At 34.8% G+C, this 57,671-nt stretch carries 44 protein-coding genes and 2 pseudogenes (1 of these 46 running past the window's edge); 18 read left to right on the forward strand and 28 right to left on the reverse strand.

Translation table 11 applies throughout. The annotated features are described in order from the left end of the window. The 5 genes from J8H85_RS13890 to J8H85_RS13910 form a co-directional block, all read right to left on the reverse strand. Window positions 1-966, reverse strand: a 966-nt coding sequence (locus tag J8H85_RS13890; RefSeq protein ID WP_209655819.1) for a hypothetical protein, incomplete at its 3' end; no start/stop codon positions are given. Between the two features lie 403 nt (window positions 967-1,369). Continuing rightward, complete coding sequence (locus tag J8H85_RS13895; protein WP_209655820.1) at window positions 1,370-2,650, reverse strand: purple acid phosphatase family protein; 1,281 nt, start codon at window positions 2,648-2,650, stop codon at window positions 1,370-1,372. A 54-nt stretch (window positions 2,651-2,704) separates the two neighbouring features. Then, on the reverse strand, window positions 2,705-3,901 hold the full coding sequence (locus J8H85_RS13900; protein WP_209655821.1) for a hypothetical protein: 1,197 nt from the start codon (window positions 3,899-3,901) through the stop codon (window positions 2,705-2,707). Between the two features lie 118 nt (window positions 3,902-4,019). Beyond that, entirely contained in the window at window positions 4,020-5,642 is a 1,623-nt protein-coding gene (locus J8H85_RS13905) for an alpha-L-fucosidase (RefSeq protein ID WP_209655822.1), read from the reverse strand. 183 nt (window positions 5,643-5,825) lie between these two features. Beyond that, window positions 5,826-8,861, reverse strand: a complete 3,036-nt coding sequence (locus tag J8H85_RS13910) for a TonB-dependent receptor (protein ID WP_209655823.1) — start codon at window positions 8,859-8,861, stop codon at window positions 5,826-5,828. Between the two features lie 337 nt (window positions 8,862-9,198). On the opposite strand from J8H85_RS13910, the pseudogene J8H85_RS13915 reads away from it, so the two are divergent. Next, a pseudogene (locus J8H85_RS13915) lies at window positions 9,199-10,310 on the forward strand (IS3 family transposase). Window positions 10,311-10,629: 319 nt separating this feature from the next. Beyond that, window positions 10,630-14,724 (forward strand): hybrid sensor histidine kinase/response regulator transcription factor, encoded by a 4,095-nt coding sequence (locus J8H85_RS13920; RefSeq protein ID WP_209655824.1) that lies wholly within the window; start codon window positions 10,630-10,632, stop codon window positions 14,722-14,724. A 439-nt stretch (window positions 14,725-15,163) separates the two neighbouring features. Here the strand turns inward: J8H85_RS13920 and J8H85_RS13925 are convergent, their stop codons facing one another. The 14 genes from J8H85_RS13925 to J8H85_RS13990 all read right to left on the reverse strand — a co-directional run bounded on the left by J8H85_RS13925 (window position 15,164) and on the right by J8H85_RS13990 (window position 34,548). After that, a complete protein-coding gene (locus tag J8H85_RS13925; RefSeq protein WP_209655825.1) occupies window positions 15,164-15,574 on the reverse strand; it encodes a glycoside hydrolase family protein in 411 nt (136 codons plus the stop codon). A 308-nt stretch (window positions 15,575-15,882) separates the two neighbouring features. After that, a complete protein-coding gene (locus J8H85_RS13930; RefSeq protein ID WP_245243818.1) occupies window positions 15,883-17,811 on the reverse strand; it encodes a glycoside hydrolase family 97 protein in 1,929 nt (642 codons plus the stop codon). Between the two features lie 247 nt (window positions 17,812-18,058). Beyond that, window positions 18,059-19,660 (reverse strand): putative glycoside hydrolase, encoded by a 1,602-nt coding sequence (locus tag J8H85_RS13935; protein WP_209655827.1) that lies wholly within the window; start codon window positions 19,658-19,660, stop codon window positions 18,059-18,061. 190 nt (window positions 19,661-19,850) lie between these two features. Continuing rightward, window positions 19,851-22,565, reverse strand: coding sequence for a glycoside hydrolase family 3 protein (locus J8H85_RS13940; RefSeq protein WP_209655828.1), 2,715 nt, complete (start codon window positions 22,563-22,565; stop codon window positions 19,851-19,853). A 21-nt stretch (window positions 22,566-22,586) separates the two neighbouring features. Next, entirely contained in the window at window positions 22,587-24,872 is a 2,286-nt protein-coding gene (locus J8H85_RS13945) for a right-handed parallel beta-helix repeat-containing protein (protein ID WP_209655829.1), read from the reverse strand. Between the two features lie 34 nt (window positions 24,873-24,906). Next, a complete protein-coding gene (locus tag J8H85_RS13950) occupies window positions 24,907-26,145 on the reverse strand; it encodes a putative glycoside hydrolase (protein ID WP_209655830.1) in 1,239 nt (412 codons plus the stop codon). Between the two features lie 80 nt (window positions 26,146-26,225). Next, window positions 26,226-27,440, reverse strand: a complete 1,215-nt coding sequence (locus tag J8H85_RS13955) for a putative glycoside hydrolase (protein WP_209655831.1) — start codon at window positions 27,438-27,440, stop codon at window positions 26,226-26,228. 212 nt (window positions 27,441-27,652) lie between these two features. Then, a complete protein-coding gene (locus tag J8H85_RS13960) occupies window positions 27,653-28,240 on the reverse strand; it encodes a LutC/YkgG family protein (protein WP_209655832.1) in 588 nt (195 codons plus the stop codon). Then, window positions 28,233-29,600 carry a lactate utilization protein B gene (locus J8H85_RS13965; protein WP_209655833.1) on the reverse strand — a complete coding sequence of 456 codons (1,368 nt, stop codon included), beginning with the start codon at window positions 29,598-29,600 and terminating at the stop codon, window positions 28,233-28,235. The genes J8H85_RS13960 and J8H85_RS13965 overlap by 8 nt, the downstream gene beginning before the upstream one ends. Window positions 29,601-29,610: 10 nt before the next feature. Next, window positions 29,611-30,348 (reverse strand): (Fe-S)-binding protein, encoded by a 738-nt coding sequence (locus J8H85_RS13970; protein WP_209655834.1) that lies wholly within the window; start codon window positions 30,346-30,348, stop codon window positions 29,611-29,613. Between the two features lie 10 nt (window positions 30,349-30,358). Further along, window positions 30,359-30,526, reverse strand: coding sequence for a hypothetical protein (locus tag J8H85_RS13975; protein ID WP_209655835.1), 168 nt, complete (start codon window positions 30,524-30,526; stop codon window positions 30,359-30,361). 18 nt (window positions 30,527-30,544) lie between these two features. Beyond that, window positions 30,545-31,846, reverse strand: coding sequence for an L-fucose:H+ symporter permease (gene fucP, locus J8H85_RS13980; protein WP_209655836.1), 1,302 nt, complete (start codon window positions 31,844-31,846; stop codon window positions 30,545-30,547). Between the two features lie 117 nt (window positions 31,847-31,963). Next, window positions 31,964-33,403 (reverse strand): aldehyde dehydrogenase, encoded by a 1,440-nt coding sequence (gene aldA, locus J8H85_RS13985; RefSeq protein ID WP_209655837.1) that lies wholly within the window; start codon window positions 33,401-33,403, stop codon window positions 31,964-31,966. 242 nt (window positions 33,404-33,645) lie between these two features. Next, the gene (locus J8H85_RS13990; RefSeq protein WP_209655838.1) at window positions 33,646-34,548 is read right to left on the reverse strand and encodes an AraC family transcriptional regulator; all 903 of its coding nucleotides are present in this window, start codon (window positions 34,546-34,548) and stop codon (window positions 33,646-33,648) included. Window positions 34,549-34,658: 110 nt separating this feature from the next. Between J8H85_RS13990 and rhaD the strand changes: the two genes are divergently transcribed. From rhaD to J8H85_RS14010, 4 genes and pseudogenes are all read left to right on the forward strand, one after another. After that, window positions 34,659-35,462 (forward strand): rhamnulose-1-phosphate aldolase, encoded by an 804-nt coding sequence (rhaD, locus tag J8H85_RS13995; RefSeq protein ID WP_209655839.1) that lies wholly within the window; start codon window positions 34,659-34,661, stop codon window positions 35,460-35,462. Window positions 35,463-35,491: 29 nt separating this feature from the next. Beyond that, window positions 35,492-37,279, forward strand: coding sequence for an L-fucose isomerase (locus J8H85_RS14000; protein WP_209655840.1), 1,788 nt, complete (start codon window positions 35,492-35,494; stop codon window positions 37,277-37,279). Window positions 37,280-37,415: 136 nt separating this feature from the next. Next, on the forward strand, window positions 37,416-38,735 hold the full coding sequence (locus J8H85_RS14005; RefSeq protein ID WP_209655841.1) for an FGGY family carbohydrate kinase: 1,320 nt from the start codon (window positions 37,416-37,418) through the stop codon (window positions 38,733-38,735). Between the two features lie 27 nt (window positions 38,736-38,762). Further along, window positions 38,763-38,938, forward strand: a pseudogene (locus J8H85_RS14010) (class 1 fructose-bisphosphatase); the annotation flags it as partial. A gap of 240 nt (window positions 38,939-39,178) precedes the next feature. Here the strand turns inward: J8H85_RS14010 and J8H85_RS19065 are convergent. The 8 genes from J8H85_RS19065 to J8H85_RS14050 all read right to left on the reverse strand — a co-directional run bounded on the left by J8H85_RS19065 (window position 39,179) and on the right by J8H85_RS14050 (window position 48,229). Further along, window positions 39,179-39,514, reverse strand: coding sequence for an insulinase family protein (locus J8H85_RS19065; protein WP_209655842.1), 336 nt, complete (start codon window positions 39,512-39,514; stop codon window positions 39,179-39,181). 44 nt (window positions 39,515-39,558) lie between these two features. Then, window positions 39,559-40,215 carry an insulinase family protein gene (locus J8H85_RS19070; protein WP_209655843.1) on the reverse strand — a complete coding sequence of 219 codons (657 nt, stop codon included), beginning with the start codon at window positions 40,213-40,215 and terminating at the stop codon, window positions 39,559-39,561. A gap of 236 nt (window positions 40,216-40,451) precedes the next feature. Then, the gene (locus J8H85_RS14025; protein WP_317195008.1) at window positions 40,452-40,793 is read right to left on the reverse strand and encodes a cyclic-phosphate processing receiver domain-containing protein; all 342 of its coding nucleotides are present in this window, start codon (window positions 40,791-40,793) and stop codon (window positions 40,452-40,454) included. 60 nt (window positions 40,794-40,853) lie between these two features. Then, window positions 40,854-41,546: a M48 family metallopeptidase gene (locus tag J8H85_RS14030; protein WP_209655844.1), complete on the reverse strand. Its 693-nt coding sequence runs from the start codon at window positions 41,544-41,546 to the stop codon at window positions 40,854-40,856. Beyond that, window positions 41,539-44,721, reverse strand: coding sequence for a type I restriction endonuclease subunit R (locus tag J8H85_RS14035; protein ID WP_209655845.1), 3,183 nt, complete (start codon window positions 44,719-44,721; stop codon window positions 41,539-41,541). Before J8H85_RS14035 ends, J8H85_RS14030 begins: the two co-directional genes overlap by 8 nt. Before the next feature lie 100 nt (window positions 44,722-44,821). Further along, the gene (locus J8H85_RS14040) at window positions 44,822-45,250 is read right to left on the reverse strand and encodes an endonuclease domain-containing protein (protein ID WP_209655846.1); all 429 of its coding nucleotides are present in this window, start codon (window positions 45,248-45,250) and stop codon (window positions 44,822-44,824) included. 154 nt (window positions 45,251-45,404) lie between these two features. Next, on the reverse strand, window positions 45,405-46,670 hold the full coding sequence (locus J8H85_RS14045) for a restriction endonuclease subunit S (protein WP_209655847.1): 1,266 nt from the start codon (window positions 46,668-46,670) through the stop codon (window positions 45,405-45,407). After that, window positions 46,667-48,229 carry a type I restriction-modification system subunit M gene (locus J8H85_RS14050; protein ID WP_209655848.1) on the reverse strand — a complete coding sequence of 521 codons (1,563 nt, stop codon included), beginning with the start codon at window positions 48,227-48,229 and terminating at the stop codon, window positions 46,667-46,669. The genes J8H85_RS14045 and J8H85_RS14050 overlap by 4 nt, the downstream gene beginning before the upstream one ends. Before the next feature lie 302 nt (window positions 48,230-48,531). On the opposite strand from J8H85_RS14050, the gene J8H85_RS14055 reads away from it, so the two are divergent. Then, window positions 48,532-48,693, forward strand: a complete 162-nt coding sequence (locus tag J8H85_RS14055) for a hypothetical protein (protein WP_209655849.1) — start codon at window positions 48,532-48,534, stop codon at window positions 48,691-48,693. Window positions 48,694-48,853: 160 nt separating this feature from the next. Beyond that, on the forward strand, window positions 48,854-49,066 hold the full coding sequence (locus J8H85_RS14060; protein ID WP_209655850.1) for a helix-turn-helix domain-containing protein: 213 nt from the start codon (window positions 48,854-48,856) through the stop codon (window positions 49,064-49,066). 281 nt (window positions 49,067-49,347) lie between these two features. Here J8H85_RS14060 and J8H85_RS14065 read toward each other — a convergent pair whose 3' ends face one another. Beyond that, entirely contained in the window at window positions 49,348-49,992 is a 645-nt protein-coding gene (locus tag J8H85_RS14065) for a DUF6266 family protein (protein WP_209655851.1), read from the reverse strand. Window positions 49,993-50,416: 424 nt separating this feature from the next. Here J8H85_RS14065 and J8H85_RS14070 point away from each other — a divergent pair, with 424 nt between their 5' ends. The 10 genes from J8H85_RS14070 to J8H85_RS14115 form a co-directional block, all read left to right on the forward strand. Next, complete coding sequence (locus tag J8H85_RS14070) at window positions 50,417-50,992, forward strand: Crp/Fnr family transcriptional regulator (RefSeq protein WP_209655852.1); 576 nt, start codon at window positions 50,417-50,419, stop codon at window positions 50,990-50,992. Between the two features lie 74 nt (window positions 50,993-51,066). Further along, entirely contained in the window at window positions 51,067-51,570 is a 504-nt protein-coding gene (locus tag J8H85_RS14075) for a RidA family protein (RefSeq protein ID WP_209655853.1), read from the forward strand. A gap of 7 nt (window positions 51,571-51,577) precedes the next feature. After that, window positions 51,578-52,375: a DJ-1/PfpI family protein gene (locus J8H85_RS14080; RefSeq protein WP_209655854.1), complete on the forward strand. Its 798-nt coding sequence runs from the start codon at window positions 51,578-51,580 to the stop codon at window positions 52,373-52,375. Between the two features lie 178 nt (window positions 52,376-52,553). Beyond that, window positions 52,554-53,408, forward strand: coding sequence for an aldo/keto reductase (locus tag J8H85_RS14085; RefSeq protein WP_209655855.1), 855 nt, complete (start codon window positions 52,554-52,556; stop codon window positions 53,406-53,408). A 159-nt stretch (window positions 53,409-53,567) separates the two neighbouring features. Then, window positions 53,568-54,485: an AraC family transcriptional regulator gene (locus J8H85_RS14090; protein WP_209655856.1), complete on the forward strand. Its 918-nt coding sequence runs from the start codon at window positions 53,568-53,570 to the stop codon at window positions 54,483-54,485. A 207-nt stretch (window positions 54,486-54,692) separates the two neighbouring features. Then, window positions 54,693-55,700 carry an amidohydrolase family protein gene (locus tag J8H85_RS14095; protein WP_209655857.1) on the forward strand — a complete coding sequence of 336 codons (1,008 nt, stop codon included), beginning with the start codon at window positions 54,693-54,695 and terminating at the stop codon, window positions 55,698-55,700. Between the two features lie 11 nt (window positions 55,701-55,711). Further along, on the forward strand, window positions 55,712-55,861 hold the full coding sequence (locus J8H85_RS14100; RefSeq protein WP_245243821.1) for a GNAT family N-acetyltransferase: 150 nt from the start codon (window positions 55,712-55,714) through the stop codon (window positions 55,859-55,861). Between the two features lie 145 nt (window positions 55,862-56,006). After that, window positions 56,007-56,366, forward strand: a complete 360-nt coding sequence (locus J8H85_RS14105) for a hypothetical protein (RefSeq protein ID WP_209655859.1) — start codon at window positions 56,007-56,009, stop codon at window positions 56,364-56,366. A gap of 150 nt (window positions 56,367-56,516) precedes the next feature. Next, window positions 56,517-57,122 (forward strand): class I SAM-dependent methyltransferase, encoded by a 606-nt coding sequence (locus J8H85_RS14110; protein ID WP_209655860.1) that lies wholly within the window; start codon window positions 56,517-56,519, stop codon window positions 57,120-57,122. A 74-nt stretch (window positions 57,123-57,196) separates the two neighbouring features. Then, window positions 57,197-57,671: the 5' portion of a Pr6Pr family membrane protein gene (locus J8H85_RS14115; RefSeq protein WP_209655861.1), read on the forward strand. 146 nt of this gene lie beyond the right edge of the window; the window shows 475 of its 621 coding nt (coding positions 1-475); it begins with the start codon at window positions 57,197-57,199; its stop codon lies beyond the right edge, outside the window.

Raw genomic sequence — 57,671 nt, forward strand, 5'->3', positions numbered from 1 at the left:
TCTATATATTAATCTTGCCTTTCTGTTTGCAGCCTTTAATCCTGCAATAAGTGAACGGTCTGCCCAATCCCTTCTTTTTTCAGAAGTCATACCTCCCATACGCTCACCTAACGTAATTCCTATTCCTGTAAGGTCTTCGTAGGTATTAAGTGTTTGGGTGACCACTTCTCGGGTATAATCCTCAATATTTTGGTTGGTCTCGCCATCTCCGAAATGACCGACACCGGCTTCTGATGAATAATTTCCTCCTCCATATTCTTTTGAAAATAATTCTGGTAAAAAGATGTTCCAGTTTACAATATAGGTATCAATTCCTCTGTCTTTTGCCATTTTAAAGAGGCTCTTCCAGAATATTTCCCATTCAGCGATTTCTTCATCACTAAATGGAGAAGCTTTTGGAAAGCTTTTTGATTTCACCATATACATATAGGGATGCATATTCCATAATGTGAGGGCATTAAACTTATTTTCAAGCATCATATCTAAAAAATATTCCCAGTATTTTAGATCTTTACATGTTTGAATATGTGTATTTAAATGTTCCCCACTTCTATAAGGATACCATGGAAGATTGAATTTAATGGCTCTAAAATCATGATGGGCTCTTGTGTGTTTTTCTTGAATTTCATTCCAAATAATTCCGTTGGACAACTGCTCCTTGAGTTCGAATAAACCATACAATAGTCCCCGATTACATTCAGAAGAGAGCGTTATAATATCTCCAGATTTTAAAATAGAATAACCATCATTCTTTTCTGAATCTGTATCTTTTTGGTTATCTATTTCTAATTTTATATTTGCTTGTGATGGATCTTTTGCAATTGTTAAGCTTATACCTTGAATGCTAAGAGTTTCCCTAAGTTTAACAATCCCAAAATTTAATTCACTTAAAATACTTACGTCAGCATAAAGGGTAATTCTTTTTTTAGGTTCCTCTTTACACCCGTACAAGAAACATATTATCAAAATGGCTATTATTTTATTCATTTTAATGATGATCATAAATTTTATGTGTGTATAGGAATTTTATTTATTATGATACCCCTACAAGTCTCAAAAAACATTATAGATAATTGCACTTGTAAAAATCGCTTATTTTTCTATCCCATTTTCACGAAAGGAATAGTATCAAACATATTTTAATATTTTTTTAAATTGAGATTCTTGACAAAAATCCACTTAATTTTCATGGTTAGCTATTCATCTAGTTTACTAACTTCCTTATTACCCCTTATATTACTGAGTTAGGAATTAGAGAAGTATTTTGGCAACACTAACAATGATATTCTGATTGATTATACTTCTTTTCTTAGTTCTTCGCAAATTCACTAATTCTGGGTATTGGCTACTATACAGAAAGTTATTTTTATCATTTAATAATTGAAAATTCATCAAACTTTTCACCTGTAAATGAATTGATCGCTGCAAAATTTAGTTTATTTCCGTTTATAGAAAATAATCCAAAACTAGGCACATGTTTAGAAAAAGCCACGATAGAACCATCCACACAATTGTCAGGGTTATTTGGATTTGGCTCCCATTTTTTATTAATTTTTCCACCAGCTCCAATAGTAATTGATACAAATTTATTTTTTAAGTTCTTATAATTTCTATGATTAGTTTCTGATTGGTCTATGGCACCATTTTTATCATAAGGCTTTAATCGTTCGTATGTATGAGCGTGACCATTTAGTACAATGTCAACTTGGTTATTTGCAAATATTTCATACAATGCCATTACGTGATCGTAATCCTCTTTATACGTGCAACTTTTGCCATTATGATGTAAGAAGACAACAATCCAATTGTGTTTCCCTTTATTTTCAGATAATGTTTCTTTTAACCATGCAACTTGATTTTTTGCATCGTAAAAATCGCCGTTACTCGAATCTAAACCAATAAATAATGCATTAGAGTAAGTAAAACTGTAATAATGTTCGTTGTTTGGTAATGACCATTCTTTTGTGAAATTTTTTTCAGGGTCAGAATACCAGTCGTGATTTCCTGGAACTGGATAAAATGGCGTATTTTTAAAAACCTCTTGAAATGGTTTAAATAATTGGTCGTCGTAATTTTTGCTTTCTCCCTTTGGGTACACGATATCTCCCAGTCCTAAACCAAAATCTGGTTTTACTTTTAGTTCTGTGATACATTTTGCAGGTTCCTTCGCAAAACTAATATGTTCTTGTGCACCAATATCACCTAACGCATAAAAACTAAATCCAACTCTTTTATTATTTGGTGTAGTGTTAAAAAAGTAATCCTCACCACTAGCAAGCAAATGTCCATTGGAATAAATCGAATAACTATACTTTGTATTAGGTTTTAAATTTTTAAGAACAACTTCATTAAATTTATTTCCTTCGTGAGTTAGTAATTTCCCTTCAACAAGAGTTCGTGTGGTGTGATTTTTTTCCTGTACTACCACAATAGATTTTGTTGCAATTCCATTTGTTTTCCATGTTATTGTAGCGGTGTTTGACCTTATCATTTGCAAGTAAGGTTCTCGCAGTAAAATGGGTTTATCTCCAAAAGATTCAATTCTAATTTCTTTTTGAGAAATATGCTCATTTGTATTCGTGACTTTACAACTTATCATTAAAATGACTGATAAGATTAAAATTATTTTAATGGAAACAGTTTTTTTCATAATTCTGAACAACAATTATAATAACAGGTGTCTATTGGGGTTATATCCTATTACTTAATTTTCTTTATCTTCTCCTACCAATTTAGCTCCTTCAGGCCTTTTGTATGGCACATAATGGGGCATCGGTTTTATTTGTAATCTCTTATCAATTTCTTTCATAAGAACCATCTCATCTTCTGTAATGAAACCATACGTATTTGTATTACCCCAGGTAATAGCGCAACCTGCATCGGTTAAAGTACGCACAAAACGATAGGCTTGTTCTGTGTCAAACATCAATTCCGCCTTTGGACTCGTCCATTTCATACGCATTGGCATCCACGCATGTTTTATATTATCCTTAGTTACCTCATAATTAGTCATTGCATTCGCTATTTCTGGAAACGTAAATTCTTCATATGCCCATGAATTTGGTGGCGCTCCCCATGCTAAGGGCGTAGGATGACCGGAGGTAAAATCGGTATAAAGATCATCTGTATTAAAAGATCTTATTTTATAATGTCGATCATCTTGATCATCTACTCCATCCGATTCCACTAATAAAAACTCACCCTTTTCATCTTTAAAGTAATTATGTGGACTCGTGTTTTCATTATTCACAATACCGTTTGATGCGATTATAACCGTTGGATCTACTTCCTTAATCATCTTAATAAAATCTGGGAGTTCTCCAGCAATACCACTCGTATGATCCAACCAATAACCATCCGCCAAGCCCTTAAATCTTTCTATAAAGCCTCTACAAAGTGTTCGATATGCCAACCCCTCATCTCCGTTAAATTTTTCATTGTAATAGTTTTCCCAAGCCGTCTTGTATTCTGCATTATCTTTTGTACCCGACCTTGCAGACGGACCATCAGTAGCAATGTAGAGAATAACTTTTTTACCAGCTTTTTTTAATACATCTATTACATCTAATATAATCTGTTCGTTTTCAAGTGAAGGTACAAAATCAGGGTGTATTTCCTTGGCAATATCTACATAAGGATTGTCTCTTAAGGTAAACCAATAGCCTGATGCACGATGGTTAAAGTTTGTAAATACATGACCCACAGTTGGTAGATTGTCTACAATATCTTGTGCACCTTTTACCCAATCACTACTTTTACTTGCTTTATCTAACTCTACTCCTCCTTCAACAATGAGTCGAACTCCCCATGAACCTAATAACCACTCTGATTCAGATGTATTTTGAGCAGATAATTTCATAATAGCCAAAGCAAACATTAATGTAATTAATTGTTTTTTCATTTTTTACTTATTTAATTATTATTAACCGATAATAATTTGTTCGTTGATTAATAGTACTACCAATTTTTTCAATTTTATTTGAAGTCTTTATCCTATAATAAATTAAAAAGACTACCAACTAAACTAGACATTCCACAACAATCCCCATATTATAATATTCATATTTTTCTGTTGCCGCTTGTTGATTTTGCACTAAAACCCCTTCATCGGTTATGGTTTTCCAAACTAAACGTCCAACGCCTTTATAGTTTAAATCTATGTAGTAATAGCCAGATTCTTGAACATTAACAGTCCAAGTTACTTGACTTTTATCATTCCATTGGCTCACTTGGTTAACATGCTTCCATTCTCCAAATTTTTCCATCCATTTTATTTCGCTTTCTTTTGCATTACTAACCTTTGCAAACTCTGCTCGTAACACTGTTTCACTATTTGGATAAATACCTAAAGTAGAATCTACTTTTATATTTTCTGCTTGGGTTTCTAATATAACCTCTATAACTGAAACCAAAGACTCTATTGGTCTAACAGGTAAATTTAGAACCGTCCAATCGTTCTTTTTTGTAACGGAGATGGCTTTAGAATTGGTTCCACTTAAGAGTGTCACAGACCTTATCTTTGCATTAAACCCAGGCAGATATAATTTTCCTTCTAGCGGCCAACTAAACACAGAAAGATATAAGCAATTCTCTTGGGTAGTTACATCGCCCCATGGTAAAGCATGTTGCCATGGAGAAGGTCCTGCATCATATACCACTTGTGGATATTTTTTAATCCAATCTCCTGCTTCTTTTAAAAAATTAACGCCAATCTCTGGAATTTCCCCATCAGGATTTGGACCTACATTAAACAAATAGGTACCACCACGGGCGACCGTAGAAATAAGACGATTTAATATTTCTTTCGGACTTTTAAAATTATGGTCATACCAGGCGTAAGACCATGAATCGTTATTAGTATTGCAAGTTTCCCATAAACCTTCAATATTTTGAGTTGGCAATTCTATGTCTCCATTGCTCGCATAATCACCCATTCCATGACCTACTCGACTACTCATCATAGCATTAGGTTGTAATTCTCTTACCATTTCTGCTAATTCTACTACATACTCCTTTTTCATGTCACCACGTGTATCGAACCATACAAAATCTAGATTACCATAATTCGTGCATATTTCTTTTACTTGAGGTTTACATTTATTATAGAAATAATCTTTAAAACTCACCTCATTGCCGTTTTCATCTTGTGTCGGACCTCCAGTTCCTCCTAGAGCTGTCCAATCCTGGTTGTGTGAATAGTAAAACCCAAACCCCAAACCTAGCTCACGACAAGCTTCAGACAATTCTTTCATTGGATCTCTCCCGAACGGAGTAGCATCTACTATATTAAAATCATTAACTTTTGAATCGAACATCGCAAATCCTTCGTGATGCTTACTCGTAATTATGATATATTTCATGCCAGAATCTTTAGCTAACTGAGCAATTCTCTTTGCATCAAATTTTTCAGGATTAAAATCGTTCGCAATTTTCTTATAGTCTGAAACTGGAATATTGGCTACTCGAGGGTTCATAATCCACTCGCCGATACCATAATACGTTTTATCATTCCAAACACCGGCTAATTTAGAATACAAGCCCCAATGGATAAACATTCCAAAATTACCCTCATCAAATAATTTTGCTTTTTCAGGGCTTACATTATGTACAGAAACATCCTTTTCTCCCCACAATTCATCCATATTTTGTTCTTTCAACCCTGTATTTTTATCTTGAGTATAAACAAGGGAAGAGCTAAAAAAAACCATTAAAAAACTGATAATAAGATATTTCATTACTTTTTACTACTTAAGTTCTGTTATTATTTTTATAACATGTAAAAAGATCATATCAGGTTTATACATCTAATATGATCTTATAAATGATTATAATTGATATCTCGCTCCAATCGTGTATATGGCGCCTTGTCTCGTTAATTGAGTGAATAAAGATGGATTATTGTTAGTGTAATCGCGTCTATCGCTCGCAGTAAGGTTTTGGCCACTAATTGATAATTGTAAATTTTTCATTACCTCAAAATTGGCACGAATATCTAGTCTATCAAAACCATCGGTATATGTAACATTCGATCTTACATCACTACCACCACCAATGTTTCTAAGAAAACTACTTCTCGAGTTGTAAGCAACACGAATACCAAAAAAATCTCCATCATAATATATAACCGAATTAAAGTTATGCTTAGAAGAACCTGGAAAGCTATTGTCTACTTCGTTAATTTCTTTATCGAACTTACTATCTACAAAGGTGTAATTTGCTTGGACACCAAAGTCCCTAAACGTATCACCAATAAATCCTAAAGGCTGTCTAAAGCCAATTTCAAATCCGTATAACTGTACTCCAGTATAATTTACTGGACTAGTTACATTGAATAGTTGATTACCAAGTCCAGGTAATTCAATACCCCAATCAATATCTGGTAGTTCAGAAATATCAACATCAAAAGTGGTTTCGTCCACAATAAAATCATCTATAAGCTTGTAAAAACCACTTAGAACAACAGCGCCGCCCTCATTATTATACCACTCTCCAGTAGTATCAAATTGCCAACTACTATATGGCTTTAATTCTGGGTTTGATAAAGTCGCGGTTCCATTTTGAGTTCCAGCATCTTCAGATTCTGGATTAATATAACTTAAGGTATTTGTAGGACGGAGATCTAAATAGTCTGGTCCAGAAACGGTATTCACTGCTGACAAGCGCAGATTGAAATTACTTTGTAATGCAAAATTTAAATTTAATGAAGGAAGAACATTCCATCTATCAGAAGATACAGTGGTAGGTACTCCGTCATAATTTATATCACCGATAACTTCTGAAGGGTCTGTTAAAGTTATAGTCGAGAAAGCACGACTAAAAATATCCCATTTAACAGCTCGTACACCTACATTACCAGAAACTGGGATTCCGGCAAATATAGATTTAAAATCTAATTGACCATAGAACGCTAAAGTATTCTCTTCTAAATCCCATGAATTTGGGGTTAATAATGGCAAATCGCCATTAGTTACATCAAATAAATCACCTTCAAATGACGATCCCGCTGTTTTTCCGAAAACTTCTGGATTAGCTGCTCTTAGTGCATCTTGATTTACCATTAACCACTGATTTACACCTATGGTTCTTCCTTGAGCAAAGGAAGGATCTAAAGGTCCAGTTATGAAATTATTATAATAAGTATTATTATCCAAATAACCATCACTCCAAGGCTGCCCTCCACCTGCTAATTGTGCTTGCCGGCTATCTAGGTACGTAGTACTATAGCGTCCACCAAAATTTAGTTTAAGATTTTGGTTAAACTCTTTTGTAATATCAATCCGTCCAGCTTTATTATTTCCTTCGAGCATAATATCTCTTAAGAATACCCAATCTCTAATTTCAGGATTGTTAAAATCAAGAATTGTAGCTTGATCAACATTAAAAACAGCTAAATCAGATTTCAAATCGAAACTCATTGAAGGCACATATGTCCACACTTGCGTAAAGGTTAACCTTTGGTCGAAGCTTATATTAGAATATGAATAATCTCCAGCTATTAACCAATCACCCTTTTGCCACTCTAAGTTCAAACCTGTCATTAAACTCGATTGGAAGTTATCGTATTGCGTAGGTAAAATCGCCGTTTGAGATATAGGATCGCTAGAGTTTATTGAATTAAAATATCTCAATACATTATTATCGTCTATATCTAAATCAGCACTCGGAAAAGTGGTATTATTTGTTTCATTTTGCGGAAATAATCTAAACTGATTACGTTCAGATCGGTTATCAAATTCCGTATATAACAAATCTCCTGTTATCTCTAAATTCTCAGTAATTTTCCATTGCAAAGCAGAAGACACACCATATCTATCTAATGAATTACGTACCGGATTATATCGTGTTAAGCCTGGTGACAAAACCCCCTCATGAACAACATCTCCAATACCATCTCCATCAGTATCTTCATTTATATTTCTTGGCACATACCCCATAACATATGAATCGAAAGCACGATTAGAGCTACTAGTTATTGCAGACACAACGAAGCCAAGTTTATTATTACTTGTTTTAAATCCTAGCAATCCACTTAAACGAGGTAACATCGCTTTATTATCACCATAGTCATTTATATCTCCTCTTACATTCACAATTCCGAAATAATTTTTGCCTTCTTCAAATCGTAAAGACAATGGTCTTACTGTCTGAAAGTCTACTGCACCTCCTAAACCAGGACCTACTAACTGTGCTTCAGACGACTTATACACCATAGCCCCTTGAACCACCTCGGTAGGTAAGACATCTAAATTAAATTGACGCAATTGATCTATTCCTTCAGAACCTGCAGAAAGAGGAGTTCTTCCGTTGACTGTAATATTAACAAACTGAGGCCCCACCCCACGAATTGACACACGATCACCTCCTCCATTACCAGAATCATCCCGTTCAACCTGAAGACCAGGTACACGTTGTAAGGCATCTGCCATATTTTCATCTGAGTAGTTCCCAATATCTTCAGGAGTAATCGCTTCTACTACACTAGCTGCCTTTCTCTTAACAGCTATTGCTCTTTGTTCAGAACCTCTAAATCCCTTAATTACAATAGCATCTAATTGCGCCACGCTTTCTTTTAGAACTACATCAATAGTGTTATTATGTCCTAAATTAATACTTACAGCTTCGAAGCCTACATAAGAAAATTGAATATTATTATATTCACTTGGAACAATTAGTTCGTATTTACCATCTATATCTGTTGTAGTCCCTATGCTACTACCTTTTACAATTATGGTAGTTCCCCCTATGGGCATATTATATTCATCTGTTACCGTTCCTGAAATATGTCTTTCCTGTGCGAACCCGAAGACGCTGGTTATAACAAACAGCAAAAAGAACAGTTTATTTTTTTTAATAATTTTCATAATGGTTTAATGATTTAATGATTTAAATTTATTTGTTATCGATACAAAAAGATTGAAAACATCATAAATTAACTTCCTCTAATCCATCTAAATCTTTCGATTATCACCCATTTTATCAAAACAACCATAGAAAAAAACAATAAAAAATACTGACTACCAAACATTTACATACAAACCAACGGAATAAGTTAAATCTTCTTTAAACCTATAAGTTATAACTCATTAACAAATTCATTTAGCTCTAATAACTTTTCTTAAACACTTAAATAATAAATCCTGGAATGTCTAGTTTAGTTGGTAGTCTTTGTTAAGCTAAAAACTATTAAATTCACTTCCTATGACCCGATTAAAATACGACAAAGAATTCAAGCAAACGATTGTAGACTTATTGTCTATTGAAAACCCGAAATCTATTGATGAAATCTGTAAAGAGTATAGTTTAAAAAAGCCTAGTGTTTACAGATGGCTCAAGGAGTTTAAAACAGAAACAGGCTCCTTTAAAGATGAAGCCACGTTAGCTTTAGAAAAAGAGAATCGCTTGCTTAAAAAACAGCTTAATGATGCCAAGGAAGAACGAGACATCTTAAAAAAGGCTGTAAGCATCTTCTCCGTGAGCGACAAGTATGGTATAGATTCATCAAAGAACATACAAAAACCTATACTGTTGATAAGATGTGTAAACAGATGCGTGTAAGTGTCAATTCCTATTATTCTTGGCTTAAAACTAAAGAGATACCTAAAATTCAAACTAGAACTTCTTTTTACAAAGACCGCATCCAACAGGTTTGGAAAAATAGTCGAAATGTTTATGGTTCGTCTAGGATTCAGAAACAATTAGAAAGAGAAGGAATCTATTTAAACCGTTCTTATGTAGCTCTTTTAATCAAACAAATGGGAATTAGAAGTGTGATTTATAAGACATTTAAAGTAATGACTACAGATTCTAATCACGAGCTTCCAATTGCTGAAAACGTGCTCAATAGAGATTTTAATAGTCCTGAATTAGGACATAAATGGGTGTCCGATATCACCTATATAAAAGTAGGTAAACAATGGAATTATGTAACTACTATTTTAGATTTAGCAGATAGAAAAATAATAACTTGGACATTAAGTAAAGATATGACTACACACAATACAGTCTATAAAACTTGGTTAAAACCTATACAAGTAAGACATATTACGAATCATCATATTTTTCACTCGGATAGAGGCGTACAATATGCTTCAAATAAAATCAAAGACTTGTTTCATAATAATGTGAAAATAACCCAATCAATGAGTAGAAAAGGGAATTGTTGGGATAATGCAGTAGCGGAATCCTTTTTTAAAACACTTAAATATGAATGCACTAATAGATATATGTTCAAAAATATGTTATAAGGTCATAGAACCATTAATGATTACATCAAATGGTACAACTATCAAAGATTACATTCTAGCTTATAATATCTAACTCCTGCTGAAATGGAACTTAAAATTAGATTAAAATTCAATCAAAATGTCGCTTAAAATATTATACCAAATTTACTAGGTAGTCCATTTTTTAATATTAAAATTTCTAGATTAATTTGGATATATATGTTTAGAAGTATTAAATAATACTCTTTACTTATTGATATAATTTTCTTAATGATAAGGTAATTATATTTTTGATGTCAGATTATTATTTTAGCCAATAAAATTAGCCAATACTATACTCAAATTTCTATCTTTAATATTATGAAAAAAATTAGGTTAATTCTACTTTTTTTTTTGTTTAGAACTGTTGCTTTTCACCTTAACTCATGTAGTATCTTTACACGCTCAAAACTTTGAACGCTTTTCTAATAAAGAAGGGTTTAATCAGAACACCATTACATCTATTACCCAAGATAAATATGGCTTTCTTTGGTTTGGAACACCCAATGGACTAATAAAATATGACGGATACGAATTTGAAACCTACACCACACAATCTCAAACCAATGGACAAATTTCTAGCAATAATATTAAGAGTCTATACAACGATAACAATGGCGTATTATGGGTGGGAACCAATGTAGGAATAACTATTTACATCCCTTGGTTAGAGAAATTTTACCAAGTTCCACTTTTATCTAAGTTAGACATTAGTCATATTACTTCGGATGATACCGGGAACATTTGGTTTTCTGGAGAAAACAAACTGCATTATTGTAAATTAACCGATACTAAGGCCGGACTATTTAGTGTTTCAGATAATTTACTTACTGATTACCCAAATATTTCGACAATAAATAGTTTCAACTTTATCCCGAATAACAAACTCCTTCTGGCTACAGACTCTGGCATAAAAGAAGTAGTAATAAATACAAAAACTCCTAAACAAATCAGTATAAATTCACTTATGACTTTTACCAAGATTGATAATACCAATGTTTTAATTATTAAAAAAATTAAAGATAAATATTGGATTGGTACCGAAAATGGATTATATCAATCTAACCTCTCCAACAATAATTTAAAGGATTTAAAAAAAATTAATCAAGAAAGGCCAATTAAAATTAATACGATTTTTGAAGATGCAAATAAAGATGTATGGGTAGGTACTAAGAATAATGGTCTCTTTAAATATTTAGAAAATGAAGATCGATTTTTAAATTATGACTACGACCCAAAGAACCCTAACGGACTAAGTAGTAACCAAATAAACACCATATATCAAGACAATTATGGCGTACTATGGATGGGGACAGCCCAAGGTGGTATTAATAAATTAGACCTTTCTCAGAAACAATTTATTACCTATACTAAAAATCCTTACGACCCCACGGCAATTACAGACAACTTAATTACTTCTATTATAGAGGACAATACAGGAAAACTATGGCTTTCAGTTTATAATAATAACGATATTTTACGTAGTAAGACACCAGTAAACGACAAAACCGTAAATCATCTAAAATTTGAGAATTTAATACCCCAAATTCCTTTTCCTATAAATAGTACAATTCGGTGTATTTACGAAGACCAAAATGGATACATTTGGTTTGGTACATCGACAAACACTTTTGTTTACAATCCATTAAAAAAGGAATATAAAACCGTTGCTTTTATAAAGGATGATGCCCATTTACCTGAATATGAATACCGAGATATCCTTCAAATAGATAATCAGCATATTGTTTTTGTCGGAAGTAAGGTGAGTGTCATTGAAAACCCCTGGAGTATGATTCAACAAGAAAAAGTTCCTAAATTTAAAATTAAAGCATTTTTAAAATTAGATGAAAGAACCTTTTGTCATACTATTATTAAAGATCATGCTAATCGACTTTGGATAGGCACTAACAAAGGATTATTAAACGGTGTATTTGATGGACATAAACTTATTATTAACGATAAATATTCTGATGAAAACAAAGATTTTCCAAGATTAAGTTATGCCAATGTATTTTCTTTGCATGAAGATCAATCTGGAAATATTTGGGCAGGCACATTTGGTGGGGGTTTAAATAAAATTAGTTTAACCCCCAATGGAGATCTTAAAAATATAGAATACTTCAGAAAAAACGATGTACTTCCAGACGATGCCATTTATGGCATTTTACAAAATGGTAAAGATGATTTATGGCTGAGTACAGATATGGGCTTGGTGAAATTTAATATGCAATCCGCAAAAACCGATGTTTTTGATGTAAGAGATGGGTTAGCACAAAATAATTTTAGACAAGCCGCCTATTTTAAAGGCACTTCGGGGTACTATTATTTTGGCGGATTGAATGGATTAACCATCTTTAAACCCAATACTATACACCATAATAGAACACCACCGAAAATTATAATTACTTCGCTACTAATTAATAATAATGAAGTTAAAATTGGAGAAAAATTAAATAATAATACCATATTAAATAAATCAATTGCTGAAACCGAAAGTATCGCGGTAAGTCAAAATGAACAATCGATAGCTTTTCAGTTGGTTGTAGAACACTCTACAACTCCCACAAAAAACAAATTCGCATATAAGCTCGAAGGATTCAATGATAATTGGTTAGAATCCGAAAAAGGCAAAAATACCATAACTTACACCAATCTCTCTGCAGGTGAATACATTTTTAAAATTAAAGCAGCAAATGGTGATGGAATTTGGAGTAGCAAAACCAAAAATTTAGCAGTTAAAATATTGCCTCCATGGTATCAAACTTGGTGGAGTTACCTTTTATTTGCTGTACTTACAATATTAATTTGTGCTGCGGTAATGATTTACTTATTTCAACATGAGCGCTTAAAACAAAAATTAATTTACGAGCAACGAGATAAAGAACGTATTGATACTATAAACCAAGGAAAGTTTCGCTATTTCACGAATATCTCTCATGAGTTTAGAACACCATTAACCCTAATTTCTGGGCCATTAGAACAAGTAATCACCAAAAACAAAGACGACACACAATCCAAATATTTAGCAATCATTCAGAAAAACACGAAACGTCTTTTAAGTTTAGTCGACCAATTAATTACTTTCCGCCAAGCCGAACAGGGGTATATTAGTTTAAACTTAAGTAGAATTTCATTAGCTGACTTTATTCACCCAACCACAATAGCTTTTGAAAATTACGCAGAAGAAAAACAGATAGACTTCTACTTCAATGTACTTTCACCGGACGAAGAAATTATAATCGACATTGAAAAAGTAGAGCGTATTTTGTTTAATCTTCTCTCCAATTCGTTTAAAAATACACCTGCCAATGGCCGTATTGGTGTAGAAGCCGATATTATTAATTCAGGAAATGACAAGGAGATAAAAATTGATGTTATTGACACTGGAAGAGGGATTCCTGAAAAGGATTTAGCAAATATTTTTGAACGTTTTTACCAATTAGGAACCAATAAAGATCACATAAGTGGCGGTGGAATTGGATTAGCATTCTGTAAATCTTTGATCGATTTATTTAAAGGAGAAATAGCGGTAACAAGTCAACCCCATGTAGAGACTCGGTTTTCAATTAAAATCCCTTCTACCCCGTCTTTACAATATGATGTTTCTGAAGTTGAAACTTTACCAAAATCTTATATTAAAAACTGGGTGCCACTATCGAGCGATTTTAAGGCAGACCGTGTAGAGGTAACTACAATTAAAGAAACAACTAAACGTACAATACTCATTGTTGAAGACGAAGAAGATGTGCAGTTATTTTTAAATAGTTACTTTAAAAATGACTATAATATTTTGATTGCTCAGGATGGTTTAGATGCTTTATCTATACTACAAAAACAAGAACCCGACCTCATAATAAGCGATGTAATGATGCCTAACATGGATGGCTTTGCGTTTTGTGAGAAGGTTAAATCAGACCCAAATTTTTGTCATATTCCTATTTTACTTTTAACAGCCTTAGGAGACGATTTAAACCTTATTAAAGGTTTAGAATATGGCGCTGATGAGTATATTAGCAAACCTTTTTCTTTAAAACATTTGGCTTTACGTGCGGATAAATTGATTAAAAACAACTTAAAGCTTAAAGAACATTTTAAGAAAAAAAGTACCCTACCCATAGGTGACATCAGAGTCTCTGAACGAGACGAAAAGTTTTTAAACAACATCATTACTGTTATAGAAAAAAATATATCTGACTCGAATTTTGGAGTAGAGGAATTAGCCTCGGAATTAGGTATAAGTACCTCACATTTCTACAGACGCATTAAACAACTTACTGGTCAAGTCCCGAATGTATATTTAAGAAATTTTAGACTACAACGAGCTGCCGAATTATTGAAAAGCAACAAAGACTATAATGTCACCGAAGTGATGTATCAAATAGGAATAGAGTCTCCTCCCTACTTTTCAACAGCCTTTAAAAAACTACATGGAGTATCTCCTTCACAATTTCTAAAAAATTAAAACATTTAAATTAATCCACTTTACAATTTAGTCAAAAATAAATAAAACACTATTATAGAGGATCTATTATTAACTATTTTCTTAATCGAAACGCCAAATTCTTTTGCTGAATCATTTCACAAAGGTAAAGGCTTTAAGTGCGTAACTTAGAGGGTAAGAAACCTAGATTCTTCCTATATAGACTAACCTCAATTTTTGCATAAACACAACAATTAGACTTTCTACTGAATAAACATAATATCAACTTTTAATAGAATACAACTACTATAAGTTCATCAAAATTGTTAAAATAAATCTTAATACCAAATAACTTTAAATATTACCAAAACAAATGATAAAACCAATAAAGGTTTTTTGACACATTTTTCTGTACCATCCCAATAAAAAAAAGGCTTCACATTGATGTGAAGCCTTGTAAACTCTAGTTACGGGAACTGGACTAGAACCAGTGTCCGTCGGTTTCTATACTTTTTAATAAATACACTAATATGTAAGTATCATCTACTTGAGAGATTTGTGGGTTATGATACGTATGCGTTTTGCTTGCAAAGGTTGTATCTACAAAAGTATATGGCCCTTCGGGGCTGTTGCCTTTATAATGTACAATTTTACTGTTTTTACTCCAGCTACCAGCATTTGGAATAGCCGACATAAACACATGCAATTTACCTGAAGCATCATAAATTGGAGCCATACCCCAATGCCACCAATCCTTTGGTGCATCTAAAATATATTTTCCTGGTATATGGGATTTAACAAAAGAAGACTCTTTTACCAATAGCTCTTTTTTACAAGAAAAAGCTAGAATAACAAGCGTTAATAAAATAAAGCTATGAATTTTGTTTTTCATTAGTTTTTAATTGTAAAATTCTTGAAATAACATAAGTTCGCTTGTCTCAATTCAACCAATATATTGCTTGAATATTGTTTCTGCCAAAAAATTGGCTTTAAATCTTAAAAAGGAACTACTACTCTAAACAATAAATTACAACCGAATGATTTTTGCTTTTACGTATCAAACCGAAGCATGTTCTAGAGCTTTTGTCTAAGCCCTCAGGAGCATCAATTAGAATGATTAGTTCAATCGTACTCTATTCAGGCTTTAGCCCTATTAATGCATGACTTGTTTTATAGTTAATATAACGACTTGTGATTTTTTTATTTATTTATGTCCTTAATTGAAATTATTGCGGCCCAACCGCCTCCAGCAGACATTTCTGCAGTGATTTTAGAATCCTTATTTACTTCTATTATGTCTATTTTATAGTCTTCTGCAAATCGGTTCGCATTTTTACCATCTCTAAACACCTCCATTTTAAAGTTCCCTTCTTTTAAGAAAGACAGATCCAATTCTAATTTCCTTGAAGTCCAATCTGTCATTGCTCCTATATACCATTTAGACCCCTTTCTTCTGGCTACTGCAATATAATCTCCAATTGCTCCATGAAGCACAATCGTTTCGTCCCAGATTGTTGGGATTTGTGAGATAAAATTAACCGTTTCTTGCTCTTTGTAATATATAGAAGGAGAATCGCAAAGCATCTGTAAAGGCGCTTCATAAACAACATACATAGCTACCTGATGTGCACGTGTTCCAAGACTCATAGGACGTTCAAAGTTAATCTGAAAATCGGCATCTTGCCTATTAATCATAGCTCCTGGCGTATAATCCATTGGGCCAGCAGCCATTCTTATGAAAGGAATGGTTACATTGTGTTCTGGGGTTATACTTTTACTAAATTTATTATTTTCGCTTCCCTTTACGCCTTCATAGTTAACAACATTCGGATACACTCTTCGTAAACCCGAGGGTTTGAAAGATCCATGAAAATCAACCAACAACTCGAGCCTTGCACATTCTTTAGCTATTTTTTCATACGAGTTAACCATATATTGGTCGTTTCGTTGCATAAAGTCTACTTTAATTCCTTTTGCTCCCCAACTCTTGTAAGTTTCAAGAATTTGAACAAGGTTTGCGTCCAATGGCTTCCAAAGAACCCACAGAATAATTTCTACATTTTTCTCTTTTCCATACCTGATCAACTCAGGCACATCTATATCAGGATTAAAATCAAGGATTTTAGTGGTTGATTTGGTCCATCCTTCATCAAGTATTACGTATTCAATATTATTAGATGAAGCAAAATCAATATAATATTTATAAGTAGCTGTGTTCAGACCCGATTTGAAATCCACTCCATAAATGTTATTAGCATTATACCAATCCCAAGCTACTTTACCTGGTTTAATCCATTCTGTATTCTTAATAGCTAGCGGTTTGGATAATTGAAAAGTAAGATTACTCTCTACAAATGTTCGGTCGTCATCACTTATCATAAAAACTCTCCAAGGATAGTCTCTACTCCCTGATACCTTAGCAATATAATCTGCCTCCTTGGTAATGGTTTGGTGTCGATCTTGTTTTTTCTTAGTGTCTATTTCAAGAACAAATTTTGGGTGGATAGCATCCATAGTCGTACTTCCATTCCCTTTTACAAACATTCCAGGGTAATCATGAAGTGCTGTTTCGGTAAACAGAACTTTCGCATTATCTGTAGTAAAAACTACTGGCAGGCTGCAAAATTCATCAGACGCTATTTCAACTAATGATTTTTTTAAATAGAGGCGTTCATTATGTGAATACATTTTGTTTTCTTTTGGAAAAAACGATCTTGCACCCTCAGGAAAAGTTAAGGACATTTTTTCCTCCATTACATTTTTGTCACTGGTACTCTCATCAGCAAATTGGTAGGCCACACCGTCATTGTATGCACGAAATTTGAGCTGATATTTCCCCTTGAATGTAAGTGTTAATTGAACAAATTCATCCTTAATTACAGCATCTTTATGAGGTATAACAGGAGTGATTATCGAAGAATACTCTTTTATTGAATGTCGTTTTACTTGTGAGTTTGTACCAAAATCTTGTCCTGAAGAGAAATTCATTCCGATTCTAGCTTCTTTGATTATTACATTTTCATTAAGTGAGGCAGACCAAGAGATTTCACCATTAACAACAACCTGTAACCGTATGTTTTTATTCGGAGATTTTATTTCAAAAGTTTGAGAATAAATTTGTTGTACCATCAGAAATAGGGTAAGTAAGATAAATGCTATTTTTTTCATTGTTATAAAATTCTTTTTTTTGAATGAAACTACCTGTTTCTTATAAATTAGTTCTTTGTTGTCTGACTTAAAATTATTTTGCTTAGTTTTTCCAGAGCATTTATAGTACTCTAAATAAGTAATGAGGCTGTCTTTTATTTTTTTTTGGAAAAATATAAGACAGCCTCAACTAGAAAAATAAACATCTATTATTCATGTTTTTACTATTCTAATTAACAATTAGGTAAGTATTTAAATGTCCGGATTTAATGATATAGATACCTTTACTGAGGCCGTTTTGATAACCAAATAATTTCCATTTATTATATCTCTTTCCGTCATCGCCAGTATATGTATCTACATACGAAAAATTTTGACTTATTAGTTGACCATTAAGGTTGAAAAGTTTAATATCCTTTTGATCAAAAGGAACGCCTTGAATTATCACCTCATAAGTATCTTGGTTAATCACATTAGGAATAACCTTCAACTGATGGTCTTCTAGATTTAATGAAGCCACACCTAATGATTTAAATTCCCAATCTACCTTGGCTAAACCTTTTGCTGCATCAAGCCAAACTGAAGCGTGTTTAAATTCTCGGGTCCATATATCGCCATTTCGGATAGCAGCACCAAGAGGTTCGCCTAAAGGGTATTCAAATTCAGGGAATGGAGGGATTGTTCTAAATAGATCTTTTCCAGCATCATCAGCAATAGGAGTACTCTGATATGCCATATAAGAATACTCGTTGGCTCCTAAAAGAAATATAGCGAGTCTAAATTCAAAATACGCATATAGCTCAGCCAAATCATCCTTTTCCGTTTGGTTAGGTAAGGAGCTATAAAACTCTGGCATTGCATCCAAAGCTTTTGTTCGCATTTCTTCAATGGTAAGTGTTGGTGCAGGTGTGGGTTTTTCAATTGACATATTAAAAAAAGTCATTTTACCGTCTTCGCTAATGGTCTTATAAAGTTCAATACCTGTGTTTAGATGTTCTGTATAACTATCCCCATAGCGTTCAAAATTTTCTATATAATTACAATGGGCATAATCCTTCACATAACTATAATTTCCATCGGGCAAGAACCACGGTTTTAAGAAATTACCCGTTATAATCATTTTATCGGCAAATTCATCTCGAATGGAAGCTAATAATGGTTTTAAATAATCCTCAGTATAACTATTATCATAATAAGGATCTTCACCAATTTTGTTTCCCCAATAGTCATAACCACCGTGCGCAGCTCCCTGCCCAATTCTAATTGCATCGGTTAGTGCATCAACAAACATTACATGACCAGGCACCTGATCATCTATTCTAGATTGCATATCACTTATCCACCATTCCTGTATTTTTTTACCAAAATATTCTGTGTTGGTATTTAGCAAATTATAATATGGGTGCACTGTGTTTAGATAGACGTTAGGAGACCCTCCAGCATTATACATAAACCACTCGGGAACATCTGAAAATACCGTGTCTAATCCCGTATAATGTCTTACCAAATTTTTATAAGTAAATCTATAAATCCTTTTGGGGTAAGGAATTGTGAAATCTTCTCTTGAACTCTGTGTGAGATTACTTTGAAGATTAATAAACATACATTTTTTGGCAATAATATCAACAGCCTCACTCGGGAATGGGGGATCATGACGATAACGTACCAAAACTCCTCGCTGAACTTTATCCCAAGTATAAGTGTCGAGATGAGATAAATGCTGAGGCAAATAATCCATAAAATCGGTTTGTGACCTAGAAATATGTGTACATAAAATAGCTATAAGTGTAATAGTGTATTTTAGTCCTAAAAAATGCAAATGTCTTTTCATAATTTTAGTTATTTTTAATTTTTAGTTATTAAAATCCATCACTAGATTTTATTTTATAAATTCTCTTGGTCTTATTTGTCTCTAATACTTTAGTTTTTATTAATCTTGTATACCAAAAAAGAGTAATTCTTCCGACTCTAACTTGATAAAATAAATTATATGAATTTTCATGTCGGAATAAAAAGATTTTTCACTCCTTAACAGTAACGATTTTCTTAAGACGAATATCTTTACTTGAAGCACCCACCTGAATTTCAAAATCGCCAGGTTCTACCTCATATTGGCGTAACATGGGGTTGTAATAGCGGAAATCTTTACTGATGTCTAAATCAAACGAAATTGTTTTTGTTTCACCTTTTTTAAGAGCTATACGGTCAAACTTTCGTAGTTGTTTTACGGGCATCCATGTATCTGATTTAACATCTTTAATATAAAGCTGTACCACTTCTTCACCATCAAATTTTCCTGTATTTTTAATTTTTACTGATACTGAAAGTTTCTCCGAGCTATTTAATACTTTTTTATTAACACTTAAGTTAGAATATTCAAAATTGGTATAACTCAGGCCATGGCCAAAAGGGAATAATGCTTCTCCAGTATAATATCTATAAGTAAATCCTTTACCCGCTCGCATGTTATAATCTTTAAAATCGGCTAATTCATTAGTTGAAGTATAAAAAGTTACGGGTAATCTTCCTGCTGGATTATAAGCACCAAATAGCACATCGGCCACAGCATCTCCTCCACGCTGTCCAGGATACCAAGCCATTAACATAGCATCCAATTCATCTTCTAGACCACTGCATGCAATGGAACCACCAGACATTAAAACAAACACTATTGGGGTGCCTGTTTTTTTCATGGCTTTTAGTGCATTCAACTGAATTTCTGGCAATTCAATGGTTGTTCGGTCTCCTACATTAAATCCAGTAACACCTGTGCGACTTTTCATTTCCTCACCTTCCCAAGTAGCATCTAATCCTCCAACAAAAACAGCTACATCGGCATTTTTAACATCGGTTAAGGTTTTATCTGAAAGCTCATAAGGGTTTGTATTAATCGCTTCATCTTCTTGGCTTGGAAGCACCCATACCAATTTGACTTTGGCATTGCCCATATTCTCGAAATAGTCTAGTTTAATATCATAATATTGTCCTTTTTCTAAATGAATTTCGGCTAAAGAAGTTGCCATAACATTATTATGCCAAGCATCTGTTATTGGTTTGCCATCAACCCAAAGTCGGTTACCATCATCCGATTCTACTCCTAAAATATATTTACCTGTTTCTGGTGCTAATAACTTACCAGACCAACTAATAGAAAATCGGTCGATATCTATAGCTTTATCTTCCGTTAAAATACCCTGAGCAATAGCTGTGGTAGTAGGTGAACTAGTAGGCGACCATTCAAAATTAATTTCAGGATCAATTCTTTGAAATACGGGCTGTTCTTTTAAATTTCTATTCCTGTAATAGGTTCCTGTTAGACCTTGTTCTTGCTTCCCATTTTTGTTTGTTGTAAATAAATATTTACCATCAATAACATTGTATTTATCATTAACCAATTCAGCCGTAACTAACGATATTCCTTGTGAATAACTAATTTCCACATCATTTCCTGCTGCTTTTCTGATGCCCTCTATGACTGAAACAGGATTTGAAGCTGTGCCATAATAATTTCCGCGTAGGGCATTAATATTATCAGCATTGGGTCCTACAACGGCTATTTTTGAAATCTTACTTTTATTTAATGGTAAAACCCCATTATTTTTCAACAAAGTCATTGATTTCTGAGCCATTTCTAAGGCTACTTGATTATGAGGCTCGCTGTTATTAACTTCTATAGGAATGTTTGCAAAGGGCACATCTTCAGCTTTGTCGAACATACCCAATTTCATTTTTGCTAATACCAAACGATATACCGACAAATCGATTTCACCTTCATCAATTAAACCCAATGCAACCGCATTCTTTAAATACGTTTGATAAACCGATCCGCAATTTAAATCGCAACCTTTTCGAACGCCAATTGCTGCGGCTTCTTCTGGTGTGTTCACTATTTTATGAAACTTATGAATATCTCTAATCGCACCACAATCGGAAACCACATAACCTTTAAAGCCCCATTTATTTCGTAAAATATCTTCGAGTAATAACCAACTAGCACAAGACGATTCCCCATCTACTCGATTATAAGCCCCCATTATTGAATATGCTTTTGCATCAACAACTAAATCTTCGAATGCAGGCAAATACGTTTCCCATAAATCCCGTGTATTGGGGGTAACATTAAAAACATGCCTTTCTGGTTCCGGGCCATTATGTACTGCAAAATGTTTGGGTGTAGCTACAAGTTTCATGTATTTAGAATCATCGCCCTGTAAACCTTTTACAAACTGCATACCCATTTGCCCTGTAAGGTATGGGTCTTCGCCGTAAGTTTCATGTCCGCGCCCCCAACGAGGATCTCTTAATATATTGATATTTGGCGACCAAAAGGTTAAGCCAAAATATCTACCATAATTCTTATTACGAATCGCCTCATGATATTTCGCACGAGCTTCATCGCTAATAATATCGGCTACTTTCGTCATCATTGCTGTATCGAATGTAGCCGCCATACCAATGGCTTGAGGAAAAACGGTAGCGTTTCCTGACCTGGCAACCCCGTGCAAACATTCATTCCACCAGTTATATTCTGGAACCCCTAAACGCGGAATTGCAGGCGACCTATCACCCAATTGAGCAATTTTCTCATCCAGTGTCATTTGACTAACCAAATCTTTAGATCGTGTTTCAAAATCTAGACTAGTATCCATGAACTTTTTGTTTGCGTTTGATACGCTTTGTCCGCTAGCAGAAAGAACTATTAAAATTAGTAATCCTGTTAATAAATTAAGTTTCATAAAAGTTTTAATAGTTAAAGTTTATTGCAATCCCATTTTAGACACATCCAATGCTTCGATGCCTATTTCTAAAGCTGGACTTTCTGCTTTGAACCTGAAATCTCCTTTTAATGCATCTACAAACATGGGCTCTGCGAAAACACTATTTTGCTCCTTTCCAACCTTACGCATTTTCGCAAAATGTGCATCCATCCAAGAAGGATTTGTTGGATGACTATAAAGGTTAGAATCCATGTCTGTTTCTACAATTAATGGTTGCCCATCTTCACTTCTTTGAATAGGTCTTTCTCCGTATGCTATACTTTCTGAAGGATGTGACACTATAATATTATGATGTACTTTTGAACCTTTTACGCTAACCCACTCAAAACTCACATACCCCCATTTAGGAGAAGATATTGGATTAACAATAAAATTATTGATAATATCATTTACCCCTTTTGAAGCGATTCCTGCGCTAAAACCGTAATTGTTATTTAGGATATTTCCATAAATTAAAGTTTCATGTTGGTCGTCATCACAACGAATAGCTGCGGGGAAGGAATGCTCTAAATTATCATGTATATAGTTGTAGCGAATAATATTACCTGTTCCCGCTCCTGAAATATATATGGCGTTCCCATCGGATAGTAATTGCACACTATGCGTAATTTCATTGTATTCAAAAACATTATGTCTGGAATGGTTGTACTTTTCACGAATCTTCCAGTTTTCGTAGGTTTCGATCGTATTTTCTTTAACTGTTTCCGGAATTTCATTCTGCCTAATAGTTCTACCGCCTTCTCCATTTAAATCTCTATTAGGCTCTACTCTATTAGTAATCATTACAGCTGCATAACCGCTGTGGTGTATAAAATTGTTTGCAATATGATTAGAGCCACTTTGCCAAGCCCAAATCCCTGGAGAATGCCAAGTAATCTCACTAAAATGATGTATGTGATTATTGGTAATATCGTTATGATGATTCACATCTTTTGTTCCTGCTCCATAACCGGCAAGCAAAATTCCAGCTTCACCTAAATGAGCAAATTCACAATTGGCTATACGATTACGTTGTGCATATAAATCTAATCGGATACCAGAACCTCCCGAATTTAGAAAATTACAATCTGTTACTACGCAGTCTTCCGCTCCACGAAATCGAATCATGGCTGAAGGTTTATCAAACATATCCCAATCATGCTGCATACCCCAACCCAAGCGGTTTTCATCATTTGTCCAAGCCAATCGGTCGGCATGAGTAAATGTAATCCCTTTAAATGCAATTCCTTTAACGGGGATATCGGTTGAACCATTATAATCAATCTGACCTTCAACCCGAATAAGTTCGCTAGTAGTTGGAGCTAATATCCCTTGAGGTTTTCCTTCTGGCCCTATGTTTTTAGGCCACAAATAAATTTTTCGCGTTTTAGTATTTACTACCCATTCTCCTGGCTCGTTTAATGCTTCAATGCTGTTTTCAACCCAAATAGTTGCTCCCGTAGGATTGTGAACCCATGCTGGTAAATTATCTATTGTATAGGTCGCAGAAACACCCGTTTCAGCTACTAATTTGTTTTCATCAACGTTTTTAAGTGGTAGCATATTAATTACCCAAGGTCGATAAGGTCTAACTTGAACTTCTATATCCTCAATGTTATCCCTATTTTTCAGAGCTCCTTTTGGAAAATAAATATGTTTTTTATCGCCCTTTTGTGTTGGAGCAAAGCCTTCATTTCTTGCTCTAGTTAAACGGCCATGACTATCATAAAGCGTGTAGAATTTTTCTAATCCTTCAGGCATATCAGCCACCCATACATGACCTATCGCATTAGATGGTAGTTCAGATGGAGCCGTTTTCAATAACTTCCAACCTGTAATCGGCATACCAGCGCTAAGCACCGGATGTTCATTAGGATAGGCTGAAATAGTTAAATGTGTTGGCAGAGTAGTTTCTCCTGCACCATAGCTATCTAGGGTTACATGCTCAGATTTTTCAGATCTTCCATCTTCATTTCTTAAAACCAAGGTTTCGTTTAGTTGATGACGACCCTCTCGTAAATATATAATTATAGGATTTTCAAAACCATTTTTTCTAAAATGTCTAGAGGCTGTTATTGCCTTTTGAAGAGTGGCGTAAGGATTTGTAATACTACCATTTCCCGAATTATCCCCTTCTACCGAGACATAAATTTCTTTAATGATTTTATCTTTTGAATTCTTTGAACAAGAGACTAGTAAAAGCATTAAAACTAAAACAAGTATAACCTGTGTAACAACAGTAAAATGATATTTTAAAACACTATATTCTTTAATTAACTTACTCATGTTTCACAAAGGATTACAATACGTATTAATTAATTTATTTCCACGAGATTTTAGCTTCTTTAGTCTCTGTATTTACCCAAACAGAAGCATGTTCAAACTCTCTAGTAAACTCCCATTCATTTTCAACAAGTCGTTTATAAGCGCCTTTTGGAGATCCAATTGGTTTTTGTAATTCAGGATAATCTACCAAGGGTCCGCGTTCTAATCGCCATCCCCAACCATATTTAAAATAAGCATAGGGTTGAGCACCTATTAAAAAGCAAGCTTGATAATATTCTAGGCGCTCTTTTGATAATTGTTCTAGGGCTATTTCCCTTTCCTCCCCAGTTAAACCATCTATTGCTGGATTTCCTTCTGCTTCAACACCGATACGAAATACCGAAATTTTTCCCGCTTTGGCGTTGTTTAGCATATCCTCCCACTCTTCAAGAAGGTTCTCTTTAGACAATTTTTGAGCATTATAATGCTCGAACATGGCTGCATCCACTGCTGGAAAGACATCTTCCACATCTGATGCATTGTTCCCTAACAAAATTTTATCTGCGCCTAATGCTTGTTTTAAATTCGACATCATTTCGCCCATGGCCTTTTCCACCTCAACCTTTTGTGAATTACGCAACCAAACGAAACCATGCATCTGATCAATAAAAACACCATCGGCTCCAGAAAAATTTACTCCAGCAACAACAGCTTTAACCCACCAATCACGAAAATCTGGATTTAATACATCAAAGAAAAAAATATTGTTACGGTGCTCTAATTCTCCTGTAGTTTCATTTACAATAAGAAACTTTTTAAGTTCAGGATACGCATCAATTTTATTTCTTGTGAAATTTTCATTGTAAGAAGTAAACGGCCAAGCATAAGCTGAATTAAAATAATAAAGCACTTTAGTTTCTGGATCAAGCTTTTTAAAAGCCTCTACTTCATGTTTAGTTCCTACCTCTGCGTAACCAAGCACAGATCTGGCATGATCCTTTTCAACACAAACAAAACTAGATTTTCCTGAAATGTTTTCTACCTCGGCTTCCGTTAATGTTCTTGTTCCATTTCCAAACATACTGTATTGAGGTGTCGTGCCCCAATTAAATTTGGGGTAAGAACTCTTGGGTTCAAACAACGTACCATCACTTATCATCAATTCAGATGTACCGGTATCTATTTCTTCTGTGTTTTCGTATTGCGGCCCTTCATTACCAGAGCAGCTTAATAAAGTAATTATCATACTAAAAACGACCATATTTTCTTTTTTTAATACCAATTTATACTTCATAAGTAATTATATTTTTCTTCGAAGGTTTTACACCCAAATTTTCTCAAGTGCATGGCTTGAGTAACTTGATTTGTTTGCTATTATTTAATCCATTCAATTTTTGCCTGCATTTTCTCAGTATCTACCCAAACCGAAGCATGTTCAAATTCTCTAGTAAATTCCCATCCATTTTCTGTTACTCGTTTATATGCCCCTTTTGGTGCTCCAAGTGGTTTTAATAATTCTGGATAATCTACCAAAGGCCCGGTATGTAAACGCCAGCCCCAGCCATATTGAAAATAAGAGTACGGTTGTGCACCTATTAAAAAACAGGCTTGATAATATTCTAATCTTTCCTTGGACAACCCTTCAAGTGATGTACCAGTTGATCCTTTTATTAATGTTTGACTTGCCTCTTCTTTTTCAGCCTCTACCCCTATTCTAAAAACAGATATTTTTCCTGCTTTGGCATTTGCTAGCATATATCCCCATTCTTCAAGTAGGTTCTCTTTACTTAATTTTTTGTTATTATAATGCTCAAACATAGCTGCATCTATTGCAGGAAAAACATCTTTTACTCCAGATGCATTATTACCTAATAAGATTTTATCGGGTCCAATAGCTTTTTTCAAATTCAGCATCATCTCACCCATAGCCTGCTCTACTTCTCTTTTCCTATCATTTCGTAACCACACGAAGCCATGCATCTGATCGATAAAAACGCCATCTGCTTTAGAATCCTTTACGCCTTGGGCTACTGTTTTTACCCACCACGTTCTAAATTCAGGATTTAACACATCAAAACAGAGTGTGTTATTTCTATGAACTAGTTCTCCTGTTTCTTTATTAACCAATATGAATTTCTTCAATTCTGGATAATCATCAATTTTATTTTTTTTAAAATTCTCATTATAAGAAGTAAACGGCCAAGCATAAGCCGAGTTAAAATAAAAAAGCGCTTTAATATTAGGATTTATAGCTTTAAAAGCAGCAATTTCTTCTTTGGCTCCAATTTCGGCATATCCAACAGCTTTATGAGCATGATGTTTTTCAATACAAATAAAATTTGTTTTAGCTGCTATTGTTTTCACTTCCTTAGAACTTAATAATCTAGTACCGTCACCAAACATGCAATATTGAGGCGTAACGTTCCAGTTAAAATTTGGGTATGAATTTTTAGGCTCGAATTTACTACCATCACTTATTAAAAAAGTTTTTTGTGTTGGCGTTTCTTCTGAAATATGTGTCGTGTTCTTTTTAAAAACATGGCAAGAAGAACATAGGGCAATTAATAAAAGGATGCTAATTTGTTTCATTTTTATCACTTATAAGTATTGTAAATAAATTGATTTTTAACCAAAAGAAGCGGTTTTATATGGTAACGCGTTTCTTTAATCAATCATTTTATTACTCTTTTTGTGCTTTACAAGTAATTGGTTAAATCTGAAAAAATAAAGGCGTTTTTGGGCAAAAAAAAAGCTTAAAACAAGAAGTTCAAGCTTTTTTTAAATATTTATTTTTTTGCTGTCTAAACCAAAAACACCGACAAACTCAATGCGCCATGGGCACCAATAACTAAAGATTGTTCGATATCAGCGGTTTTTGAAGGACCAGATAGAAAAACACCAAACCCAGTGTCTTCACCATTTAGCTTTTGGTATGCTTGATGCATAAAAGTTACTAAATCGTCCTTTTTTAAAATAACAACTAAGTGTTTTGTAATAAACGGTAAAATACGCATTGGTAATAAAGCATCATTAAGCCAAATAGCACCGTTTTCGGCAACCCCAACATTACTTTCAACAATTAAAACATCTAAATCTTCTAAATCATGAGGGGTTTTTATTGCCTCTAGATTAATGGTATTAAAATCTTCAGTGTTTTCTAAAGTTGAAAAATTAACTTTGGCTTCCGGGAACAACTTTTGGACTTCCCCAACAACCAGGTCTTTTGATTGCGTTTCAAATACTTGACCACCTGCTGTTTCAACTTTAACCGTAAATTCTTTTAATAGGTCTCGACCGTCTTCAAAAACATCTAAAGCAATGTTTGGAATATTTAAAAGCTTCGGTTTATTCGTTTTTACCCTTGCTAATATATCTGCTCTACTACTCATTCTTTTTTCTGTTTTTATACCATTCATCAAAACTTTCTTTAGGGCCTTTTGGCAAGTCGCGTTCTCTACCCCAAACGTTTGGTTTCGAATTAATCACGCTTTTAGGTAAATTACGTAAAGACCAACGGGCTACCATTCCAACTTTTTCAAACTGCGATGGTTTAGCGAACATTTTGCCCATCATTTCCATAGAAACTTTCTTAACAAATGGTTGCTTCATTTCTTTAGTAATAATTTGACGCCATTTATACAACTGCGCATGGATATCGATTTTTACAGGACATACATCTGAACATGATCCACATAAAGTAGATGCAAAAGGCAAACTGCTATGCTTTTTTAAATCTTTTCCTGGTGATAAAATTGAACCTATTGGGCCTGGAATGGTCGCGTCGTAACTATGTCCGCCACTACGTCTGTAAATCGGACAGGTATTCATGCAGGCACCACAGCGGATACATTGTAAGGAGGCTCTAAAATCTGGACGACTTAACTGCTCGGTTCTGCCATTATCAACAATAACGATATGCATTTTAGCACCTTCACGAGGCTTTCTAAAATGCGATGAATAGGTTGTAATGTGTTGTCCTGTAGCGCTGCGCCCTAGAAGTCTTAGAAAAACCCCTAGATGTTCTTGTTTTGGGATAATTTTTTCAATTCCCATACAAGCAATATGCACTGGCGCTAAATGCGCTCCCATATCGGCGTTACCTTCATTAGTACACACTACAAAACCTCCTGTATCTGCAATGGCAAAATTAACACCTGTAATGGCTGCGTCTGCATTTACAAATTTTTCTCTAAGGTGTTTACGCGCTTCGCCCGTTAAATATTGCGGATCTCCACCACAGGGTTTCGTTCCTAAATGTTCTTGGAATAATTCGTCTACTTCCTCTTTGGTTTTATGAATGGCAGGTAATACAATATGACTTGGCGGTTCTTTAGCTAATTGTACGATGCGCTCTCCTAAATCGGTGTCGATAACCTCTATACCATCAGCCTCTAAAAAAGGATTTAAATGACATTCTTCAGTCAGCATCGACTTACTTTTAACTACTTTTTTTGCATTGTGCTCTTTTAAAATACTGTGCACAATTTTATTATGCTCATCGCCATCTTTAGCCCAATGGACTTGAACGCCATTTTTTAGAGCCTTTTCTTCAAATTGAATTAAATAATTATCAAGATTAGACAACATGTGCGCCTTTATGCCTTGTCCTAAATTACGTAAGTTCTCCCACCCTTCTACAGAATGTACCGACTTATCGCGTTTATGACGTACAAACCAAAGGGCTTTGTCGTGCCAATTAACTTTTTTTTCGTCTTTATTGAATATTGTTGCTGCTTTTGAATGACTCATTTTCTTTTGATCAATTTACACTGTTTAAAATTTCAGCAATATGAAGTATTTTTAAAGGTTGATTATTTCTTGTAACCAATCCTTCTAAATGCATCAAACAAGACGTATCGGTTGCCGTTATAACTTCTGCACCGTTATCTAAATGATCTTGGATTCTATCTTTGCCCATTTTAACGGAAATAGCTTCTTCGGTAACCGCAAATGTTCCCCCAAAACCACAACATTCATCCTGTCGGCTTAATTCAATTATTTCTGCACCTGAAACTTCTTTTAATAATTCACCTATATATGAATATTCTTCCGTCACCTTTTCAGAACAGGATCCAAGTCGCAATCCTCTTAAACCATGACAACTTTTATGAATGCCTATTTTATGCGGAAATCGAGCACCTACATTTTTCACTTTTAATACGTTCAATATGAAATCACATAGTTCATAAACATTTTTTCTCAATTTTATTACTTCTGCTGTTTGAGGAATAATATCAAAATGTTTTTTAACGTGATAGGCACAACTTCCGGAAGGTGTCACGATATAATCAAATCCTTTAAATTTTTCAACGAAATTATTACAAGCTCCTAAAGATTCCCTTTCGTATCCAGAATTCGCCATGGGTTGTCCGCAACACGTTTGTCCTAAAGGATATACCACTTCTACATCCAACTTTTCTAAAAGTTCCAAGGTGGCTTTACCAACTTGCGGATATAATTGATTGATGTAACAAGGAATGAACAATCCTATTTTCATAATTGCAATTTTATGATGATTTAGTTGACAACTCATTAAAAGCTTTTTCGGATGCTTCGTTTAAAGAGATGTCATTTTCCTTTTTAAAGGCATCGGTTAAAGATTTCCATTCATTATAAAACCCCTTTTTAAATGCTTTAAAACCTAATTTCTCAATTCTTTTTCCGTTAATTTCCATATCCTTGACTTTTTAAAATTAATAAGCATGAATTTTAAGTGTTCTGTAACCATATACAGCTATGAAACAGAAGCATAAAAATGGTAATATAAAAGACATATTTACCGCCGCAAAACCACCAATGGCCCCTTGATCTATAATCAACCCTTGTAAAATGGGCATTAAAGCACCGCCTACAATAGCCATAACCAAACCGGCCGCTCCCAACGTTGAATCTTCTTCGCTTAATCCATTTAGTGCAATACCATAAATAGTAGGAAACATTAAGGACATAAATGCGGATGTTGCAATAAGTAAATAAAGCCCCATCATACCTTCAATTAAAATAACTCCAGACGTGGTTATCATGGCACCAATAGCAAATATGGTTAGTAATTTTCTTGAGTTTATGTATTTCATTAAAAAAGTACTTATGAACCTACTTGACAAAAAGATTGCCATAGCAATTATGTTATAATTTTGTGCCGTTGCTTTTGAAATCCCTAAATTATCAGCATATTGTATAATAAATGTCCAACACATAATTTGTGCAGCCACATAAAACAATTGGGCAAAAACACCCTCGCGATATTTACCGTTTTTAAACAATCTTTTAAAAGACTCTGATGCAGGTCCATGGTGGTCGGTATTACCTCGTTTAGGCATTTTAGCGAGTGAAATAACTATAAACATGGCTATAACAACACCTCCAAGAATAACATATGGGTTTCTAATAATTGCTAAATCGTGTGTTCTAATAACCGCTTTTTTAGCTTCATCTAAAGTGGTAAAAATCAATTCACCCATTTCATTTCTTTTATCCGAATCTAAGGCCGTTAGAATAAACTTTGATGCTACAAACATTCCAAAAAGAGAACCAATAGGGTTAAAAGCTTGCGCTAAATTTAAGCGTCTGGTAGCAGTACGCTCATCTCCCATTGATAAAATATAAGGGTTTGCAGTTGTTTCTAAAAATGCCAAACCAAAAGTTAAAATATAAAGAGAGACTAAAAAGAATCCGAAAACTTCAAACTTTGCTGCTGGATAAAACAATAAAGCACCAAAAGCATAAAGCGCCAATCCTAAAAGAATTCCCTTTTTATAACTATATCTTCTAACAAAAAGTGCTGCGGGAATAGCCATAGTGGCGTAACCTCCATAAAATGCAAATTGCACTAATGCTGCTTTTGCTGTTGATATTTCCATAACTGTACCAAAAGCAGCTACCATTGGGTTGGTAATATCGTTTGCAAACCCCCATAATGCAAACAGGGATGTAATTAAGATAAAAGGAATGAGTACTTCTTTTGATACTACTGGTACTTTTTCTGTAGATTTCATTTTGGTTTAGTTGGAATTAATATTAATAGTAAAAATGAAAGCATACTATAGTCAAATATTTAAATTTTAACTATAGTATGTTTTTGAATAAATTTAAGATTGATTTTAAAAAATCAATTATCTGTATTGTGCATACACTACTTTGGTTTGTAGATATTCTTCCATACCATGTTTACCATCGGCACCACCCAAGCCTGATTTTTTCCAACCAGCATGAAAGCCTTGTATAGCTTCAAAATGCTCTCTATTTACGTAAGTTTCTCCGAATTGCAATTGATCGCAAGCATGCATCACTTTATTGAAATTTTCAGAAAATATTGAGGAGGTCAATCCAAATTCACTATCATTTGCCAAAGCAATAGCTTCATCTAAAGTTCCAAATTTCATAATTGGTAATACTGGCCCAAACACTTCTTCTTGCATGATTTGCATGTTTTGATTTACGTTTGCCAATAAGGTTGGTTGATAAAAATAACCTTTATCAAAATTAGTTGAACGTCCACCGCCCAATAATACTTCAGCACCTTCTTTCTTTGCATATTCAACCATTTCAGAAACTTTATCAAACTGTGCTTTAGACACCATACTACTCATATCAGGATTGTTTTCTGAAAAAGCATCTTCCACTTTTACTTCACTCATTTTCTTTGTAACCTTTGCCATGAACTCGTCATAAATAGAATCTTCAACATACACACGTTCTGCACAGTTACAAACTTGTCCGCTAAAAATAACTCTTGAAGACACCACGGCATTTACAGCTAGATCCAGATTTGCATCGGCACACACAATAGCCGGCGCCTTGCCACCTAATTCTAACGACACTTTGGTTAGATTAGCAGAGGCAGCTTCCATAACCTTTTGACCCGCATACACACTACCAGTTAAACTTATAATACCTGTAATCGGGCTTGTTGTTAACGCGTTTCCAACAACTGGCCCTGTTCCACAAACAACATTTAAAACCCCTGTTGGTAAATTTATTTTTTCAATCAACTTAATGAATTCCATGATAGTATTTGGCGCAATACAACTTGGTTTAAGCACACAAGTATTACCAGTTACTAAAGATGGCGCAATCTTACGTGCAGCCACAAAAAATGGGAAGTTCCAAGGACAAATACCAACTGCTACTCCAATTGGTGCTTTGTGCAAAAAGATATGCTCTTTTTTACGATCGCTTTGAATGATCTCTCCTTCAATTCGTCTTGCCCAACCTGCATTATAATCATAATAATCTGCAGTTACATCTATCTCAACTTGAGCTAAACCAATTACTTTTGCTTGTTCTTTTGCCAAAGTTTCGGCTAAAAACACTCGGTTTTCACGTATTACATTAGCCATTCTATTCAAATAGCCAGCCCTTTCAATAGCAGTAAGTGATTTCCAAGCATGTTGTGCTCCTTGTGCCGCTTCTAGTGCAGCATTGGCATCTGCAACTGAACCCTTTGGGATAATAGACAAAACCTCTTCGTTACATGGATTCAAAACTTCTGTTGTTTCGTTAGAAGTAGATTTTACGAATTTTCCGTTGATGTATTGATTAAATTCTTTCATAATAATGGTTTGTTTTATTCTTGTTTAGTTGACAACAAAAAATCCTTTTCTTAGTAAAACTTAACTCGACACACCATCAAATTTCAAATCTAAATATGGTGTTTAAAAAAAAGGTATTTGTTGAATTACAAAACTAGAGAGCTATACGAATAAAATATTTATCCATATCAAACTACTTTATGTATAATTTAAACATGGTTGAATTATACATAAATCTATAAAAATGTTTTATCGTGAAAAAATTAAGAAGTATACCTTCCGGATTTGTAAAGGGCCGGAGAAATACCGGTAATCGATTTAAAGACTCTTGAAAAATGATACCTATCTGAAAAACCTAATCTATATGAAATGCCTTCAATGGTTTCGTTAGTATGTTCAAAAATTTCACATGCTTTTGCTATTTTTCTATTCTGAATAAAGTTATGTAAGGTGATATTCATTTCATCTTTAAACAACCTTGCAAACGAATTTGGCGCCATGTTTACCAGAGCAGCCAATTCTGAATTACTCAATTTCTCTCCAATATTAGCTTCTATAAAACGGTGAACAGACAATACACGGTCATCAATATTTATAGTCTTCCATAATTCGGCACCAATATTGGAAATAGCTTCCTTAACAAAGGATTGTAATTTCAAATTAAAAGTCAATTTAAAATTTTGATTTTCAACCTTTAATCTTTCCGTCAAATAATTCAAACGCTCTCTCAAATGATCGGTTAATTCAATTTTAAAAATACCAGGAAACACATTATCAAACGGAGTTCCAAGATTAAAATGAGTAAAAAAATGAATAAGATACTTACTTTCATAATAAGCTTCATTATGCTTTTCTGTTAAATTTTTACCCGAAACATGAATTCCAGAATCAAACTCATGATGATTTAAATAACGTGTGGAAAACGATGTGAAAGGGGAAATAATATATATATAGTCGGGAGTCATTTTATAAACATCATCCTGTAAAGTAAGTTGGCCACCCTCATTTTTATTCCAATAAATTCGCCAAAAAGGGAACACCATATCATGACAGTCCCATAAATCCAGGTACCAATATCTACAGCACAACATCTTCAATTTAAAATCTATAAAATTTTGCTTTTTAGACGAAGGATCCCCTAATTCTATCTTATTTACAAATTTCATTTCTAGAAGCATGTTTAAATTATACACAAATATACAAATTTTAAATATCTCTTTTTCATATAGCGATATCTAATTTTACACCACAGGAATAATTAAAAAATCATCTTTTTATGAGCGACATAAAACTTCCAATTGAAGTACAAAACGAACTAAAGAAAATCTCTAAAGTTGCCGGTTATTTATGGCAAAGAGAATGGGCTGAAAGAAATGCAGGAAACATTTCCATGAACTTAACCTCTTTTTTTACAAATGAGGAGGTTAGCGAAGCAATCAACGGTAAAGAATTCACACCTTTCGATTTCCCCAAAGGTTGCGGAGGATTTGTTTTATTTATTACTGGTACGGGATGTTACTTAAGAAGTCTGATTGATGGTATAGAAGAAGCGTCATGCATTTTATACATCAATGAAGAAGCTACAGGTTACACCATAATATGGGGTGGCAAAAGAGACGGTTTTGGGCCAACTTGCGAATTGATTTCACATTCAAGTATTCATCTTTTTAATGCTGAAAACAATCCAACACACTTGGCAATTGTACATACACATCCGCTAGAATTAATTGTGATGAGCCACCATCCTTTGTTTGATAATGAAGAAGAATTGAACAGGCAAATATGGATGATGTGCCCTGAAGTACGTGTTTTCGTTCCAAAAGGTATTCACTGTACACCTTACGCTCTTTCAAGCACTGCTGCATTGGCTAAAGTTACCATTGAAGCCTTTAAAACCAGGAATGTATCTCTTTGGGAAAAACACGGTGCTACAGCAACTGGCGAAGACGTAGAAAAAGCTTGGGATTATTTAGATGTTGCCAACAAAGGCGCAAAACTACTATTAATGAGTTGGGCTGCAGGGTTCAAACCTGCAGGATTATCTGACACCCAATTAAAGGAATTAGAACAATTCACATAAAAATACTAAACCAAAAAAAACAGACTAAAATGAATAGACTAATAGGCAGGTTACCCAAAATAGGCATTCGACCAGTGATTGATGGTCGTGAACTAGGTGTAAGAGAATCTTTAGAAGTACAATGTATGGATATGGCGAAAGCGGCCGCTAAATTAATTGAAGACAACTTACGTTTTCCCAGTGGCGAAAAAGTAGAATGCGTTATTGCCGATACTACTATTGGTGGTGTTGCAGATGCTGCGGCTTGTGCTGATAAATTTAAGAGAGAGGGTGTTGAAGTGTCTTTAACAGTTACTCCGTGTTGGTGTTATGGTACCGAAGTTATGGATACCGACCCTTTAATGCCTAAAGCTGTTTGGGGATTCAATGGCACAGAAAGACCTGGTGCCGTGTATTTAGCTGCTGCCTTGGCAGGATATTCCCAAAAAGGATTACCTGCGTTTGGAATTTATGGCAGGGAGGTACAAGATGCCGGCGATATGAGCATCCCTAAAGATGTAGAGGAAAAACTGTTGCGTTTTGCAAAAGCTGGATTAGCAGTAGCTCAAATGAAAGGTAAATCATATTTATCTATAGGCTACAGTTCTATGGGAATTGCGGGCTCGATGGTAGATGTTAATTTCTTGCAAGATTATTTTGGCGTTCGTGCTGAATTTGTAGAATCGGTTGAGTTATTACGCCGCATGGATGAAGGTATTTATGATAAAGACGAATACAAAAAAGCATTGGCTTGGACTAAAAAAAACTGTAAAGAAGGTAAAGATTGGAACAGTCCTGAAGCTCAAAAATCAGCTGAAGTAAAAGATAAAGAATGGGAAAAAGTTATTAAAATGACGCTTATTTGTCGTGATTTAATGATTGGAAACCCAAAATTAAAAGAATTAGGTTTTGGTGAAGAATCTAAAGGACGTAATGCCATTATGGGAGGTTTCCAAGGGCAACGCCAATGGACGGATTACCAACCAAATGCCGATTTTACCGAATCTATTTTAAACTCCTCTTTCGATTGGAACGGGATTCGTCAAGCCTTTATTTTTGCCACTGAAAATGATTGCTTGAATGCTGTATCTATGTTATTTGGACATTTATTAACCAACACATCCCAAATATTCTCTGATGTAAGAACCTACTGGAGTCCAGAATCGGTGGAGCGAGTTACAGGAAAAAAATTAACAGGCATTGCTAAAGATGGCATTATACATTTAATAAATTCTGGCTCTACCACTTTAGATGCCACAGGGCAACAATCAGACAAAGATGGGAACCCGACTATGAAACCTTATTGGGATATTTCTGAAGAAGAAGCCCAAAAATGTTTGGATAACACCAAATGGCCTGCTGCTATTGGTGAATACTTTAGAGGCGGCGGGTTTTCTTCGCAATTCAAAACAAAAGGCACGATGCCATTAACTATGTGCAGAATCAATCTTGTTAAAGGTATTGGTCCCGTATTACAGATTGTTGAAGGCTGGAGCGTCGAGTTGCCTGAAGACATCCATACAGTTTTAGATGAAAGAACCAATCCAACATGGCCAACCACCTGGTTCGTGCCAAGAGTTACTGGAAAAGGGTTCTTTAAAGACGCATATTCCGTAATGGCTAAATGGGGCGCAAACCATGGCGCTATTTCTCATGGCCATATTGGTGCGGATTTAATTTCTTTGGCCTCCTTATTAAGAATTCCTGTGAATATGCACAATGTTGCAGATGAGAATGTTTTCCGTCCAAGTGCATGGTCGGCTTTTGGAGAAAATTTAGAATCTGCCGACTATAAAGCTTGCGCTAACTATGGTCCGCTTTACGGATTTAAATCATAAGTAATATATTAGAAAGGAATCTGTAATCAGTCTTTGGGTTAGTCACTTCATTAGTTTATTGATTCCTTTCTCTCCATTTGAAAATAACTTCCTTCACCCAAAAAGGAAGTTGTATATCATTTAATTTTTTTAAGACATGAAAAAGGTTATTGCTGTTTTTGATATTGGTAAAACCAATAAAAAACTATTTTTATTTGATAAGGATTTTAATGTCGTTCACACTAAAACAATCCGCTTTGCAGAATGTGTAGACGATGACGGATATCCATGTGATGACATTGAAGCCATTGAGAGTTGGATCCTAAATGAAATTAAAACCATTCAGGATAAAAATGAATTTGCTATAAAAGCAATTAACTTTTCCACCCACGGTGCCACCTTAGTATATTTAGATGAAAAAGGGAAAAGAATCACGCCCCTCTATAACTATTTAAAACCTTTGGACATTGATTTCACTCCTTTTTATGAAGCCAATGATGGCGTGGAAGAATTCTCAAGAAAAACGGCGTCTCCAGCATACGGAATGCTAAACTCTGGTTTACAAATGTATTGGTTAAAACAATGCAAACCTCATTTTTGGTCAAAAGTAAAAACCATTTTACATTACCCACAATTTCTAAGTTATTTATTTTCAAATAAAATTACGGCCGATTACACATCGGTTGGCGCACATACTGCTATTTGGGATTTTGACAATATGCAATACCACAGCTGGTTAGAAAAAGAAAATATTTATTTACCAGAACCTAAACCCGGTAAAAATGCTACCATATCAATAGTAAACGGACAGGAAGTTGCCGTAGGTAAAGGTTTGCACGACAGTTCCTCTTCTATAATTCCTCTGCTGGAGAATCAAGCAAATTCTAACAGAGAGTTTATTTTATTATCTACCGGTACCTGGATTATTTGCATGAACCCCTTTAGCAAGGAAACCCTTACTGCCAATCAGTTAAAAAACGATTGTTTGTGCTTTATGACACCGGATAAAAAGCAAATAAAATCTTCCATGCAGTTTTTAGGACATGTTCATGAAATTAACGGTATTGCCATAAGTGAATATTTCAATGTAGGCAAAGAACATTATTTAGAGTTGGAAATTAACAAACAGTTGTGCCTCAACACCTTTAACAAAGGCACAAACGTATTTTTTCCTAATGGCATACCACAAGATTTTAAAGGAAAACTATATAAGCTTAATAAATACTTCAATTACGAAGTGGCATACTATCAATTAATTTATGAAATAGCCTACCGAGTGCATCAGGGCATCCGAAATATTTTGGACAAGGACAATAAACTTGAAGATATATATATTTCTGGAGGATTTAAAAAGAACACAATTTTCATTGAATTCCTCTCTTTGATGATGCCTAACCAAACCATAAAATTCCCTAAAGGAAAAAATGCTAGTGCACTTGGAGCCGCAATGCTTATGAAACAATATTTAAACCAATAACAATAAGTTTATCTTATAAAAAAAACAATGACTCCGGGCGAATTTATTATTAAAAACCAATTTCACCCCCCTATTCTACTGAGGAACTGTCAAAGCTCTTAAATAGCTTAAGGTTAGCTGCTAAAACAGTAAATCATGAAGTTAACAAAGCGGGGTTAGTTGATATAATTGGTGGCGCAGGAGATGTAAATATACAGGAGGAAGCCAAAAAAAACTTTACAACTGTACAATTACTGTACGAGTCTTTAAACCTTTTCCCTATTACACATAACAAAAAAGTAACCTTTTAAGCATCAAGCACTTAAAAGGTTACTTTTATTTTTAATTCTAAAAAAAATCAAATAATATTTATTGGTCTATATTAACTTCAAATTTTTGCATAAATTGTCATAAACTCTTTCAATTTTAACTTCATTATTAATTGACTAATAATTTAGTCTAAATTATTTTTCAGGAATCAAAATAAATTCAGCATAATTATTATCATCAAAATACGTATTTGCTGCATCTTGAAAGGTTTTTGAATTTAATTTATCTATACCAGATTGATAATCTAAAATAGATTCAAAATTTAAACCACTTTCATAAACCTCCTTTAATTTATAAGACCGATAACCATTAATTTCAAGATACTCTTTGGCATTTGCAATTTCGGCTTCTTTAATTTTATTTAAATCTTCAGGAGTTGCACCATTTTCTTTTATTTTATTGATCTCTTCAAAAACTTTAGCAATAAGCTTATCCACATTTTCTGGGGCACATGAAAAGTTTACATGCATTCTATACCACTCTTAAGGCTTGTCGGTTGTAAAACCTGAAACTTTCACTCCGTAAACACCAGCCATTTTTCCCGTAACTCTTCTGTAAGTTTAATTTTAAGTAGTTTACCCAGTAAAACTATTTTATCTTTCTCTTCATTAGAATAATTAAGTGTACCTGTAAATCTCATGTCTACTACACTTTTATTATCAACACCTTTTGTTACTGTTTTTTTGATAACACCTTTTGGTCTACGCAGTCGTGTATCTTTCCATGTGCTTTTTTCTTTTAAATTTGAAGGAAGACTTCCTAAGTACTGAGCCGTTACTTTCTTTAAGGCCTCTATTTCAAAACTTCCAACAAACACAAATGCAAAACCATTGGCAGAAGAAAAACGCTCTTTATAGAATTGGTAAGCTTTATCAAGATTTAATTCTTTTTCAATTTGTTCTTGTGTTAACGATATGGCTCTTAAATGATTTTGAGACATAGTTTCTTCTATGATATTTTGAAAATAAGTACCCGGACTATTATCTTGATCCTTATAAAGAGATTTCATATTTTCTTTATTGGCAGAAAAAACATTTTCATCTTTATTGGGTTTAGTGAAATATAAATTAACCATTTGCATCATTAACTCAAGATCTTTTGAAGAACTGCTTCCTGAGAAAAGATCGTCAAAATAATTTATTCTAGGCGTCACACTTACAGTTTTTCCCATGCTAATTTTTTTCAAATCAATATCTGAGATATTATTGAAACCACTGGCACCTATGATAATGCATAATTATATTGAAATCAATATGTTACGGATTTTTTATTTCGATTATTGTACGATTATTGTATGATTGATTTCTTCATTATAAGATTACTTCCAAAAGTATTTGCATTTTCACCATATTTCAAAATATGCGATTAATCAAATAAGGTATTTTACCTAGAGTTGCAGAATTGAGTTTACTCCGTTCTATTTAAATGCTTTATGTAATTATTTAAAAGCCCCCGTATTTGTTCTGCCGCTACAGGATTTGCAGAATGAACTTTAAATTTTAAACTGCGTAAATCGAGTCCAGATTCGTAAACCAACCATTTAGCCGCTGCTAAACCATCAGGTGCTACTGTTCCATCTTCTGCCAAACCAAGATCATTATCAAAACTTATATACGTTGGAAGCCCATTGGTTTTAATATAATCTACAAATTCAGCATAGGTACGAACAATGTCAAATTCTGGTTCCATTGCTTTATCATAAACCATCTCTATGGTACGAACATCATCTAAAAATAGTTTTTTCATCATTTTATACGGATTCATGGTAGAAGTTAATACTATCTCTTTAGTTAAATATCCTATCTACTCCTACAACTTCATCCCATACATTTTATCGTCCAGTTCTTTCCAGTTTGGTATATGTTTGGAAAGTTCTGCCCAAAATTCTTTGGAGTGGCTTTTTACTTTGGTGTGTACCAGTTCGTGGACGATGAGATAATCAATTAAACTAAAAGGGAGTTTTATGGCATCTATATTTATTAAAATGCTGTTGGTGGGTGTACAACTGCCCCAGCGTTTTTCTAATTTTCTAATCTTTACATCTTTAAAGTCCAAACCTGTTTTTTTTGCCCATTTTTTAACCTTGGGCAGTATTTTCTCTTGGGCTTTGGCTCTAAAAAAGTCTTCAAATGCTCCTTGTAAAGTGTCTTGGTTGTTTTGGTCGTTGGTTACCTTTACTTTGAATTTTGATTCCGTAAAATCTATGGTTACTTCGTCTATACCCTGCTTTACAAATACCTCTACATAGTACTTTTTTCCTAAGTAGGGTATTCTAGACCCTGTTACAATATCATCATAACCAATGGCTTCAACCAATTCCAGTTTTTCCAATATCCATCGGGCTTTTTTAAGTATAAACGCCTGTTCTTTTTCTAATGGTACAGGGCTGCCCTTTAGCACCACCCCTGTATCTTTCTGTACACTGATGTAATGCGATTTCAGCCCTTCTTTTGGAAGGAATGTATATTCTATAACCTTATCTCCGTACTGTACTTTAGGCATCTTTGTTTTTTATAAGGACCTCTACCAATTCTTTTGCTTTTTCTCTCGCTGCTTCCCGTTCTATTTTGGCGGTGGTTAAATAGCGGCGCATCTTATTTTCTATATCCTTTTTTACCTGTCCTCTGGTTTGCCACCCCACAAGGTTTAACTCACCTGCTATCAGGTCGAATATGGTTTTTGTGGCATCTTCGGCATCTTCAGCAAACAACACTTTCATAGCATCGTAAACGGCCCGTTGGCGTTCTGTTTTAAAGCCTTTTGCTTCGCCTTCTTTTTGTTGCTCTATAATTTTATCTTGCATATCGGCATAGGCTTTTAACAGTTCCAATTGGGTGATGCGTTCTTCAGCTTTTAACTTCAACAGTTCATCCAAACGTTGCGCCAAGGGTTTGTAAAAATTGGGGTTTTTATCTAAACCTACTTTTATGGTGTGTTTTAAATTGTTGCGCATTTTCAACTCTTTGGTAGCTGGCGATGCGTTCATGATTTCCTCCTTAAACTTATCCTTGTCTATAATGGAAACGGGTTCTTCCAATAGGTTTTCTACACCTTGGGCTATTAAGTGCGCATCTATCATACCTTGCAGCATGTTACTTTCGTCTTTGGTAATCTTCAGTTCTTCATCATCAGGAAAGGCATTTCTAGCTCTTAGTTTTATTTCATTGAAAAGCTTAAAATCCCCTTGGTACTTCATGGCCTTGGTATTGGGCAGCACGATGTTAAGCGATTTATTAAAATCCTTTAAAAGTGTTTTAAAATCATCGCGTTTGTTGATGGGTTCTATAAACCTAACCGCGGCATCCATATAGTCGTTGCGGTTGTAATGCCTATCAATGCGTAAGGGTTTGAAAAAATCGACCAGCTTGGTGTGGTTCATTTCCAACTTGGGCAACTCTTCGTTGATGTTCTTTAAAATATCGTCTGGACGGATATCACCCGAAAAGATTTCCAATGCCTGTATTAAATAGGCGGTAATACCATTATAATCTACAATATAGCCCGCTGCTTTTCCTTTTCTGCTACGGTTTACCCTAGCAATGGCTTGCAAGAGGTTATGTTCCTTTAATGGTTTATCTAAATACAAACAGGAGGCTATGGGGGCATCCCACCCGGTAAGCAACATATCGGACACAATTATAAAGGCGGTATTATCATACTTTTTTTTGCCCGATTTCTCGGTGTCCGCTTCATCTCCAAAAGGCAATTTAAAACTATCGGTTACCTCTTTAATGGCTTCGGGTGCCACTATGTGTATGGGCTTTTTATCTTGTGGATGCTTTCTATTCCACTCCAAGGTTTCATAGTATTCCTTAGCAATGGGGTCCGATTTTGGCGACCCCATGCTCATCACCACTTTCGATTCAAACCCATGATAACCTTGGTCTTTCAACCGTTGCAAGGCTTCTTGGTATCTTAATGCGTGTGGGCGACCACTACATACTATCATGGCTTTATGCCCATCTGGGTATATTTTATCCCTAAAATGGTCTACAATATGTTTTACAATGTCGTTTATACGCCCTTTACTCAATTGGTATTTGCGTAAGGCATCACTTTTTAGTTTATCTTTTTTCTCTGCGGAATAGTCTCCAAACTTTTCTTCAAACTCCTTGTCCAGTGCCTCTTTTTTAACATCTAGTTTGGCAATGCCTTCATCATACAGCAACTCTACCGTGGCACCATCGGCAACGGCTTCTTTTATGGTATATACATCTATATAATCGCCCCCGTAAAACTCGCCTAGGGTCGATTTATCTTCTTTAGATATGGGTGTTCCCGTAAAAGCCACAAACTTGGCATTGGGCAATACGGTACGCATAAACGATGCTAAAAACCCGTAATGGCTGCGGTGTGCCTCATCGACTAAAATATAGAGGTTTTCTTTTTTTGACAGTTCTTCCAATTGAATTTCCACCCGTTCCACCTCTACCCACTTTCCTTTTTGAAGTTCTTTGGTAATTTTTATAAGGGTCTTTTCCTTTAGGTGTTTTTCAATCATCACATCACCGCGTTCTTCCATTTCGGTTTGGTCGGTGCTGGCGGTGGCTTCTTTATCGGTTTCCTGAAACTTTTGTATGGTGGTGGTAATAATACCCCCGTAATCGTTACGCAGTAATTTATCTAAATGCATTACCGATGAGGCTTGGTTTACGTTTTTAAAGCCCACATTTTGCAAGGTGGTGGTAATTTGCCTATCCAAATCCTTTCTATCGGTCATAATCATAACCGTTGGGTTGTTAAAACCGTATTCGGGGGCTTGCAGTTTTCTAGCTACATAGGCCATGGTTAACGATTTACCCGAACCTTGGGTATGCCACACCACACCGCCTTCACCCGCTTGCAACCTAGTAATGGTTTTGTTGGTGGCACGTATTTGTTGGTAACGCGGTAGTTTTTTTATGGTTACACCCTCATCCAGCTCAAACAGTACAAAATGCCTGATGATGTCCAGCACCCGTTCCTTTTTAAATAAGGCCAGGAGTAATTTATCTTGCTCGGTTTTTGCCAAGTCTAAAATATCGGTATCGTCTTTACTGGTTTTAAACACCGAATAAAATTGTTTTGGTGAGTTGATAGCGCCATACCTACCATCTACTTGCCATATACCGGCGCATATTTGGTTGTAATGAAACAGTTTTTCATTTAAATCTTGATATTCTTTTAAATCGTTAAATGCAGAATGCCATGCGTTTGATGATTTGGGCGATTTACATTCTATTACCGCTATGGGTAAACCGTTGATATACACCACCAGGTCTGGGCGTGAATTACAGCCTACACGGTTGCGAAAAGACATTTGGCTCACCACCAAAAAATCGTTGTTATCTGGGGTTAGATAGTCTATAAAATGAACCGCTTTAAACTCTTCTACCCCGTTAATTACCTGCTTTACGGTAAAGGTACCGCCTTTAATAAGCTCCCAAATGTTTTGGTTTATTTCCATTAAGGACGCACCGTTTACACTAGTTATTTGGGTATAGGCTTTGTTTAGGTTGTTATCGTTAAGCCAAGGGTTTATTTTTTTTATGGCAGCCAATAGGCGGTCTTTTAATAAAACCTCTGTATTATTTGTTCTTTCATCTTGAATATTACCATTAAGATACTTGTAACCTAATTGTTGAAGCAATTCTATAGCTGGTAATTCGCTATGTATGTATTCTGATGTGTTGCTCATAAATTTATTTTTTTACCTTCCCCTCCGCGGAGGGGTGCCCGTAGGGCGGGGTGGCTTCTACCACAATGCAACCCCTGTCCCACGCTTTTACTAACCTAAATTAAAATGACCGCGGTCCGAACTGAGAAATGATATACGCCTCTAATTCTTTCATTACGTTTCCTAAATCATGCTTTACTCTATAGTCTGAAATTCTATAAACCTTTAAACCTAATTGCATTAAAAACAGCTCTCGTTTAGCATCGTACTCTTGTTTGTTATCATGGCTTGAACCATCTATTTCAATTATTAATCCCAAAGTTTTTATATAAAAATCAACTATATAATTGCCAATAACCCGCTGCCTATCAAAATCGATGTTCCAAAACGTGTCATTCCGTACCTCCTTCCAAAAAATAACTTCCGATAAAACACCTGCTTTACGCAATGCTCGTGCTCTAATCAATAACTCTTTCCTACCGGGTAATATCGCAATATTTTGCCTATAAATTGGTGTTTCATGAATATAGGTTAGTATTTGTTGAGGCATAGGCGGTAAATGGGTTTTGGTAGCCGTTATATTTTAATTTCTTTTTTGGTGAGTATTGTTTTGTTGGGAGCTTTTTATACCACCCCGCCCTACGGGCACCCCTCCACGGAGGGGAAGTACGCTCTTTAACTGAAACACTCTCATAGTATATTTTTTAAACTTTAACCCGAATATTACCCGTTAACAATTGTTGCATCAAACCTTGCTTTAACGCTTGATAGTGGGTTTTCTTTTCTTCTAATACTTCTAGTTTATCATCTACTGAACTTAAAATTTCTGCTATTTTTTGTTGTTCAAGTTTTGGAGGCAATAAAATTAGTACATTCGATAATATTGTACCATTAGTTAATGCTCTAGTAGTATAAGTGCTTTTACTTATTATTTCTTTTCTGGTTAAGTAAGAATCAAAACAATACTTTTTAAAGTATAAGTCTAATTTGTCATTAATTGGTCTCGCCCTCAAAATAAATCCACTAAAAACAGCTTCATCTACATCACCTGTAAAGCAAGCCGAAAAACCTATTTCTTCAACTGTTTCTGATGTTCGAGTAAAAAAAACATCACCTTTTTTTACATTAAATCTTTCTTTTTCACTTTTATCAACATCAACTCTTCCTTTTAGCATTTGTAAATTCAAAGAATTATTTCTAAATACATCCATATAATTAACAATAGGTATTCCAATACCAAAAAACTCCTTGCCTTTATTTAATCCATTCTTAAACTCCAATAAATCTCCTATCTTCACCACCTCCCAACTCACAGGAATCTTACCCAAAGGGGAGTCTTTAAACTGGGTGGGCCCAATGCCTTTGGTTAACAGGCGTTGCATCAAGCCTTTTTTAAGTGCTTGGGTTTCGGTAATTTGTTGGTCTATCACCTCTATTTTAGCATCTACGGTGCTTAATATGTCGGCTATTTTTTGTTGTTCTGGGAGGGGTGGTAGTGGAATACTGAATTTGTTAATTTGACCTAAACTTAAATTCGCTTGTGCTGTGGAAACATTAATTTTTTCTATTAGTGTTTTTATATGATTACCTCTTAAATAATGATAAATGTATTCTTTGTATTCAAAATTTTTTAAACGAATAATAGCAACAGCTTGATTTGTATTTGCTGGTAGAATTTCTTTTGTAACAATGGCACTTCTACCTAAAGCTCCCGCAATGGTAAATAGAATATCTCCTTCACTTAATTGTGATCTTTTAAAAGAATCGTGACAGTCATTTCCAACATGAGCAAACATAGATGGAATAAAATTCCCATTTGAATGAATACTTTCAACCTTAACAAAATTTACACCTTCTTCTAGATAACTAAAACCATTAGTAGTTGGAGTTGTACCCTTGGTAATAAGATTGGTCAAATCAGACAAATTAACTAAATCCCAATCTTTTGGTATTATTTTTCGAATATTCATACCCCCAACTCCTTTAAAAATTCAGCTAATTTTTTATCAATGTCGGCTTCCTTTTGTTCCAAGGCTTCCAGTTTTTGGTGTACCGCTTTAATATCTACTTCGGGTTCGGGTTCGCTGGTATCAATAAAACGGGAAATGTTTAGGTTGTAATCGTTTTCGGCTAATTCCTTCACATCTACCACACGCATGTATTTATCAACATTAGTAGCGCCATTATAGGCGGTTACTATGCGGTTTATGTGTGTTGCTTCCAGCTCGTTTTGGTTTTTGCCTTCTTTATAATCGTTACTGGCATCTATAATAATAACCTTGCCTTTTTGGGCTTCGGTTTTGTTTTTGTTAATAATCCAAATGCTGGCTGGTATGCCTGTGTTGTAAAACAGGGCACTTGGCAAGCCTACAATGCCCTCTACCAAATCGGCTTCCAAGAGGCCTTGGCGTATGGCGCCTTCGGTACCGCTTCTAAACAGGGTACCGTGTGGCAGCACCACCCCTGCCTTACCATCTTGCTTTAATACGGCTACCATGTGCTGTAAAAAAGCTAAATCGGCATAACCACGTGGCGGTATGCCATACTGGAAACGCCCATAGGGGTCGCTTACCACTTTGGTATAATTGGGGGTTACTTTCTTTTCTTTGCCGTTTTTATCGAGCTTTACTTCTATGGCGTTTTCGGCGGGCGTCCACCACCCATCCATAGAAAAGGGTGGGTTGGCAATAACACGGTCAAAAAGCGTTAGTTCATTTTGGTCGTTTTTATGCTGTGGTGCAGTAAGGGTGTCGCCTTTGCGTATATCGGCATCCATAAAGTTGTGCAGCAACATGTTTAGTTTACCAATGGCCCAAGTGCCCAGGTTTTTTTCTTGCCCGTATAAGGACACGTTTACGTTGTTGCCCACTTTACCGTTGGGTTGTTGGGCAATGTATCGGGCAGATTCAATCAACATACCCCCCGACCCACAGGTGGGGTCGTACACCTTTTGTTTGGGTTCTGGTTTTATAAGCTGTACGATAAGCTGCACCACCCCGCGTGGGGTGTAGAACTCGCCTCCTTTTTTACCGGCATCATCGGCAAACATTTTAATAAGGTATTCGTAGGCATCGCCCAATAGGTCGTTAGACTCTAAGTGGTCGTTACGCAACGAGTGTTGGTTGAAGTGGCGCAATAGGCGTTGCAACAGCTCATCGGATAGTTTTTCTTTATCGCCAAACTTAGTGGCGGTCATAACCCCTTCTAAACTGGTGTTTGCCTGCTCTATGGCTGCAAAGGCCTTATCGAGCGCAATACCAATATTTTCGGTATGGGTTTTTATGCTGTTCCATCGGGCTTCTTTGGGCAGTTGGAAATAGGTTTCCTCTTCGGCTTCTTCTCTAGTAAAGCCTTCGCGTTTCATGATGTTTTCTACTTCTTCTTCAAACACATCGTTGGAACGCTTTAAGAACAGCAAGCCGAAAATGTAGTTTTTAAAATCGGAGGAGTCTATGCTGCCTCTTAATATGTTTGCTGAATCCCAAAGCCAGCTTTCTAGGGTACTTAATGTGAGTTTGTTTTGGGCCATTGTTTACTTTAAAAATTTATTGAGGATAAAAATAGTTAATATCCGTAATGCGGATGGATTAAAACGTTTATTTTTAAATCTCGACGCCCATAAAAATATAAAACTTTACTTACGGTTTGTAATTTTTAACAAATAACTTTTTAAAAAATTTATGGGGCAGCTTTTGCTTTAACAACCATGTAATACGGCCTTGTATATAACCCTTTATTTTACATGATATTACAGCCTTTTTATGGTTTAAATAGTGACTAGCCACTTTATACGGGGTTTTAAAGGTATTATTTGCTTATGGCATAATTTGAATGTTGCTATTTATTGTAATTAGGTACGCGCTGTTTGGTGGAGCGCAGTCGAGACCTTTTTTTGAACTTGCTAAGTACCATAACCTAGCAGCTTCAGCAGCTGCTTGCACCCAAACAGCGTTTGTATGCGCCCATGTTTTAGAAGATTGTAATTTACTATAGATTGCAGGATAAGGGGTAATTAATAAAACAAATGCATTTCATCGTTTTTTTGTATCATTTTATTTACATCAAATATCATATTTTATATATTTACAAGTAAATTAAATACGTAAATACATACAATATATAGCATATCTATTATTTTTAAACCCCAAGCAGCATGTCTGAATTTTTAAAACCCAACCACTTTAAAGATGAAATTTGGATGACTACAGATGAAGCACAACTGTTCTTTAAAGTAAGCCGAAGCACCCTATACCGCTGGTGCAAGTATAAACACGTGCCCTATACCCTATTGGGCGGTACCCGTTATTTCCCGAAGCATTTTATTGAAACCCTAATGGGGCAACTGCTACACAACAAACCTTTTTAAATTGCCTTTTAGCCTAAGTGTGCTTAGTATGTGGGAAGTAAAAAATTAAAAGGCTGTTTTTTTAAAGACCTTTTCTTGTTAGAACCAGAGGAAGCTATGTGGAACGATGGCATCATAATGCGATGCCTCCTCGTACCTCGTTCGGCATGACAGCTTTTTTATCTTTTAGTTTTATAACTCTTTAAAAATTTAGGTTTTTAGCGTTGAACGTAGGTTCTTTAATAAAAAACCAGCAGAGGCCACCTTATAGGCACCTCTGCTAGTTATAGGTTCCATAAGGTTTAAGCTAGGGTTACCGTGCCTAAGTAGGTACTGGTGGCGGCTAAATTGGCATCGGCCGTTGCAAAAGTAGCCCATACCTGTACCTGCTGGCCCGCCCAATAGGTGGGCAATGGTAATTGTACGGTGGTTAAATCGCGGGTGCCTGCGGGGTTTGCGGTTATAAACAAATCGAGGGCTTCGCAATACGCCACTGCTACCAAACCATCGGAAGCTTGGGCATTGCCTTGGCCGCTGTTATCATCCCAAGTAATGGTTATGGTTTGGCCTACATCCAAGGTTACCGCACCATTGGATATACCACGCAAATCGCCTTTGGCAATAAGCACTTTGGGGTAATCGATGTTATAACCGCCTAACGGATCGGGCAAAAGAGCATACTTAATGTGGTAGCCCGTTGCCAGATTAAAACTGGACTTATCGCCCTGTTGTTTGCCAAAATACGCCGAAAGGATTTCCTTTATGGGCGTAATGAATTTTATAACCGTGGTAAAGCGGTCGCGTTGGTCTATCTGCGCCTGTGTAGGTGCATAAGTTCCGCGTGTTGGTAAACTGCGCATAATGTCTTTACCTCGCCAACGTGCACCCACTACGTTGCCAACTTTTCCGGAGAAACCTCCAAGGATGCCTTTACTAAATGTTCCCATATTGTTATAGATTTTGGGGTTAATATGCCGTGAAACTAACACGCTTCTGCCCTATTTGCAAGCCCATGACACATATTGAAACCATTTGACACACATTGAGACGATTTGACACGATTTGACACAATTTGAGACAGCAGCCAAAAAAACGGGGGTTTTGTTCGGGTTTTGTTCGGGTTTTGTTCGTCTACGGTTCGGGTGTATTTTTTTTGGATGGGGGTTTGGCTGGACAAAGGGCGAAGGAAGCTAATACAATACTGGAATAGTGTACTATGTTTTTTTAAAAGCATGATACATTTGTAAGTATATTATAATTATATTCGTAAGTATATATAATGTGGATATAATTAATGGTAACTTTTTGATGGATATAATTAATTGATTATATGCGATTGTTATGAGTCATTAAAAAAAACCGAAATCTAATTTGAAAGACCTCTATAATTTTCTAAATACTATTTCTCCTATTCAAGAAAACACTTGGAATGAAGTAAAAAAACTTTTTACAGAGCATTCCTTAAAAAAAGGTGAGTATTTTTTACAAGAAGGAGAGGTAGCTAAAAATTTTGGCTTTCTTAAACAAGGTGTTGTTAGAGCCTTCTATCGTAACAATGAAGGAGTAGAATATAACAAACATTTCTTCACAAAAAATAATATGATTGGTGGTTATTCTTCTTTGGTTACGCAACTCCCAAACACTATAAATCAACAAGCATTAACAGACTGTGATTTACTAATAGGAAACTATAAAAAATTAACTGATTTATTAGACATACATCAAGATTTAGAAAGACTTTTAAGAAAAATTGCTGAACATTATTTTGTTGATAAAGAAAAAAGAGAAGTAGAAATTGTACTGTTAGAAGCAAACAAACGATATGCTATTTTTCAAAGAGAACATCCTCAATTGGAACAATTAATTCCTCAATATCATATTGCCTCTTACCTTGGTATAACACCAACACAACTAAGCAGAATTAGAGCTAAAAATAGCAAGAGTTAGTTTTTATCGACATATGTAAATGTATACAAATCTTATGTGTACTTCCTTTGTATCATAATTAAAACACTAAAATTATGATAGGAAAAGTAATGTCGTTTACAATATTGGCAGTATTGTTTTCGTGCACACAATCTAAAACCGTAAACACTCAAAAAAATAATAGTATGGCTCAAGAAAAAAACAGTTTTATCAACCCAAAAGGATTGTTTAATCCTAAGTACAATGGCTTTTCGCATATTGTTAAAGTTCCAAAGGGAAAAGAAATGTATTATTTCTCTGGTCAATGGGCTTCAAACATAGAAGGTAAATTGGTTTCAGAAAATTTTGAAGAACAAGTGAAACAGACTGTTTCTAATGTAAAAGAAGCTCTAGAATCAGCTGGATTATCATTAGATGATGTAGTAAAACAAACTGTTTATATTGTAGATTTTACACTAGAGAAAAAGCAAATTTTGATAGATGTAGCATCTAAAGAATGGAGAGTAAAAAATTTTCCAGCCAGTACTATTGTTCCTTTACCTTTATTAGCAACAGCTCCAAATTGTCTTATAGAAATTGAAATTATTGCAGCTAAATAACCTTAAAATGAAAAAACTAATTTTAATTATAACAATTGTAATGATTACGAACATATCACTTTCAGCTCAAAACACGAAAATTCTTTTTGTTTTGAGTGCAGCAGACACTTTAGAGCTTAATAAAGGACAAAAACTACGACAAACTGGAGTCTTTTTAAATGAATTTTATTTGGCATATAAATCTGTCTCGGAGAATGGGTATACTGTGGAATTTGCCACACCAAATGGAGTTGTTGCAACCATTGATGAAGAGAGTATCAATGATAAATATTGGAAAGAAATATTAGAAATTAAGAATGAAGCCATAGAATTTATAACAAAAGACAATTCATTCAACAACCCAATTACACTTGAAAACGCAATTGTAAATCAAGATAATTATATAGGTATCATTATTCCAGGTGGACAAGGTTTAATGATCGATTTAATAGAAAACAATAATATTCCTACCCTTTTAAAACATTTTGCAAAAGAAAACAAACCAACAGGACTTATTTGCCATGCTCCTAGTCTTATTTTAAAAATTCCAGCAGAAGAAAACCCTTATATTGGATATAAAGTCAATTCTGTATCTCCTATTGAAGAATTTGTTATAGAAAAATTCATAATGAAAGGAAAACCTAAAAACAGAAAAATAGCTAAACAGCTAAGAAAATTAGGGCTGAAATATAAAAGTGGTTTGCCAAAAGCAAACTTTGCGATAAAGGATAGAAATTTAATCACTAGTCAGAACCCATTTTCAAGCAATTCTTTTAACATCCTTTATTTAGAAGCGTTAACAGAATATTTAGAAACAAAAAAATGAAATGAAAAGATAAAAACGCCATAGCAATTTACATACATAATGGAGCGGTTTAGGTGACAACCTAAACCGTTTTTGTTTTTAATTAATTATCTTGCTTCCCGAAAAGTTCGTGCTTTAAACCCGCTACTTTTCAAGATATACTAACCGTTAGCGGTCATAAAAAAAAGTTAGAAACAGAATGAAAGAAATAGTATTAAACGACGGAAACAAATTACCAATCATAGGTTTTGGAACATACAAATCTACAGAGAAAGAAGGAATTCAGTCTATAAAAAATGCTTTGAATATAGGTTACAGAATGTTTGATACAGCCGCCAAATATGATAATGAAAAAGAAGTTGGAAAAGCAATAAATGAAAGTGGAATTGATAGAAAGGAAATTATCATAACCACAAAATTATGGCGTGAAAATTTAGGTTATGAAGAAACTAAAAAAGCTTTTGACAAATCACTTAAAAAACTTGGATTGGATTACATTGACTTGTATTTAATCCATTGGCCTGCGAATGCAAAAAACTATAAAGATTGGCAAAAAGCAAATGCAGATAGTTGGCGTGCTATGGAGGAATTACAAGCTGACGGAAAAATAAAGTCCATTGGAGTAAGTAATTTTTGGCAAGAACATTTAGAGGCACTTTTTCAAACTGCAAACGTAATTCCTGCTATCAATCAAATTGAATTTCACCCTGGTTATTGGCAATCAGAATTGGTAGAATTCTGTAAAAAGAATAACATAGTAGTTGAATCTTGGTCACCTTTGGCAAGAGGGAAAGTCTTTGGAAATGAAATAATCCAAACTATCGCTAAACAACACAATAAATCTATAGCTCAAATCTGTTTGAGGTGGATAATTCAACACGAAACTATCGTAATCCCGAAATCAAATACGCTAAAAAGAATTGAAGAAAATATTAATATTTTTGACTTTAAATTATCAAAGGAAGAAATGAAGCAAATAAATGAACTTCCAGAGATGGGGTTTAGCGGAGAATTGCCTAACATTTGGCCAGACGTATTAGATGTGAAAAATTAAAATACGACTGCTAACAAGAACTGAGCTAAAAAACATTGCTTATTTTAGTTAAGCCGTTTGGTAGTTGCTTTGTTTGCTTGCATCTGATTTTCCTTCGGAAAATCCTCGCATACAAACACGCAACGTTCCTTACACATTAACGTTGGAATAATTTAAGAAATGACAGTAACAGATAAAGAAATACTCGCTGATTACAAAAATCGAATTAACCGAGTTTTTGAGTTTATTGACCAAAACTTGGAATCGGACTTATCATTAAATGCAATTTCGGAAATTGCTTTTTTCTCACCATTTCATTTTCATCGAGTTTTCAAGTTTGTTACAGAAGAAACTCTAAATGAATACGTAAAACGAAAAAGAATAGAAAAATCAGCATCTGATTTATTACATAAAAACATAACAGCAACTGAAATAGCACATAAATATGGATTTAGTGATAATTCTTCCTATTCCAGAGCATTTAAAAAGTATTTTGGAGTAAGCCCGACTGAATTTAAAAACCAAAATCCAAATAAATTTAGCAAGATTCGTCAACTTAATAGCAAGAGCGGACAAGAATATCCTGACTATGAAAAATACATTTGCGTCATTAATAATCTTAAAAATTGGATAAAAATGAACGCAAAAATTAAAATTAAAGAAATGCCAAAAATGGATTTGGCTTATGTGTCAAGTATTGGTCCTCATAACCTTGAGAATGCCTATGGAAAATTAATGCAATGGGCAACACCAAAAGGATTAATGAACGACCAAACAAAAATGATAACGGTTTATCACGACAGCTTTAAAGTTACTGAAGCCAACAAAGTAAGAATGAGTGCTTCGATTTTACTTAACAAGGCAGTAGAAACAAATGGAGAAATCGGACTAACTACAATAGAAGCTGGAAAATTTATCGTTGGAAGTTTTGAAATTGGATTAAACGAATTTGAAAAGTCGTGGACTGGATTATTCGTTTGGATGAACGAGAATGGATATAAGAAAGCTGACAGAGCACCTTTTGAAATTTATAATAATAATTTTAATGAACATCCTGAAAGGAAAGCTATTGTTGACTTTTGCATACCAATTGAATAAAAGAAAGCCGTACAACAATGGCTACAAGTAATGGCTAGTTCTCACCTACTTCTGAAAATCCTCCCGGATTTTCAGTTTGGTGGGTACTTGCAAAGTTAACTGCTAACCCACACAACTACTCATAAGTACTGTGTTAAAAAACTAACAAATTAGAAAAATAAGTTTTTAAAATTCTAAATAAACAAATATGTAAAACAAAACAATATCATGACATCAAAAAAGTATTTAATTATATGCGTATTTTGGTTGATTACATTTTACGCAGGGGCACAAAATAGACTACCAATCATTGATATGCATCTGCATGCCTTTTCGATGGACGAAATACCATCAGGTACTCCTGCATGTCCAGGCGACCAAAATATACTGGTTCCAACCTTTGATCCGGGCGAGGAGCTGGATTTCTCCAAATCTTTTAATTGTAGTAATCCTATTTTTGCAGCCAAAGATGATTTAGATTTACGTAACAAAACATTATCGGCGCTTAAAAAACACAATATACGTCGAGCAATGACCGAAGGTCCTGTAGAAATAGTTACTGATTGGTCCAAGGCTGAAGGTGGCGAGGTTATTCTGCCAGGAGTCGCTTTTGGTAAGAGACAGGAAAAGTCTATTGAAGAACTAAAACGATTACACGCTAACGGGCAACTTGCTGTACTTGGGGAGGTCTACATTCAATATCGTGGTCATCGTCCTGACAATCCTCGTTACGAACCGTATTTTGCACTGGCAGAAGAACTTGATATCCCTGTAGGAATCCACCTTGGCGAAGGACCTCCAGCAGCCGCCCGTTTCCCAGGTTACGAAGAATACCGTGCCAGTATGGGATCCCCTTTTTTGCTTGAAGATGTTTTGCGTAAGCATACAAAGCTTCGTATTTACGTTATGCACTACGGCTCACCATTAGTAGACGAAATGATATCTATGATGTTTACGCATCCTAACCTTTATGTTGACATATCCTGCAACAACTGGAGCTTTCCTCGAGCGCAATTCTATGATGCGCTCAAGCAAATGATTGATGCAGGTTTCGAAAAGCGCATTATGTTTGGTTCAGACCAAATGTATTGGCCAGACGCCATTGGCGAAGCAATAAAATCAATTGATGAGGCACCATTTCTAAACGATGAGCAAAAACGAGATATCTTCTACAATAATGCTGCTCGGTTTCTACGCTTAAGTGAGGAGGAGATTGCAAAAGATCACGGGCATTAGGAAGGAAAATGATGAACAAACTACTTGAAGTTGGAAATGAAAAAGAATTATCGGGAATTCTTCTTTTCACCGAGGACCATCGATCACCTGCCATTAACCTTTATTCTGACTTGGGATTCAAAGTTAAAGAAAGTAGGATTTACACAAGGAAAACCAAATAAAAAACTACACACAACAATGCCTGTAAGTAATTGCTTGTTCTCACCCACTTTGGAAATTCCGCAAGAATTTCCAAAGTGGTGTGTGCGTGCTAAGTTAACTGCTACCCCACACAACTACTCATGGCCAAGACCGTTGTAAAAGATTATGATTAAACCGATAAGAATTGTTGATGAGAATAGAGAATTAGAACTTTACACTGGAATTTTTAGTGTTTACGTTCTTGGAGGTTGGGATGTTGTTGTGGAAAATTTTACTTTCACTCTTACAAATAAAAAAACGGGAAAAGTAATTAATCCAAAAGTAACCCAAATGCGAATACAGTCTTATGAGTTTGGTGAAAAAGCAAAAAAGATAATGACTCTTGACATACCGGAACGTGGGATTTATTTAATTGAGTTCAAAAACCAAAACAGCTTGAAAGTTTGGAAAGCAAGTTTACCTTTTATAAACAGACTGTTTGAGCAACCGATTGAAAAACAATGGATTCAAATTTGTATTAAATAAAAAAAATTCTACAACACCGTGTGAAAAAAATTGCTAGTTTTATCAAAAAGTTAGTTGCTTTGTTTGCTAGCATCTGATTTTCCTTCGGAAAGCCCTCGCACACAAACACGCAACTATTCAAAAAAAAAACTGTGTTAAAAACCAATAAATATGACAGAATTTTGGGAAACAGCATTTAATGACAAACAAGAAATGTGGGGAATGAACCCTGCAAAATCTGCTGAATTAACAACAAATTTCTTCCTGGAAAAATCAATAAAAAATATTCTCATTCCAGGAATTGGATATGGACGAAATGCCCAACCCTTCATTTCAAACGGAATAAAGGTAACGGGCATTGAAATTTCAAAAACCGCTATTGAACTCGCAAAAAAACATTACGGAAATGAAATGACTATTTTTCATGGTTCTGTAACTGAAATGCCTTTTGGAGATAAAAAATATGAGGGCATTTTTTGCTATGCTCTTATCCATTTATTGGACAGCATAGAAAGAAAAAAGCTAATCCAAGATTGCTACAACCAACTTACCGAAAACGGATTTATGGTTTTTACTGCCATAACCAAAGAAGCACCTAATTTTGGAAAGGGAAAACTAATTGAAAAAGACCGTTACGAATTATACGAAGGTGCCAAAGTATTTTATTACGACCAAGAAGCTGTGAAAGCAGAATTTAATGACTTCGGACTTTTTGAAATCAGCAAAGTGAATGAACATCAACCAATGTATCTTATAAAATGTAAAATGAATGTATAAAAACACGTTGGATGTACCAAAGTTAGATGTTCACTCACTAGCTTCTAACAAATAACTGTTCCTAAATATAAAAAATGATCAAAAAAATAGAAACTATTGGACTGGCTATGGGTTGGTTTGCCATTATAACCCAGTTTTTCTTGATGCTTCAAAACAGACAAACAGGCCTATTTGAAATGACTATTCGTTTTTTTAGTTTTTTTACCATATTAACCAATATTTTAGTCGCACTATATTTCACGGTGGCTGTATTCAAACTAAAAATAATTCCGTTAAAATGGCTAGCATCCAAAGGGACATTAACAGCAATTACTGCATTTATACTTATAGTGGGCCTGGTTTATCAAATAGCTTTAAGGGCTATATGGAACCCTACGGGACTTCAATATATTGTTGACGAGTTATTACATACCATCATCCCTTTGTTTATGCTTGGATATTGGGCTTTTATGATTAAAAAAGAGGATTTACGTGTAAAACCAGTTGTTAATTGGCTGCTTTATCCGTTATTCTATATGGCATTTATTATGGTTAGAGGTTATTTATCTG

The organism is Mariniflexile gromovii (assembly GCF_017814435.1).
In the GTDB taxonomy this organism is placed as follows: domain Bacteria; phylum Bacteroidota; class Bacteroidia; order Flavobacteriales; family Flavobacteriaceae; genus Mariniflexile; species Mariniflexile gromovii.

What these genes read in the sequence shown, in the direction of transcription:
- J8H85_RS13895 (WP_209655820.1), bottom strand. Translation starts at nt 2,650, where the DNA reads ATGAAAAAAACTGTTTCCATTAAAATAATTTTAATCTTATCAGTCATT.
- J8H85_RS13900 (WP_209655821.1), bottom strand. Translation starts at nt 3,901, where the DNA reads ATGAAAAAACAATTAATTACATTAATGTTTGCTTTGGCTATTATGAAA.
- J8H85_RS13905 (WP_209655822.1), bottom strand. Translation starts at nt 5,642, where the DNA reads ATGGATGAATTGTGGGGAGAAAAGGATGTTTCTGTACATAATGTAAGC.
- J8H85_RS13910 (WP_209655823.1), bottom strand. Translation starts at nt 8,861, where the DNA reads ATGAAAATTATTAAAAAAAATAAACTGTTCTTTTTGCTGTTTGTTATA.
- J8H85_RS13925 (WP_209655825.1), bottom strand. Translation starts at nt 15,574, where the DNA reads ATGAAAAACAAAATTCATAGCTTTATTTTATTAACGCTTGTTATTCTA.
- J8H85_RS13930 (WP_245243818.1), bottom strand. Translation starts at nt 17,811, where the DNA reads ATGGTACAACAAATTTATTCTCAAACTTTTGAAATAAAATCTCCGAAT.
- J8H85_RS13935 (WP_209655827.1), bottom strand. Translation starts at nt 19,660, where the DNA reads ATGAAAAGACATTTGCATTTTTTAGGACTAAAATACACTATTACACTT.
- J8H85_RS13940 (WP_209655828.1), bottom strand. Translation starts at nt 22,565, where the DNA reads ATGAAACTTAATTTATTAACAGGATTACTAATTTTAATAGTTCTTTCT.
- J8H85_RS13945 (WP_209655829.1), bottom strand. Translation starts at nt 24,872, where the DNA reads ATGAGTAAGTTAATTAAAGAATATAGTGTTTTAAAATATCATTTTACT.
- J8H85_RS13950 (WP_209655830.1), bottom strand. Translation starts at nt 26,145, where the DNA reads ATGAAGTATAAATTGGTATTAAAAAAAGAAAATATGGTCGTTTTTAGT.
- J8H85_RS13955 (WP_209655831.1), bottom strand. Translation starts at nt 27,440, where the DNA reads ATGAAACAAATTAGCATCCTTTTATTAATTGCCCTATGTTCTTCTTGC.
- J8H85_RS13960 (WP_209655832.1), bottom strand. Translation starts at nt 28,240, where the DNA reads ATGAGTAGTAGAGCAGATATATTAGCAAGGGTAAAAACGAATAAACCG.
- J8H85_RS13965 (WP_209655833.1), bottom strand. Translation starts at nt 29,600, where the DNA reads ATGAGTCATTCAAAAGCAGCAACAATATTCAATAAAGACGAAAAAAAA.
- J8H85_RS13970 (WP_209655834.1), bottom strand. Translation starts at nt 30,348, where the DNA reads ATGAAAATAGGATTGTTCATTCCTTGTTACATCAATCAATTATATCCG.
- J8H85_RS13975 (WP_209655835.1), bottom strand. Translation starts at nt 30,526, where the DNA reads ATGGAAATTAACGGAAAAAGAATTGAGAAATTAGGTTTTAAAGCATTT.
- fucP (WP_209655836.1), bottom strand. Translation starts at nt 31,846, where the DNA reads ATGAAATCTACAGAAAAAGTACCAGTAGTATCAAAAGAAGTACTCATT.
- aldA (WP_209655837.1), bottom strand. Translation starts at nt 33,403, where the DNA reads ATGAAAGAATTTAATCAATACATCAACGGAAAATTCGTAAAATCTACT.
- J8H85_RS13990 (WP_209655838.1), bottom strand. Translation starts at nt 34,548, where the DNA reads ATGAAATTTGTAAATAAGATAGAATTAGGGGATCCTTCGTCTAAAAAG.
- rhaD (WP_209655839.1), top strand. Translation starts at nt 34,659, where the DNA reads ATGAGCGACATAAAACTTCCAATTGAAGTACAAAACGAACTAAAGAAA.
- J8H85_RS14000 (WP_209655840.1), top strand. Translation starts at nt 35,492, where the DNA reads ATGAATAGACTAATAGGCAGGTTACCCAAAATAGGCATTCGACCAGTG.
- J8H85_RS14005 (WP_209655841.1), top strand. Translation starts at nt 37,416, where the DNA reads ATGAAAAAGGTTATTGCTGTTTTTGATATTGGTAAAACCAATAAAAAA.
- J8H85_RS19065 (WP_209655842.1), bottom strand. Translation starts at nt 39,514, where the DNA reads ATGCATGTAAACTTTTCATGTGCCCCAGAAAATGTGGATAAGCTTATT.
- J8H85_RS19070 (WP_209655843.1), bottom strand. Translation starts at nt 40,215, where the DNA reads ATGGGAAAAACTGTAAGTGTGACGCCTAGAATAAATTATTTTGACGAT.
- J8H85_RS14025 (WP_317195008.1), bottom strand. Translation starts at nt 40,793, where the DNA reads ATGATGAAAAAACTATTTTTAGATGATGTTCGTACCATAGAGATGGTT.
- J8H85_RS14030 (WP_209655844.1), bottom strand. Translation starts at nt 41,546, where the DNA reads ATGCCTAAAGTACAGTACGGAGATAAGGTTATAGAATATACATTCCTT.
- J8H85_RS14035 (WP_209655845.1), bottom strand. Translation starts at nt 44,721, where the DNA reads ATGAGCAACACATCAGAATACATACATAGCGAATTACCAGCTATAGAA.
- J8H85_RS14040 (WP_209655846.1), bottom strand. Translation starts at nt 45,250, where the DNA reads ATGCCTCAACAAATACTAACCTATATTCATGAAACACCAATTTATAGG.
- J8H85_RS14045 (WP_209655847.1), bottom strand. Translation starts at nt 46,670, where the DNA reads ATGAATATTCGAAAAATAATACCAAAAGATTGGGATTTAGTTAATTTG.
- J8H85_RS14050 (WP_209655848.1), bottom strand. Translation starts at nt 48,229, where the DNA reads ATGGCCCAAAACAAACTCACATTAAGTACCCTAGAAAGCTGGCTTTGG.
- J8H85_RS14055 (WP_209655849.1), top strand. Translation starts at nt 48,532, where the DNA reads ATGTTGCTATTTATTGTAATTAGGTACGCGCTGTTTGGTGGAGCGCAG.
- J8H85_RS14060 (WP_209655850.1), top strand. Translation starts at nt 48,854, where the DNA reads ATGTCTGAATTTTTAAAACCCAACCACTTTAAAGATGAAATTTGGATG.
- J8H85_RS14065 (WP_209655851.1), bottom strand. Translation starts at nt 49,992, where the DNA reads ATGGGAACATTTAGTAAAGGCATCCTTGGAGGTTTCTCCGGAAAAGTT.
- J8H85_RS14075 (WP_209655853.1), top strand. Translation starts at nt 51,067, where the DNA reads ATGATAGGAAAAGTAATGTCGTTTACAATATTGGCAGTATTGTTTTCG.
- J8H85_RS14080 (WP_209655854.1), top strand. Translation starts at nt 51,578, where the DNA reads ATGAAAAAACTAATTTTAATTATAACAATTGTAATGATTACGAACATA.
- J8H85_RS14085 (WP_209655855.1), top strand. Translation starts at nt 52,554, where the DNA reads ATGAAAGAAATAGTATTAAACGACGGAAACAAATTACCAATCATAGGT.
- J8H85_RS14090 (WP_209655856.1), top strand. Translation starts at nt 53,568, where the DNA reads ATGACAGTAACAGATAAAGAAATACTCGCTGATTACAAAAATCGAATT.
- J8H85_RS14095 (WP_209655857.1), top strand. Translation starts at nt 54,693, where the DNA reads ATGACATCAAAAAAGTATTTAATTATATGCGTATTTTGGTTGATTACA.
- J8H85_RS14100 (WP_245243821.1), top strand. Translation starts at nt 55,712, where the DNA reads ATGAACAAACTACTTGAAGTTGGAAATGAAAAAGAATTATCGGGAATT.
- J8H85_RS14105 (WP_209655859.1), top strand. Translation starts at nt 56,007, where the DNA reads ATGATTAAACCGATAAGAATTGTTGATGAGAATAGAGAATTAGAACTT.
- J8H85_RS14110 (WP_209655860.1), top strand. Translation starts at nt 56,517, where the DNA reads ATGACAGAATTTTGGGAAACAGCATTTAATGACAAACAAGAAATGTGG.